This is a genomic window from Frigoribacterium endophyticum (genome assembly GCF_011759585.1).
Lineage (GTDB): Bacteria > Actinomycetota > Actinomycetes > Actinomycetales > Microbacteriaceae > Frigoribacterium > Frigoribacterium endophyticum.
Genome location: NZ_JAAOYV010000002.1, coordinates 1,087,197 through 1,141,577 on the forward strand (window position 1 = coordinate 1,087,197; position 54,381 = coordinate 1,141,577).

Here is a 54,381-nt window from a genome sequence, read left to right on the forward strand (position 1 = left end):
GTGCGTGATCGGCGGCGCGAGCCTCTCCGGGGCACGGGGCAGCGCGATCGGCGCGGCCTGCGGGGCGCTGCTGATCGGCGTGCTGAACAACGGCGGCAACCTGCTGGCCGTGAACTCGTTCTACCTCCAGATCGCGATCGGCCTGCTGATCCTCGTGGCCGTCGCGTTCGACCAGCTGAACACCCGGGCCGCCGCCCGGGAATGAGGCACGGCGACGGCCGGGCCGGTGCCTCCTGCGGGAGGTGGCCGGCCCGGTCGTCGTGCACCGCGACTCCCCCCGTCCCATCCCTTCCTGAAGGAGCCCCTCGTGCTCAAGGGCATCGACCCCGTCCTCACCGCCGAGCTGCTGTCGGTGCTCATGTCGATGGGGCACGGCGACCAGCTGCTGCTCTGCGACGTGAACCACCCGGCCGCGTCGATCGCGGCCCACACCACCCACGGCACCGTCGTCGACCTCGCGGGCTGCGACCTGCCGCGGGCCGTGGGCGCCGTCCTGTCGCTGATGCCGCTCGACACGTTCGTCGAGGCACCCGTGACGCGGATGGCGGTGGTGGGCGACCCCGACCGGCTCGTGCCGGTGCACCACGCCGTGCAGGCCGCGGTCGACGCCGCCGTCGGCGGGGCCGTGCCGGTGGAGGCGCTGGAGCGGTTCGACTTCTACGCCGCGGCCCGCGGGGCGTTCGCGGTCGTGCGGACCAGCGACTGGGGGCCGTACGGGTGCTTCCTGCTGCGGAAGGGCGTGGTGGAGGGCAGGGCGTCGGGCGGGGCAGAGGCCGCCGCAGGGGCGTGAGCCTCCGGGTTCGTCACCCGATGCGCGTGGCGTGTTCCAGCACCGACTCGGCGAGCGCGGCGCGGGCTCCGACGACCTCGATCCCGAGCAGTCGCCCCTCAGCGTCGAAGTCGAGCACGACGGTGGCGCGGTCACCGGGGGCCTCGACGACCTCCTGGGCGACGGCGGCGCCGCGGCCGACGCGCGGCACGAGCTGGATGTAGGCGCAGTCGGCGGACGCGTCGTAGGTCACGGGGAGGTCCATCGCGCCACGCTAGCGCGCGGCTGACGTGCCGGAGTCGGCCCTGCGCGCCGCGGCCAGGGCCTTCCAGAGGTCGTCGGCGACGAGGTGCGCCTCGGTGCTGACGACGGGCAGGGGCTCGCGCCCCACGATCTCGAGCACGACCCACCGACCGCCTCGGAGCCGCCGACGGTGGTCGACCGGCTGCACGCTGACGGTGCCGACGGCGTCGAGCGGCCACTCCTCGGAGCGGGAGCCCCGCCACCGGGCGGAGGCGCGGGGCACCCACCGCAGGCGCGTGGTCGAGAGTGCGAGCACGCCGGTCAGCCCGGCACCGCCGGTCGGCCGGACGATCTGGGCCGTGGTGCCCCAGACCAGGCGCTCACCCGCATCGACCGGGAGGCGACGCCACGCCCCCGGGGCCCGCAGGTCGATGACGACGGCGACCAGCGCCAGCAGCCCGAGCACGACTCCGGCGATCAGGGTCATGACCCAGAACCACCCCCGGTCCCGGTCGTGATCGAGGAGCTGCAGGGCGACGACGCCGGCGAGGACGACCGGCGGCGCGGCACCCCACCACGCCCGCGAGCGCAGGGCTCGCTCGGAGGGAGAGGCGGGAGGGTCGAGGGCTGCGGCCATGGGCCCATCCTGGTCGAGAGCGGTGCGGTGGGGACGTTGGCGGAGGCCTGGAGTCCGATCAGCTCAGGCGGCGGCCACGATCGGCACGATGATCGTGGCCGAGATGATGCCGGCACCGAGCCCGGCCAGGACGGTGACCGACCACCACGCTCGGCTCAGGACAGCTGCGCCACCTCGCCGGCGTACAACCAGGGCGGCGAGTACGCCGGCAGCCAGGAGCAGCGTTCCGATGATGAGCAGGACGATGCTGGCGGGACCCATGCCCGAACTGTAGTCAGCTGGTCACGAGCGAGGTCCTCCCCCGGCGGGAAGTACGGTCCAGCATCGCTGATCCCACTCCGGAGTGGATCAGCGATCCTGGACCACGACTCCCGTCCCTGCCGCAGCGAGGCGAGCTCTCCGACCCACCGACCGCGGCGCTGCGTAGGCTCGCGGCGGGGGGCGAGCTCACTGCCGTGCCCGAGGGGGGAAGCGCGATGGGGAAGAGAACGCAGTTCATCAAGGGCCAGGGCGTCCGGTTCGTCAGTGTCGGAATCGGCATGTTCGTCGGAGTGGGCGTCGTCCTGCTCCTCTGGGCCGTCGACGACGACCCGCTGCCGGTCGGGATCCTCATGGCCATCATCGCCGTCGTCCTCGTCATCGGCCTGGCGGCCACCGTCGTGGGGCTGCTCATCGCCCGCTCGGTGTTCGGTGACCGCGTCGAGGTGGCGCTCCGACGAGCAGGTGAGCGGAAGTGGCGGCACGGACGGCTCGAGCTGGCGCCCGGCCGCCTGACGTTCACGCCCTACCGCTGGCAGATGCGGTTCGTCTCCGGTGATCCGCTCGACTTCGAGGTGCGCGAGGTGGGGGCCGACACGGGCCGTCGCCCGTCTCCGACGCAGAGCCTGACCGTGAACCCGGCCCTCCACCTCGTCGACGTCGAGACCGACCAGGGCACGCTGGAGCTCGGGGTGCAGGCCCACCAGGTCGACGACCTGCGCGGGCGGCTGCAGCCGACCCGCGCCTCCTCGTGACCGGCACCGACGGAGGTCGCGATCCGGCGAGCGGCCAGGTGCGGGAGGCCCGTCGGCTGATGGTCGCCGGGGCCGTGTGCGTGGTCGTCGCGATCGTGCTGCTGTTGCAGCCCCAGGACGAGCTGCCCGTGCTGGGCGACACGTCGTCCGCCGCACGCATCATCGGCGGTCTCGGGGCTGTCTTCGTGATCCGAGCTGGCATCGGCCTCTGGCTCGTGCGCCGGGACCGACGGAGGCGCGGGCCCGACGAGCAGACCTGACCGGGATCGTGCGGAGCACTGGACCCGCGGGAAGTACGGCCCAGGAACGCTGATCCACTCCAGAGTGGAGGAGCGATGCGGGGGCGCACTCCCGGAGCCGCCCGCCGCGGGCTCACGTCGCGACCGACCTGACCTGACCTGACCTGACCCGACACGAGGAGCACGACATGGACGCCCGAGACACGACGAAGCGCGGAGCGCCCGGCGGCCTTCCCGGGGCGTGGTTCAACGTCGCCGTCTGCTCCGCCGTCCTGGTCGGCGCCGTCGTCTACACCGTGACCGGCCCGGACCTCCTCTCCGACCGGCTCATCGGCGCAGGCGTCGCCCTCATCGGCGTCGGCATGCTCGTCTTCTTCATCTCGGTCCTCCGCCGCGAGCTCGCCCGCCGTCGCGACCGCTGAGGCCCCGACCCGCGCGAGGCTGAGCCGGCACCGGCATCGCCACCGGCACGCGAGCCCGACGCCTGCCGTGAGCGTCGCGGGTGGCACGGACGCCGTCCCGGCCGCTAGCGTGCCCGGATGAGCACCGACGAGTGGGAAGAGCGCGTGGCCGCCCTCTGGGCCGACGAGAGCGTCGACGACGAGCGGCGGATCGCGCTGATGCGCGACCTCGCCGCCGACGCCCCGCACCCCGCCCTCGGCGCGTTCGAGCTCGGCGGCGCGCACGACTCCGGCGGCCGGGAGGCCGACGCCGACGTCTCGTACGCGGCCGCGACCGCCGCCGGGCTCGCCGCGGTCGACTCCGACCGGGCGGCGCGCATGGTCGTGCAGCACGCCTCGACCCTCCGCAACCTCGGCCGCGTCGACGAGGCGATCACGATGCTCCGCGACGCCCCTCCGCACCCCGCGACCGGTGCGGCACCGAGGGTGTTCCTCGCGCTCGCCCTGCACAGCGCCGGCCGTGTCGACGAGGCGCTGCGTGTCGCGATCGAGGCCGTCGAGCCGACGCTGCCGCGGTACCACCGCTCGGTCCGCGCCTACGCGGCGGCCCTCACCGGCGACTGAGCGCGGGCGCGACCTCCCTCGAGGGCTCGCACCGCGACTCCTGCCCGCCCCCGCCTCGACGACTCGGTCGGCCGGCGGAGGCGGAGAAGGACCGTCGCGGATCGCCGATCCACTCCAGAGTGGATCGAGCTCCTCAGCGACCGTCTCCCCAGCGACGACGTCACACCTCCGCAGGGCGCGCATCTGGTGTTCACTGCACAGATGCCCGTCGAACCGCTCGTCGTCATGGCCACCTGGGCACCGCTGACGCCCGTCGGCATCATCGTCTTCAGCATCGCGTGCGTCGCCGTCATCGTCTCGTGGGTGCTGCAGTGGCGCAAGATGAACAAGGACTGACACCGCTGACCATGACATCGAGCCAGGTCGTCGCCCTCGTCATCTCCCCCTTCGTCGCCGTCTTCGGCGTGTTCTTCATCACCTCGCGGCACCACATCTCGCGGGTGGCGCGCCAGCTGCGACGCGAGCAGAAGCAGTACGTCGGCCCGTGCACCCAGTCGCCGACCCTGATGCTCGTCGCCGGCGTCGCCATCGTCATCGCCGCAGCGCTGATAGCCGTCGGAGCCTTGACCGGCGTCATCGACTGATCGGCAGGCCCGAGCCACGAGCCCCGCGCCCCGCGCCCCGCAGCGAGCGCGACCGCGAGCGCCGCGCCGCGCCAGCGACCTTCAGCCGCGCGGCAGCGCCACTCCCGTCTCGCGCTCGAGCGCCGCGAGCACCTCGCCCTGGAAGCCCTCGTCGCCGACGGAGGCGTGCGGCTGCTGCTGCTGCTCCTCGTGGAACCAGTAGGCCCCGCTGACGTCGCCCAGCTCGCCGAGGGCGAGCAGCCGCTGCGTGCGGTGGCCGAGCTCGAAGTCGTCGGGCGCCCCCGCGCCTCCCATCTTCGTGGCGACCCAGCCCGGGTCGACCGCGTTGCTCCGCAGGTCGGGCCGGAGTCGCGCGACGGCCGCCGAGAACGCCGTCACGAACAGCTTGCTGTCGGAGTACGAGCCGGTCTCTCGCGAGCCCGACCAGTCGACGTCGCCCAGCACGGACGCCGTGCCGCTCTTGTGCATGCCGCTGCTGAGGTACACGTGCCGCGTCGGCGCCGTCACGAGCGCGGTGAGCAGGTACGGGGCGACGACGTTGACGGGCATCATCGCCGCGCCGCGGATCAGGCCCGCGTTGTGGATGACCGCGTCGAGCGGTGCGTCGAGCGCGTTCAGCTCGTCGGCGAGCGCCGTCACCGCGTCGCGGTCGCCGAGGTCGGCGACGACGAGCCGGGCTCCGCGGTCGACGAGCGGCCGCAGCACCTCCCCGCGCGAGTCGCTGCGGGCGTGGACGACGACGTGGTGCCCCTGCTCGAGCAGGGCTTCGGCGGCGCCGCGGCCGAGGCCGTCGGTCGAGCCGGTGACGAGGATGTGTGCCATGCCCCGATCCTGGCCCCGAGAGAGCACAGTCGGTCCAGGCACCTCCTCCCCCGCCCGTGTCGGTGGTCGCCTGCACGCTCGGATCATGAGCACAGTCACAGGCACACGCCCCTGGCGCCGAGAGCGTCCTGCCCGTCGGCGGGCGGCCACGATCTGGACGGGCCCAGGGATGATGAGCGTCGTCGCGCTCGGCGAGCTCTACCTCACGTTCGTCTGGGCTGCTCTCGTCAGCGAGATCGGTGGGGACGACCTGTGGGCAGTCCTCGGTCCTCTAGCTAGGCAGGTCGGTTCTGACGCGCTGACCATCCTCACGGTCGTCCTGGGGCTTCTCGGCGCCCTCTTCATCGCACAGGTCCTCCCCACGGATCCTCTCGACCAGCGACGCGACAGTGGTTCCGTCGGGCTCTTCGCTTATGGACTGGCTGGCACCTCGGCGGCCGTCGTCGTACTGGCCGCCGTCGGCACCCTCGCCCCTCGGCCACGCGACTACGGAATGTGGAGCATCGTCGCCTTGGGTGCCGTGAGCACCGTCGTGGCACTCTGGCTCGGACTCGTCACGTTCGGGTCTCGCCGACGTCTCCGCCGACTGGCAGGGCTGCAGTTGCAGTCCACGGGGAGGACGCTGCTCCGATACGCAGAGTCGACACGCCCTTCCTCACGACCCGTCATCGACGCGGTCCGCGTCACCGTGCTCACCGGTGTCGCCACGAGCGCTATCGCCCTCGCCATCGCCCTCTTACGCGCTCCCAGGGAGATCGCACCGGACGAAGTCGCCGTGATGGGCGGTTTGTTCGTCTTGCTCACCACGCTCGGCGTCATCTCGGCCTGGTTCACCTGCGTCGTCAAGGCAGCCCGAATCGACATGGTCCGGCACGCCTGGGTCGGCACCGCCACGACCGGCGCCGTCGCCGGCGGAGTCGTGATGACCGCAGTCCTGCTCGGGCTGATCTTCAGCACGGCGCCTCTCGGGAACGCGCTCGTGCCCGCGGTGTTGGTGTCGCAGGTGCTCCCGCTGTTCACCGTGCTGAGCAGGGCCGGTGGTGGCCGGTGGTCACTCACGGCGGCCGTGGCGTCTGCGGATCTGCGACGCATCCGTAGACGCCGGCTGGAGCTCCTCCGCGACCTCTACGCCCTGCGGAAGCGACGCCACCGCGGCACGTGGGTGGCACTCCGAGGTGCCGACGTGACCTGACGGAGAGCGGCCCGCCGCTCGGGTGCCACGATCACCTCCCCTAGCGTCGAGGCATGACCTCCTCGCCCGCGACTCCCGCCCGACCCGAGCGCCCCGCCGACCCCGCGCGCCCCGCCGACCCCGACCGCCCCTCGCAGCCCGGCGTCGACGTCCCCGACCACCGCGGCCGCACCGGGCTCGACCAGGTGGGCCGCGACCTGGCGCGGAACCCGGACGTCGTCGTCCGCGACGTCGAGCTGACGAGCACCGGCTGGCACGTGCTGCGCCGCACGACCTTCGACCTGCGAGGCCGCGACGGGCGCTGGACGACCCAGCAGCGCGAGACGTACGACCGCGGCGACGGCGCGACGATCCTGCTCTACGACGCCGAGCGCGGCACGGTGCTGCTGACGCGGCAGTTCCGCTTCCCCGCCTACGTCAACGGGCACCCCGACGGCATGCTCGTCGAGACGGGCGGCGGCCTGCTCGACCCCGACGACGCGGGCGACGCGACGGCGGCGATCCGTCGCGAGGCCGAGGAGGAGCTCGGCGTCCGCGTCGGCGAGGTCACCCCCGTCTTCGCCGTCTACATGAGCCCCGGCTCGGTGACCGAGCGGGTGCACTTCTTCGCCGCGCCGTACACGGTCGACGACCGCGTCGGCCCGGGCGGCGGCCTCGAGGAGGAGGGCGAGGACATCGAGGTGCTCGAGGTCGACCACGAGGAGGCGCGCCAGATGATCCGTGACGGTCGCGTCGTCGACGGCAAGACGATCATGCTGCTGCAGTGGGCGGCCCTCGACGGCCCGTTCGCGCCGCGCGGCCCCGAGCGCGACACGCCCGCTGGGTAGGATCGCGCCGTGCCCACCTCCCTCTACGAGCAGATCGCCGACGACCTGCGCCGGCGGATCCTCGGCGGCGAGCTCTCGGTGGGCGACGACGTGCCGAGCGAGGGCGAGCTCGCCGAGCAGTGGCGCACTTCGCGGGGCCCCATCCGCAACGCCCTCGCCGCCCTCCGGTCGGAGGGCCTCGTCGAGACGCGGCGCGGCCGGCCCGCCCGCGTGGTGGCGCGCAAGGCGCACCACCCGGTCGACGTGTCGATCCCGTTCACGAAGTGGGTGCACGACGTCGGCGGCGAGCCCGGTGCCCGCACGCAGGAGGTCTCGCTGCGACGGGCCGGCGAGGAGAAGGCGCGGTCGCTCGGCATCGAGCCCGGCGACCTCGTGGTCGACGTCGTGCGGCTGCGCCTGGTCGACGGGCGCCCGACGATGCTCGAGCGGCTCACCTTCATCGAGGAGGTCGGCCGCGTGCTCTTCGACGTCGACCTCGACACCGTGTCCATCACGGAGTACCTCGACTCGCGCGGCTTCGGCTACGCCGACGTCGACCACGAGATCGACGCCGTCGCCGCCGACGACCTCGACGCCGAGCTGCTCGACGTCGAGCCCGGCACCCCGATCCTGCGCCTGCACCGCGTGACGCGCGGGGCCGACGGGCGCACCTTCGAGGCCTCCGACGACCGCTACCGCAGCGACATCGTGCGCTTCACGGTCGCGGCGTCGGGGCGGGCCCGCGAGGGCGGGCACTTCATCCGGGCGCTCGGCGCCTGAGCCGCCGCGCGGGCCGTCGACGCCCCGCAGCCGGCGAGCGCGGGAGGCACGGAGGCGCGGAGAGCGCACCACCGGAGGCTCGGCGGGTGCAGCGCGGGGGGCGCGGGAGGCGCGGTCCAGGATCGCTGATCCACTCCGGAGTGGATCAGCGATGACGGCGTGCACTTCCCGGCCGGTCGACGTCCGGCCCGCCGCCCCTCGGTAGGCTCGCGCCGTGCCCGACGCCCCCACCCCTCGCCCCCGCACCCCCCGCCGCCCCGACGTGACCGCCCTCGAGCTGGTCGGCGGCCCCGAGCGCGTCACCGTCACGCTGCACGAGCCCGACGAGGCCTGGGCGGCGACCTACCTCGAGCACCGGGCGCGCATCCTCGACGCGGTCCGCGCCTCCCCGGCTGCCGGCTCCGACGGCGGCGGCGACGGCGACGGCGACGGCGAGAACCGCGGCACCGCCCCGTCCGTCGAGGTCGAGCACATCGGCTCGACCTCGGTGCCCGGGCTCGCGGCGAAGCCGATCGTCGACGTCGTCGTCGCGGTCGACGACATCACCGCCGAGGAGGACCACGTCGAGCGCCTGATCGCCGCCGGCTACGAGCTCCGCGTCCGCGAGCCCGGGCACCGGCTGGTGCGCACCCCCGAGCGCGACGTGCACGTGCACCTCTACGAGCGCGGCCACCCCGCGGTCGACGACTACCTGCTGCTGCGTGACCGGCTCCGCTCCGACGACGCCGACCGGGCCCTCTACGAGAGCACGAAGCGCGAGCTGCTCGACCGCGACTGGAGCGACATGAACGACTACGCCGACGCCAAGACCGCCGTCGTCGAGGCCATCAAGGCGAGAGCGCGAGAAGCGCGAGAGGCGCAGGAGGCGCGGGCCCCGTCGTCCGCACCGGCCCCGCACCCCGGGGACGTCGATTAGCCGGTCCCCCACCTCGGGGCAACCCCGGGCACGACGTGACGCGACGCGTCTACCGTCGACGTCACCCGCACCGCACGACCGCCACCCGAGAGGCACCCGCATGGCCCTGCACGACCCGAACGTCGCCCTGACCGCTCCGATCCGTCCTGAGACGCGCCTCCCGCTGCCCGCGACCGAGAAGGTCGACATGGCGCCGCTGCTCGCCGAGCGCGACTGACCCGTGCCCCGCTGACGCACCGCCGGGCTGACGCACCGCCGGGCTGACCCGCCGCCAGGCTGACCCGCCGACCGGCGCGGAGAGCCCGGGAGTCGCGGCTCAGCGCAGCCGGTGCCCCTCGGCGTCGAGGTGGTCGCGCCACGAGCGCGTGGCCGTCCAGCCCAGCAGGCGCCGGGCCTTCTCGGTCGAGATGCCGGAGGCGTCGACGCGGTCGATCGCCCGCAGCTCGACCTGGTCGCCGTGGTGCTCGCGCAGCGTCGCCGCGAAGTCGTGGCCGCCGGCGTTGTCGGCTGCGGCGATGTAGAACACCTCGTGGCCCGGCAGGTCGCTCTCGGCGGCGAGCAGGAGCGCGTCGGCGAGGTCGTCGGAGTCGATGTAGCTGCCGAAGTTCGCGCTCGTCGGCGACGCCTCGCGCACCTGCGGCCCGAGGTTCTCCTCGTAGTTGCTCTCGTCGTGCACCGTGCTCGGCCGGATCGAGATCGCCCGCAGGTCGGAGCGGCGGACGGCCGCGTCCATCAGCTGCTCGCCGAAGGCCTTCGAGAGGGCGTACGGGTCCTGCGGGTGCAGCGGGTGCTCCTCGTCGACGGGGACGTAGTCGGGCAGGAAGGGCCGTTCGGGGAAGAAGTTGCCGACGATGCTCTCGCTCGACACGTTGACGAAGCGGGGCACGCCGAACCGGACCGCCGCCTCCACCAGGTTGAACGTCGACATCAGGTTCGTCTGGAAGACGACGTGCGCGGGGTTCGCGGTCGGCTGCGGGATGGCCGCGACGTGCACCACGGCGTCGGCCCCGGCCACCGCGGCGTACGCGGAGCCCGCGTCGGTGAGGTCGGCCATCATGTACCGGCCGGGCGCGACGGAGCCGGCGTCGAAGACGGGCCGGACGAGGTCGACGCCGAGCACGTCGTGCCCCGCGTCGACGAAGCGACGCACGGCGGCGCGGCCGACCTTGCCGCGTGACCCGGTGATGACGACCTTCATGCTGTGCTCCCTCGACGGGCGACGGTGTCGCCACCGGCCGTCAGGCCGACCAGCGCGACGCTACGCCGCCGTGGCGGGCGGCGGTGCGCGATGATCGTCGGCGTGACCCCTGATGCGCTGCTGACCACGGCCCGGCTGTCCCTCCGCCTGCACCGGGAGGGCGACCTGGAGCGCCTCGTGGCCGTCTACTCGCGGCCGGACGTCGCGCGCTTCCTCCTCGAGGAGCCGTGGACGCCCGAGTCGGGCGCCGCGCACCTCGAGCGTCGCCTCGGGCGCACGGGCCTCGACGAGCCGGACGGCGCCCTCGCGCTGGTCGTCGAGCGGGAGGGGACCGTGATCGGGTCGGTGTCGGTCTGGCGGACCGACCAGGAGCGACGCACCGTCGAGCTGGGCTGGACCTTCGACCCCGACCACGGTGGGCTCGGCTACGCGACGGAGGCCGTCACCGCCGCCCTGCAGCACGCGTTCGAGCGGCACGACGCCCACCGGGCCGTCGCGCAGATGGATGCCCGGAACGACGCGTCGGCGCGTCTCGCGCAGCGGCTCGGCATGCGCCAGGAGGCGCACTTCCGCCGTGACTTCTGGAGCAAGGGCGAGTGGACCGACACCCTGGTCTTCGCGATGCTCGCGAGCGACCGGGCGGCGTCGTAGGCCGGGCGGGCGCGGCGCACGGCGCGACGGCGCGACGTCGCGGCTCGGTGCGCGACCGACCGAGGCCGCCCGCTAGCCCGCCGTGCGGGCCGCCCGCCCGAGGTGAGCGGCGAGCACGTCGCGCACGGTGGTCCACTCGTGGGCCCCGAAGCGGTCGTTGTCGACGTGCCGCAGCTGCGCCTGGCCGCTGAACATGTTGACGAAGTACTGCATGCCCTGCCACGCGGGGAAGGCCTCGTCGGGGTCCTTCGAGAGGCGCCGGCCGACCTTGCTCATCGCCGACAGGGTCGCCGTCGTGCCGGCCCACTGCAGGCCGAAGGGCTCGCCGGTCAGCTCGGTCATCGTGCTCGCGATCTCGCGGGCCGTCATGCGCGACCCCGCGACCTCGACCACCCGCGGGGCGTCGGGGTCGAGCGCCACGAGGGCGGCGACGCGGGCGACGTCGTCCTTGGTGGTGAAGTCGAGCACCTGGTCGGGGCTCGACCAGTAGAGGACCTTGTGGCGCCCGAACAGGATGAGCGGCGCGTCACCGGTGAGCAGCTCGGCGAACATGCCGTTCAGCACCGACGTCGCCCGCACGGGCGCCGCGTCGACGTCGGCGGCGAACTCGCGGCGGAGCTCGAAGTTGCGGTTGCTGCCCACGTCGATCGAGCGGTAGTCGGCCGACCAGTCCGAGGGCACGAAACGCGGCACGCCCGCCGCCACGGTCGCGGCGAGCAGGGCACGCTGCGCGTCGACGATCACCGACCGGGTGCCGCTCACCGCCGAGACGACGACGTCGACGCCGCGGACCGCCTCGGTGAGGGCGTCGTGGTCGCCGTACGCCGCGACGACGACGTCGACCCGGTCGTCGGCGTCGAGGGCCGCGGCGCTCCGGCTGCCCGGGCGGGTCAGCACCCGCACGCGGGCGTCGTGCGTCAGGAGTTCACGGAGGATGCGCTGGCCGAGGTCGCCGGTGGCGCCGGCGAGGAGGACGGTGGTGGTCATGGCCTCGAGTCTCTCCCTGTCGCGGCGTGGCCGCGCACTCGCCCCGACCGGTCAGGGGCGGTGAGGGGGTGGTCCTGTCCGGAGCCTGTCGGTGGCGGCGGTCGCGGCCTCGACCATCCGCTCGAGGAAGACGGTCGACGCGGCGAGGTCCGGGAGGTCCGTCTCGTGGAGGGCTCCGGCGATCTCCGTGACCGACGCCTCCGTGAAGGCCCGCGCCCGCTCCTGCGCCGCGGGCGTCGGGCGGAGCGTGACGCGCCGACGGTCGGCGTGCTCGCGGCTGCGCTCGATCAGGCCAGCGGCCTCGAGCCTGTTGACGAGCACGGTCACCGACCCCGACGTCATCCCGATCCGCTGACCGAGGCGGGCCGGCGACAGCGGGTCACCGTCGGACGCGGCCCACAGCACCTGCCCGAGCGCCTGCGCATCCGTCGTCGGCAGGTCCATCCACGTCGCCATGTGCTGGTTCAGCTCGGCGAAGGCCACGGCCCAGCCGCGCAGCGCCTCCATCACCTCGATCTCGGGAGCCCGCCAGGCGCCCTCGAACACGTCGGTCATCATTCTCCTTCACTGTGCAGTAGCTTTACTGTAAAGCTCATCCGGACCGAGGAGAACCATGAAGAACCGCACTGCCGTCATCTCAGGAGCCAGCATCGCAGGCTTGTCCACGGCGTGGTGGCTGCGACGGACGGGGTGGGACGTCACCGTGATCGAGCGGGCCCCGGCCTTCCGCGACGGCGGCCAGAACGTCGACGTCCGAGGAGCGGCCCGTGACGTCCTCCGGGAGATGCACCTGTTCGACGCCGTGGCGGCACGGAACACCACGGAGACCGGCACCGTCCTCGTCGACGCCCGCGGCGTCGTCACCGCCGAGCTGCCCTCCGACGGGAGCGGCGGGGCGACCGCCGAGCTCGAGATCCTCCGCGGCGACCTCGCGCGCACGCTCCTCGACGACCTCCCCGACGGCGTCGAGTTCGTCTACGGCGACACGATCGCCCGCGTCGACGACGAGGTCGACGGCGTCACGATCACCACCGCGGGCGGCCGGCGCCTCGACGCCGACCTGCTGGTGGTGGCGGAAGGGGTCCGGTCGAGGACGAGGGCCCTGGTCTTCGACGAGAGCGAGGTCGAGGAGCGGGACCTCGGCGTGACGATGGTGTTCGGCACCATCCCGCGCCTCGACCGGGACGACGACCGGTGGCGGTGGCACACCGCCGCCCGAGGCCGCCAGATCCACCTCCGCCCCGACCCCTACGGCACCATCCGGGCGATCCTGGCCTACTCGCCGGGCGACGACGTCCTCGGCACGACCCGCGACGAGACGCTGGAGCTCGTCCGGGCTCGCTACGCCGACGCCGGGTGGGAGGCCCCGCGGATCCTGGACGCCCTCGCGACGTCGCCCGACGTCTACGTCGACCAGCTCCAGCAGGTCCGCATGACGACCTGGCACCGAGGGCACGTGGTGATGGCGGGCGACGCGGCGTGGTGCGTCACGCCCATGGGAGGAGGGGGCGCTTCCCTCGCCCTCCTCGCCGGGCGCGTCCTCGCCGCCGAGCTCGCGAGCACCGACGACCACGACGTGGCCCTCGCCGCGTACGACGCCTGGATGCGCCCGCTCGTCGACGACGTCCAGGACCTGCCCCGCGGCCTCACGGCGTTCGCCTACCCCCAGACCCGTGCCGGCCTCGCCCTCCGCAGGGTCGTGGACAGAGTGATGACGTCGCGAGCGTTCCGGCCCCTGACGGCGAAGCTCACCGCGGTCGCCGAGACCGACCGCAGCCTGCCGCCCCTCACCGTGCGCTGACGGGGTCGGAGATCGCCGAGGGCCGCGATCGAGAGAACGGCGGCGTCACTTGCTGTCGACGTGCCCGATCGGGTCGGCGGCTCGGCGGAGGGCGTCCCGGGCCGCGGGCCAGGCGCCCCCGTCGACGCGGAGGGCCGTGCGGAGGTAGGCGGTGCTCAGGCGCTGGACGACGGCGACCCGCTCCGGGTCCTCGTCGGTCGTCTCGGCGACCTCGTAGCCGACGATCCCGCCCAGGGAGTGCTCCGCGCCGTGCAGGGCGAGGAGGTCGGTGGCGCCGGGGCTGTGCGTGTAGGCGTCGGTGAACCAGTCCGGTCCACGGCTGGACATCCGCGACTGGTCGTGGTCGCCGGCGACGACGAGCGTCGGGGTGGCGAGCTCGCCGAACGACGGGCGCATGAAGGGGAAGTTCGCCTGCGCGAAGGGGTGCAGGTCGTCACCGCCGAGGCCGGTGGCGGCGAGGAGGACGCCCGCGGTGACGCGGCTGTCGGACATGTCGTCTCCGACGCGGCCCTCCTCGTCGACGATGCGCGCGCCGAGGAGCGCCTGCGCCGTCTGGCCGCCCCAGGAGTGGCCCGTCGCGGCGATCCGGTCGCGGTCGACGCGGCCGGCGAGACCGGGGACGGCCGCCTCGACGGCGTCGAGCTGGTCGAGGACGCGGGTCAAGTCGGCGATGCGCTCTGTCCAGATCGAGGGGAAGACCGGGTGGTCGAACCCGAACCCGTTCCGCCTCGAGTCGAGGTGCGTGGGCTGGACGACGACGAAGCCGCGCGAGGCCCAGAACGCGGTCAGGGGCGCGTACCCGTCGAGGTTCCAGCCGTTGCCGTGCGAGAACACGACGACCGGCAGGTCGCCTCCCGTGGCGGGTGCCGACACGCGGACCTCGAGGGGGACGGCGCGCCCCGGGGCCGACAGGGTCACCGGCGCGACGGAGACGACCGGGTCGCCGGCGCCGACGATGTCGTCCAGTGCGGTGACGAGTGATGAGGGCATGGAGGGTTCCTTCCGTGAGGGGTCGGGCTCTGCGATACTGCTTATCGGAGCGCTGCTCCGCAACGTTACGGAACGTTGTTCCGTTAAGCAAGCACCGGTTCGACCCGATCGAGGAGGCGCCATGCCCGACACGCAGGGAGGCGACGCCCCAGCAGCGCCGTCACGGCCGGTGGGCCGCCCCCGCCGCAGCCAGCGGGCTCTCCTGGACGCGGCGGCGGAGGTGTTCGTGGAGTCCGGCGTCGACGCCCCCGTGCGCGAGATCGCGGCGAGGGCGGGCGTGGGGGTCGGGACCGTCTACCGGCACTTCCCGACGCGGCCCGAGCTGGTCGTCGCCGTCTACCGCCACCAGGTCGAGGCCTGCGCCGAGGCCGGGCCGCGACTCCTCGCCGAGAGCGCGACCCCGGAAGGAGCCCTCCGCGCGTGGGTGGCGCTGTTCGTGGACTTCCTCGTGACGAAGCACGGCCTCGCCACCGCCCTCCACGGTGACGCCGCCGGCTCGGACGCACTCCACGCGTACTTCGTGGGCCGGCTCGTGCCGGTCTGCGGGTCGCTCCTCGCCGCGGCCCGCGCCGATCTCGGCCCCTCGGGCGAGGAGGCGGCCCTGGACGGGTACAGCCTCCTGAAGGGCGTCGGCAACCTCTGCATCGGCGCTGCGAGCGACCCGGGCTACGACGCCGAGCTGCTGGTGCAGGCCCTCGTCTCCGGCGCGCTCGCCCCCGGCCGGTCCCCCGGCACGAGCCCCGGGTAGCGCGTCCCCGACCGGAGGACCGCCTCGGCGGCATCGCTCCCGCGCTTCCGTCGGGGGCGGCGGTCCGTGTACGGTGTCGATCACTGAGGTAAAAGGCGCCGCGCTCTGCGACGCACCCGCACGCGGCATCGAACGAGTCGCCACTTCTTCCCAGAAGGAGTGCGCCCCGTGCCACCCAGCCCCTCTCTCACCCGCGGTCGGCTGCGTGCCGGCGACGCGCCTCCCCGGCTGTCCGACGCGGGGATCGCCCTGGCCGGGCTCTCCGCGGTGTTCCTGTTCGAGATGCTCGACACCTCGGTGCTGAACGTCGCCCTGCCCACGATCGGTCGCGAGCTGGGCTCGTCGACGACGGGGCTGCAATGGGTGTCCGGCGCCTACGCGGTCGCCTTCGGCGGGCTCATGCTGCTCTTCGGCGCCGTCGCCGACCGCGTGGGTCGCCGCCGCGTCATGCTCGCGGGCCTCGTGCTGCTGGCCGTGGCGAGCCTCGCCACCGTGGCGGTCACGACGACCGAGCAGCTCATCGCCGTCCGCGTGCTGACGGGCGTCGCCGCGGCGATGACCACGCCCGGGTCGATGGCGCTGGCGTTCCGGCTGTTCGACGACGAGGGCCTGCGCGTCCGGGCCCTCACGGTCATCTCGACCGCGGGGCTCGTCGGCCTCGCCGTCGGCCCGACCGTCGGCGGGTTCGTGCTCGCCGTCGCCCCGTGGCAGGTGCTGCTGCTGGCCGACGTGCCGATCGCGGCGCTGGCGTTCGTCGGCGTCCTCGTCGGCGTCGGCCGCGACGACGCGGCGGGGCTGCGACGCGACCCCGTCGACGTGGGCGGAGCGCTGCTCGGCACCGCGACCGTGGCGGGGCTGCTCGTGACGCCGACCGTCCTCGTCGGGCCGGCCACCGCCTCCTCGTGGGGGTGGGCCGCCGTCGCCCTGACCGTCGCCTGCGGCGCCGGGTTCGTCGTGCGCCTGCGGACGGCGCGGCACCCGGTGGTCGACCTGCACCTGCTCGCCCGCCCCCTGGTGTCGAGCGGCCTGGCGTTCAAGGCCGCGTCGGGCCTCGCCGTCGCCGGGCTGTCGTACCTCGTGACGCTGCAGCTGCAGTTCGCCTGGGGCTGGCCGCCGGCCCTCGCAGCCGTGGGCACGCTGCCGCAGGTCGTCGTTCTCCTCGCCGGGGGCCGCCTCGTGGGGCCGTTCGTGCAGCGGGTCGGCCTCGGCCGGGCGGCGTGGGTCAGCGCGGCGGCGGTCGTGTCGGGCCTCGCCGTGTTCGGCGCCCTGAGCCGCCACGGGTACGTCTGGGTGCTCGTCGCCCTCGTGCTCGTGGCCGCCGGCATGCGCGTCGTCGGCGTCGTCGCGGGAGCCTCCGTGCTGACGGGCCTCCCGGCCGACCGCACCTCGGTCGGTGCCGCCCTCGTCGACACGTCGAGCGAGCTCGCGGGGGGAGCCGCGGTCGCCGCCGCGGGCACCATCGTCGCGGCCTTCGTCACCGGCAGCATCACGACCACGCCGTGGACGGCCCCGCGGCTCGCGGGCTTCGAGGACGCCCTCACCGTCGCCGGGCTCGGCCTCGCCGCCGTCGCCGCCGCGCTCGTCGTGGTCGGGATGCTCCGGGCACGAGCCGCCGACCCGGCCCCCGACGCCACCACGGCACCCGCCCCCTCGACCCCCCTCACCCCCACCGCCCCCACCACCCAGGAGCCCTCCCGTGCCTGACACCACCACCGCCCTGCCCCGCCCCCCGTTCGACCCCGAGTTCGTGCCCTTCCTGGAGGCGATGGACGCCCGCGGCCGCTTCCGCCTCGAGACCGCGATGCTGCCGCAGATGCGCCAGCTGGACACGACGGAGGCGCGGCTCGACGAAGGACTGCGCGCCCGCGGCCTCGAGAGGCGCAGCATCACCGTCCCCGGGCACCTCGGCGACCCGATCACGCTCGCGGTCGTCCAGCGCATCGGCCGCACCGGGACGGCGGCCTGCGCCTACGCGATCCACGGCGGCGGCATGATGTTCGGCCACCACCTCGGCAACCTCGACGCGTACGACGACTGGCTGCTCGTGCACGACGTCGTCCTGGTCAGCCCCGACTACCGTCTCGCCCCCGAGCACCCCGACCCGTACCCGGTCGAGGACTGCTGGGCCGGCCTGACCTGGGTCACGGAGCACGCCGACGAGCTCGGCGTCGACCCCGAGCGGATCGTGCTCGTCGGCCAGAGCGCCGGCGCCGGGCTCGCGGCGGGCACGGCGCTCCTCGCCCGGGACCGGCAGGGGCCGGCCGTCATCGGGCAGGTGCTCGTCAGCCCCATGCTCGACGACCGTGACGCGACGCTCTCCGCGCGGCAGTTCGACGGGGTGGGCGTCGCCGACCGCGAGATGACCCGGTTCGGCTGGGACGCCTACCTCGGCGACCGTCGCGGCGGCGACGACGTGTCGATCTACGCGGCCCCCGGCCGGGCGACCGACCTGGGCGGCCTGCCGCCGGCCTACGTCGACTGTGGCAGCACCGAGGTGTTCCGCGACGAGACCGTCGCCTACGCCAGCGCGCTCTGGGCGGCGGGCGTGCAGGCGGAGCTGCACGTGTGGCCGGGGGCCTTCCACGGGTCGACGAGCATGGTGCCGGGGGCGACGCTGTCGCGGCGGGCCGTCACCGCCCTGCGGGACTGGACCGGGCGCCTCCTCGACGCCACGCCCTGACGGCTAGTCGGTGGTCGGCGTGCTGAACAGGTTGACGACGTTGCCGTCGGGGTCACGGACGAGTGCGGAGCGGTTGCCCCAGGGCATCGTGGTCGGCTCGAGGACGACGTCCTCGCCGCGGAGCGCGAGCGTGCGCACGAGCTCGGCGAACTCGTGGTCGACGTCGGCGACCTCGAACTCGATGACCACGGAGCGGTTCGTCGCGGGGGCGAGGGCGCCGCCGAGCATCGCGACGGTCGCGGTGCTGGCGATCGCGAGGGTCGCGCCGGGGCCGCTGAACTGCGCGAAGACCGGGGCGGGGTGCTCGGCCTGCTGGCCGGTGACCTGCTCGTAGAACGCGACGAGGCCTTCGAGGTCGTCGGTGACGATGCGGACGGATGCGAACGACATGGGGCTCCTTCAGGGGCGCTCGTGACAGGGGAGCACCAGCGTCGCTGGTCGTGGCGACAACGTCCTGTCGGTGTTCGCCGAAGACGTCGCCGCCGATCAGTCGTCGACGACGGACCGGAGTCGCCCGTAAGGGATTGCGAGGTCCTCGGCGCGGAGCACGCGTCGCGGGGGCCGTTCGTCGGTGACCCTGACCGCGAGCATCCGGTCGGCGCGGAACGCCCGGACGCCCTGTCGGAGGCGGCACCACGCGATCAGGTACCACTGGCCTCCGTTCTCGATCGACCCCAGCGGCTCGACGTCCCGCACGGACTCCGCGCCGCCGGCGTCCTGGTAGCGCAGCTGCACGACGCGGTCCGCCCGCAGGGCCTCGGCGAAGTCGACCGGGGCGGGCACGGGAGCGGTGCTCTCTTCGCTCTCGCCGCCTCCGTCGCTCTCGTCGCTCTCGTCGCTCTCGAGGAAGTGCACGCGGGAGGCGAAGGCGCTGGCCCGGGCGGCCTCGCGCTCCGGCATGACCGCGAGCAGCTTCCGCGCGGCGGTCTGGGCAGGCTGCCGGAAGGGGCTGCGGCGGAGCCCGCCGAGCCCGATCAGCACCGCGAGGGCCTCGTCGAGCGTGAAGCCCGCCGGGCCGAGCGTCGCCGACGCGTCGATGACGTACCCGCCGGCCCGGCCGGGCTCCGCCCAGATCGGCAGCCCCAACTGCTGCAGCGCCGCGAGATCCCGCTCGATGGTCCGCGCCGACACCTCGAAGCGCTCGGCGAGGCGGCGCGCGCTCCGCGGACGCGGTGACGCAGCTCGCAGCTCCTCCACGAGACCGTAGAGACGATCGGTCCGGTTCACCGACCCATCGTGCCCTGGGGCGAGGTCGGCTCTTCCGGTCGGGGCCATTCCCACTCCGGCAGCAGATCGCGGAGTGGCGCGGCCCGGCCGTGGCCGAGCACGACGGTCGCCCCGAGGTTGGAGTCGTCGATCTGTCTGATGAACTCGCGGCAGCGACCGCACGGTGGGAGGACGGTCACGCGGTCGTCGTCGTCCAGCCAGACAGCCACGATGCGTGCGATCTCGTACTCGCCGCTGGTGACCATGGAGGCGACGGCAGCGTGCTCGGCGCAGAAACCGGTCCCGGAACCGGTGTCGATGCAGACACCCGTGTGGATCGCGCCGGCGGTCGTCTCGAGAGCAGCGCCGACGTCACCGAAGAGACGATCGCCCACACGGTGCGGGTTGACGGCAGCTCGGGCGGCCTCGATGAGATCGGCGTGTTCGCTCATCGGCCAAGGATAGGCAGAGGTGCGCTGTCCACCCGAGAACGCAGCTCGCAGTGGAGCGCGGATGCCTCGCCCATCGGGCACCAGGCCGATCGGCGGCTCACCTGCCGTCCCCCGCCACCGTCGGCACGGCTTCGGCCCCGCGTTAGGGTCGGGGCATGCATGACGAGGTTCCTCCGCGCGTCAAGGCGCTGTGGTGGGAGGGCCCCGCGGGCTTGGGTTACGCACTCTTCGCGTTCGGCACGAGCGTCCTGCTGTTCGAGTTCGTCGAGGACGATGCATCAGCGGCGTGGCGCTGGGCGGTGCTCGTGGTCGTCATCCTCGGGTTCCTCATCGGCGCCGTCGTCTTCGCGCGATGGGCAGGCCGCTACCGCCGGGCTGTGCGCGAGGTGGCGACTTCTGAGGCGGCATCTTCGCCGTCTCCCTAGCCGACCGGTCAGAACTGGGCGCTCGGTGGCCTGTTTCTTCAGAGCGGAGACGGCCGGAGCCCCGGACCGATCGGCCCGGGGCTCCGGCTGTGACGACGGCGTCCGCGTCAGTACGTTACGGTGAGGGTGTTGGTCACCGACACGAGCGTCACCACCGCGGCGCTGATGAAGCCGCCGACGTACGGGTTCCCCGTCACGCGGTAGAGCTTGCGCGACAGCACGGCCGTGGCCGCGAGGATGACGATGACCGGGAACAGCCAGATGCTGAAGATGCCGCCGAAACCGGGGATCGTCTCGCCCGTGATGAAGAACGTCGTGTACTGAGCAACGACCAGCACGATCGGTGCCGACGCGTTCACGAGTGCCAGCACCGCCGTGTTGACCCACTCCCGACCCCGGAACGTGAACCGGTTGAAGACGTTGACCGCCACCGAGTTCGCGACGAAGTACACCAGGAAGAAGGGCAGGTAGAGCAGAGCTACCCACAGCTTGTCGGGCTCGAAGTCCTTCACCGCGACCACCCAGAAGCGATAGTCGGTGTGCAGCAGCCAGTCGGACAGGAAGACCAGCCCGAACGCCGCAGCGACGGTGACCGCGGCGAGGCCGACGCTCTTCAGGAGTTTCCTCCCGCCGGGGAGCAGTCCGAGCTCGCGCACCTTCACCCCGTTCTTCCGGCCGAAGAGCAGGTACGAGATCACCATGATCGCGATCGCCGCGACACCGTTGACGGCCGCCCAGAAGGCGATGAAGAACGTGGCGCCCTGCGTGAACGGGGTGGGTGCGGCGTTGAACGCGATGCTGTTGATCCACGGGGCCTGGCTGAGGGCGACGTAGCTGACGCCCGAGACGACGGCGGAGACGATCATGCCGCCCCAGAACCATCCGAGGCCCCTGCGGGTGTTCGCGGCGACCGGCACGGCGTCGGTGCGCAGCTCCGCGAACGCCCGCGTCTTGAGCAGTGCGCGCGCGAACGCGAGCAGGAAGATCATGAACCCGATCAGGCCGAGAGCCGTGAAGGCCTCCTTGACCTGCCAGATCTGCGAGCCGGAGTCGATGGGCTCGGGAGCGCCGAACGACGCCTCCCAGAACTCGAGCTGGTCAGACACCGTCTGCTTCGAGATCGTGCCCCACGGGTGGGTCTGCGCGGGGGTGTAGACCACGCGGAGGGAGTCGTCGTCGTAGAGGGTGTTCGCCTCCCGAACTTCGCCGCCGTCGGCGGGGTCGACCCCGTGGTTGAGGAACGACTGGGCGTTGGGCGTGCCGATGTAGTCGCGAGGCGCCGTCAGGGCGACACCGTCCGCGTCGTAGCTGCGGAAGAAGAACTCGTCGTACTGGTCGGCGACGAGGCCGGTGTCGCGGTCGCCGTAGATGTTCGTGTACGCGCCGTCCGCGTCGACGTAGACGGGGTCGTTGTCGACGAGGAAGACGGCGTCGATGAGCTGCTCGTCGGCTTCGTTGTCGAGGGCGACCGAGAAGTTGGCCGCGCGCGCACCGTTGGAGTGGCCCGAGACGCCGATCTTGTCGGGGTCGACGTAGGGCAGGTCGGCGACGAGCTTCACGGCGTCGTACATGCCGGTGCCACCGAGCTCGAGGTTCGTCGCGGGCAGATAGTCGGAGTCGCCGTGACCGTACATGTCGATCGACACCACGACGTAGCCGCGACGGGCGAGCTCGACGTAGTTGGCGTCCTGCATCTCCTTGTTGTTCCACCAGCCGTGGGAGACGACGATGGCCGGCGCCTGGTCGTCGGCGGAGACCCCGTTCGGCTTGTACAGCAGGGCGCTCATCGACTGGCCGGACGCCGTCTCCCAGTTCATGTCCTTGACGGACACGGCGTAGCCGGACGTCTGCACCGCAGACGACACGATCGACGACATCGCCATCAGCACGAGCGACAAAGCTAGCCAGAAGCCATTGCGCCTGATCAGTGTCGGTTTCATCTTCACTCCTTCGTGAGAACGCAAGCCCAGTTACTGCGGTCGATCTAGAAGCGTAAACACACCGATAGCGCCGAACTGCAGTCAGTGCACGTATGCACACATGTGCAGAGGTAGGCGTTAATGTCGCCGACGGAATGCGGTAGCGGCGCGCAGATGTGCATGGTCCTCCCCTCGGTCGGCAGGCGATCCCCCCGAAGGACGGTAGCTCGTCGAGACCTAGAGACCGCGCTTCCCTTGCCAGCGGTTGATGACGAACACGGCGACCCCGATGACAGCGAGACCCGATCCGACGTAGATGAGCAAGGGATCGCGACCATCTGCGAGCCCCGCGACGGCACGTACGGCCATGAACACCCCGACGATGACAGCGACGATGGGCAGGACGTCTCGCAGCGGGTTGAACTTCAGCTTCTGGAATCGCTTCGGGACTCCCGTGCCCTCGGAGTCATCTTCGGTCATGCGGACAGCGTCACAGATCAGAAGGGACAACGACCGATGCCCGCTGATCAATCCCCTATCGGGCAGGCATCCGCATGCCCTACTTGATTGCATCACTCCGACTCAGTGGATGACGCGCAAAGATCTACGGGGACGACGCTCCTCTCGAAGGCGAGCAGATCTAAGGTCGGCTTCGAAATTGTTCATCGCCGAGTTTCGCTGGCTAACAGAGGAGAAGGAATACCTGGCGCCAATCACCCGACGTAGATACTGGCGAATCTTGGCGCGTTGTTCTTCGTGAAGTCGGTCATCAGTGACGTAGGCATATCGGGCAAGGCCAGCCAGGAAGGAGGCTGAGAACCAGCTTCTGACCGCAGTCTCGCTCAGCTCATCAAGGGAATCCACCCACGCGATGGAACCGCCGGAGTACAGGGTCAATGTGCGAAGCAGGGCAGCCCACTCCCCCAGTGGCACTGATTCCGCGCTGAACTGCGTCAGCAGTCGGTCCAGTGTTGGAGAGCTCAGGCAGTAGCTCAGCCCGCTATACGTGATATATGAAGGCACCACCCGAAGGAGCGAGTGCATAAACGGAACGAACTCCTTGTCCGGCAAATCGAGCTTGTCGAAAATCGGCCGAACTGCTTCATCGAGCTTTGGCAACGCGGTCAGTTCTGCTTGATAAAGCTCGAGGAACATCACCCAAGCCTCGAGTAGGCGCCCTAGATAGCGCTGCTTGTGCGCCTGATCGCGGATCTCATCCGAATCCCGCAGAACGCGGGAGGCAAGGTCGACGACAAGCATCGCTACTCGGGCCGGAGGGAGGTCTTCGATCCGTGCTGCGAGAAACGTAGGCCTGTCCGAGTCGTCCGACCGGTCGTAGTAGACAGTTTGTTCCGGGGCACGATCCACGACGTCCTCGAGCGGGGCAGGCTGATCATCCGCTTCGAGAGGCACTGGCTCTCTCAGCAATGACTCGGGGGCATCTCTCTTCCGGACGCTCGACAGGATCGATCCCGTAGGGCGCTGCACACTGATCCGGTCGAGCTCGCGTTCGACAACATCGAGGACATCAGTATCGCTTCGTGCCATGGCCGCATACATGCGAACGATTGACGCAAGTTCCAGGGGCGAGGAAAAGATCAGCTTCTTGAACTCTTCATTGCCTTTGGCAGCAATGCCAGCGAGCAGCTCCAGATAAATGGACCTCTGGAACCGGATGGTATTTCCGGGCCCTGTGCTGAGAACGCGTCTCTGCTTGAGATCTTCCAGGACTACGTCTACTTCGTAAGACCAACCAACCTCATCGAACAACTCCGCGACCCAACCAGCTACTTCCCCGTAGGGCGCCTTGTCTTCGCGTGCCTCAACAAGTTTGCGGGCAAGGTACTCGATCACCACCCGCTTGTTGCGCAAGCTCATGCGAGGAGAGGAAGTCACTCGCGGGAAATCTCCAAAAAGCAGCAAATTCAGGTATTCATCGAGGACGGACATCTCCGAGTCCTGGTTTTTCAGCGTTTTTCCGCTGTTCAAGAGCTCCATCAGCAGCGTGATCGTGAACGGCGTGCGCGGGAGGTGCTTGTCCCGGATGATCACCATGACAGTGGTTACGAAGCGCGTCTCGCGCCCGGGTGCCACACGTCTGGCAATTTCACCCGCCTCAGCATCACTGAACCGACCAAGGTAGACCACGTCCACGTCGTCGATGCCCTCCTCAGCCAGTGCCTTCGCAACCTCTACGGTGTCCGACTGCGAGACGCCCAGCACCTTGAACTCAGCAGCGTTCTGGGCGATGTCGGCAATCGTCCGATCGAATCGGCTTGATGATTCGAAGAGCAAATTGTCAACGGCAAGCACTAGCTGCTCCTGACCCTCGCTCTTGGGCACTCCCCAGTCGGCGTAAATGTTCTGAACGTCTTTTGTGATGGGGTGCGGTCCGGATCCAAAGGCCTTTCGCAGCAGAACTCCGTGCGTGCCGGGACGGACACGGACTGCCTCGTTGACTGCCCACGAGAGCGCCGTGCTGACCCCACTACTTTCCCCGCCAGCAATGATTAGAACTTTGCCCTTGCTAACAATTTCGCCCATGTCGACGGGTTTAATCTGCTTCGACTCAGCTTCGATAACCGTGTTCGTGGCGTACTGGTCGTGCGGCTCCGGTAGGAAGATCGGCGGCACCACCAGCTCTTCGAAACGCTTCTCATCCAGGACCTCCTTTTCTCGCCAGAGGGTGGAGTTTTCCCGGACTTGTCGGAGAAGTCGCTCTTGCCCCTTGACGCGTCGGTCCACGTGCTGAACGGAAATCGATTCGGGTGCAAGCGAGGTTAGGAAGCCAGCCAAGTTGTCGTGGTGCTGGCCGTACGCGACATCGGCAATGACGTCGAGGTCCGAACCGGGCCGCACTTCATCCGTCCTGCATAGTCTGAAGTGGGAAAAAGCCGCAGTTTGATGAACGTCGGCGAACCTCTTGACTAGTGGTTCGAAGTTCGGGTCATCGAGACCAGAACCAAATCCGACGAATAGAAAGTGGCGCATTCCAAAAGCCGCGTCCTGAATTGCTTGTGCTGGACTGTTGTTCACAATGCGGTGGTAATCGACGTCGTTGAAGATGACGCTGTCGGGGTCATTCCACAGTCCGTGGAGGTGACCCACGGCGGTGGAGTTGTGCATGGCTATCTCCCGCATCATCGCGGGTTCTTTCCACGTCGCCGAACCACGTCCAAGAGCTTGCTCGAGGACGTCGTCGTAATTCGTCGTGAACAGTGGAGCCCCGAGAGAGCCGAGGGCATCTGCCACGGCGCTCTGACTGGGCCGAAGTTCGCCGACCGTCGCCGACAGCCAACGGCCGTAGCGGTCATGTACGGCACGCTTCAGCTCGGTGCGGATATCTGAGGCCAGCGAAAGGAGATCGTCAACGCGTGGGTCGTCTAGAAAAAGCTCCAGCTTGTCGCGCATGAGGCGGCCTCGGCGAGGGTCCACGTCCTCCACGTGCACAACCCCGTGCTCGAGAAGGCCCAACCATGAACTGGTGGCTGCGTTCGCGGTGAGGGACGAGGTGACGCCGGTGCCGGTCACGATGATGAGCTGCCGACGCTGCACTGCCTCAGCGAGCTTTTGCAAAGCGGTCATGCCTCATAGTGCCGGATTGGGGATCATTTCGAGCTATCGCAATCGATCGGACGGCATCCTAACCGACAACGGAACCCACTAAGCCTGCTCGGCCCGCTGTGTAGCTCGGTAGACCGTTGACCGGGCGACTCCGAAAAGCTCGGCGATCTCGCTGGTGGTGTGGGCGCCCGTGCGGTGCAGTTGCACCAGGTGCTTCTCTTGCGAGGGGTGAGCTTGAGCTTGCGGCCGCAAACCTTGCCGGCAGCCTTGCCAATCCCCATACCGTCTCGGGTGCGGGCCCGGATGAGGTCGGCCTCGAAACCAGCGACCATCCCTGGGACGTTGAACAGGAGCTGGCCGATAGGGTCGGTCGGGTCTTGGACGGCTCACTGAGGTTCAGGGAGACGCCCTTCGTCGTCAGCTCGTCCGCGATGTCCGTCGCGCAGCGAGCGGGCAAGGCGGTCGAGCTTCGTGACCACCAGGACGTCGCCGGCACGGCAGGCAGCGAGGGCCTCGCGGAGGCCTGGCCATGCTCGAGTGGTGCCCGAAAGGCCGTGGTCAACATGGACGTGTTGATCGTCAACACCGAGTGCTGCGAGATCCTGTCCCGAGAGGTCGAGACGCGGGGTAGCCGATGAGCATGCGAGGTCTGTAGCGTTCAGACCCCCGTCACCGGGCATTTTTGCGGGACAGGCATACGCGAATCCGCAGGCCAGGCGCCACTTGACCTTGGCTGACCGCGACGGGTCCGACAACGTGTCCCGATGAACGACCGCCTGTCGGACAGTCCCCCCGGAACTCGGGACGCAGGGCCTGGCACTTCGAGAGCGGGCTACCTGCCACAGGAACTCACTCGAGTCCGCAGAACACGATGCGAGATCACCTACCGGAAGTACTCAGCCCACAGCACGTCCGCCTCCGGCCCCGGGGGCAGGAAGGTCAGGCCGGAGCTCGTCATCAGGTCGACCACCTCCGCCGGGTCCTCCGTGGTGAGGAGGAGCTCGAGGCTGCCGACAGGGTTCGCGGGGAGACCGCTCGCCATGACGTCGAACGTCGTCGGTCTCCTCCAGCGCCTGTCGACGAGGAGGGCCACGAACAGGCCCGCCGCGATGCCGGAGCCTGCCGTCCCCACCCGGAACTCAGCCCTGAGGCCGCGGAGGTCGCGCTCGGTCAACGCGGAGGACGCCTCGCGCACGGCCGGCCACGACGGCACGGCGATCCCTCTGATCGCACTCTGACGCGACGGGCGGATCCTCATGTGGATCACCGCCGCGACGCCGAGGACGATCGTGACGGCGACGGCAGCGACGACGGGCGCCCACTCGGAGTTCAGCACCAGGTCACCATCTCCCCCGCCCGAGCGTCGACGGACGCCCGCCGCACGAAGGGCACACCTACGACGACCGGCGGGCGAGGCCGTCGAGGTCCGCCGCCAGCTCACGAGCCCTGCGGGCCAGCTCGTCGAGGCCGGCCTCGCCCCGGAGGGCGCCCGACTCAGGGGACGCATCGTCGGCGGGCACAGGCACGGGCAGGGGCGCGGCCACCGGCACCGGCTCGACCTCGGCCCTGCCGTCGTCCGTGACGACGTCGACGTCGAACACGACCCGGTCGGCGCGGTGCCAGGTCCGGAAGGTCTCCACCGGCACCCCCGACCGGTCGAGGGTCGTGCCCTCGAGCAGCAGCACCGGCGACCCGTCCAGCACCTCGAGGGCCTCGGCGAGCGCACCGGACGCGCTCACGGCCCGCACCTGGCGCCTCCCCGACACGAGGCTCACCCCGTACGTGGAGCGCAGCACCGCGTGGAGGGACGTGTCGGTCAGCTGGGCCGTCGTGAGCCCCGCCCCGATGCTCTCCGGCAGCCAGGTGTGGATGAGGGCGATCGGCTCGCCCTCGGCCCGACGCAGACGACGGAGACCGACCACGGCACGGACGCCGAGACGCGCCTCCGCGGCCTCGTCGCGCTCCGGCCCGAGCGCGAGGACGCTGGTGGTGACCGCGGGCACCTGCGTCGACAGGCCCGACAGCCGCTGCACGAGGCGGTGGTGCTCGCCGCGCGGGGCGACCACGCTGCCGCGGCCCCGCCCGCGCCTCACGAGACCGTCGGTCGTGAGCGACGACAGGGCCTGCCGCACGACCGAGCGCGAGACCCCGAAGTGCGCCTGCAGCTCCGCCTCGGTGGGCAGGTCGGCGCCCACCGGCAGCGAGCCGTCCACGATGTGCGACCGCAGGAGCGCGCTGAGCTGCGCGTGCAGGGGCCCCGGGGCGGCGGGGCCGACCGCGTCGGCGTCGAGCTCGGTGAGCCAGATCGACACGGTGGTCCCTTCGGTGGTGCGACAGGTCAGGGCACGGCGGGGTCCTGCTGCTGGGCGGTGCGCCACACGTGCTCCCAGCCGGGGGCGAGGGCGGCGGCGCGCTCCACCGAGAGTACAAGGCTCGCCTCGCGGGCGATGCCCTGCCCCGCGATGTCGAACGCGGTGCCGTGGTCGACCGAGACCCGCACGACGGGCAGCCCCACCGTGATGTTGACGCCGTCGTCGCCGTACACGGCCTTGAAGGGCGCGTGCCCCTGGTCGTGGTAGCAGACGACGATGATCTTGTACTTGCCGCGGACGGCCGCGGGGATGAGCGCGTCACCGGGCACGGGGCCGACGACGTTTAGCCCGCGAGCCCGAGCGGCCTCGACGGCGGGGGCCAGCACGTCGGCGTCCTCGTCGCCGAAGAGGCGGTTCTCGCCCGCGTGCGGGTTCAGGCCCGCGAGGCCGATCAGCTCGTCGGGGGTGCCGAGGGAGGCGGCGAACGCGCCCGCGAGGTCGAGCACCTGGCCGGTGCGCTCGGGGGTGATGCCGTCGATCGCCTGGCGCATCGAGACGTGCGTCGTCAGGTGGAAGAACGACAGGTCGCCGGCCGACAGCACCAGCGAGAAGTTCTCGACGCCGAACTCGTGCGCGAGCAGCTCGGTGTGGCCGGGCCACTTGTGGCCGCCGGCGTGCATCGCGGCCTTGTTGAGGGGAGCCGTGACGATGCCGTGGACCTCTCCCTCACGGGCGAGACGGCACGCCTCCACCACGAAGCGGTAGGCGCCGTCACCCGCCTCGGGGCTCAGCTCGCCCACCGGCACGTCGGCCAGGGAGGGGCCCGTCTGCAGCAGCTCGATCGTGCCGGGCTCGTTCGTCGCGTCGGCGACGGAGGCGATGACGCGCACGAGGTCGGGGTCGCCCCCGACGTCGAGGACGCCGCGGCGCATGGCCGCCTCGTCGCCGATCACGACGGGCACGGCCCGCTCGCGGAGGTCGTCGTGGTGCAGCAGGGTCTTCGCGGTGATCTCGGGGCCGATGCCGGCCACGTCTCCGAGGGTCAGTGCGAGTCGCGGGAGGGTCATGAGGGGTCTCCTTCTTCAGTGTCGGATCGGTGGGGGATGTCGAGGAGGTCGGTGACGACCTCCGTGATCGTCGCGGCGGCGCCGAAGCCGCCGGCCTTCGTGACGACCGCCGTCCCGTGCAGGCGCCCGCCCTCCAGCGTGCCCCAGGGCACGCCCTCGCGGAGGGCCCCGCGGACGACGAGCGCCTCGGCCCCCGCCCGGCGGAGGACGGCGCGGGCGCCCTCGCCGCCGACGAGCACGAGAGCGACCTCGTCGACCCCGCCCCGCTCGTCGACGAGACCGTCGGTGAGCACGGCGAGCGCCTCGGCGATCCGCTGCGCGTCCGTCGGGCCGCCCGGCACGTCGGGCGACGCAGGGCTCGGGGAGTCGCGGGGCGGCGCGAGCAGGACGGTCACCTCGGCCGCGGCGGAGTCAGCAGCGGACCAGGAGCGCGCGAGGGCGGGGGCGAGGTCGCCCGACCGGACCTCGTCGAGCGTCGGCGCGACCGTGCGCACGACCGGTCGCGGGGCGCCCCCGGACTCCGGCGCGGACCGGAGGAGGTGCTCGCACTGGGTGCGGGACGCGTCGTGCAGGCTGCTCACGACGACGACGACGTGACCCACGCGGTCGACGACGACGGGCACCGGCGCGGGGAGCCCGGCGCCCCACGCGCGGGAGACGGCGACGGCCAGCCCGGCCGAGCCGACGGGCACGGCCCGCGCGCCCAGGCGCACGACGGCGTCAGCGGTCGTGCGGAGCTCGTCGTCGGTCGTGGCGTCGACGGTGACCACGTCGTGGCCGGAGGCCGCGGCCCCGGCGAGGAGCTCGGCGGCCGCGTCGCCGCCCGCGCCGGTCACGGTGACCGACGAGCTGCCGGGCAGCAGGGCGGAGAGGTCGCTCGTCGCGACCGGCGTGACCGGGTCGCGCCCGACGGCCGTCGTCTCGACGCGGGCGCCGTCGACGAGGAGGGCGCCCTGCACCACCGTGCGGCCCATGCCCGGGTACGCGGGGGTGGCGACGGCGAAGGCGTCGGGGCACCCCACCCGCCACGCCTCGAGGGCCCCGGCGACCTGCGCGGCGACGGACCCGCGCATGGTCGAGTCGATCTTCACGAAGACGAGCTCCGCGCCGTGCTCGGCCAGGTCGCGCACGGCCTCGGCGGTGACGGCGCGGGCCTCGCCCTCGGGGAGGGCCCGGGAGTCGGTGACGACGGCCGTCACGGAGCCGGGGCCCCCGAGGGGCGCTCCCCCGGCGCCGAGCACGAGCCGGCTCGTCCAGCCGTCGCGGGCGAACTGCACGGCGGAGTCGGCGGCGCCCGTCAGGTCGTCGGCGACGAGGCCGACCACGGGGCCCGCCGTCACGCGGCGCCTCCGTCGGTCGGGCGGCGACGACCCGGGGAGGCGCCACGGCCGGGATCGAGATCGCGATCGTGAGCGGCGGCGGCAGTGGCCGCGTCGTGGGCGAGCACCGCCTCGGCGTCGGCCTCGGCCGCGATCTCGTGGCTGCGGTCGCCGCCCTGGCGCTTGAGCACCCAGGCGGCGAGCAGCGGTGCCAGCACGGCGCTCACGAGCACGGCGGAGGCGACCTGGGCGGTGGCGACCTCGACGTACGGGGCGAAGCTGGGGTCCGCCGCGCCGACGATGGCCGGGGTGGCGATGGCGTTGCCGGCGGTCGTCGCCGAGGCGATGCCGATGCCCGACTCCTTCCCGCGACGGAGCAGGAGGCGGAAGCCGAGGTACGTCGTGGTGCCGGTGAGCAGCACCGCGATCACGCCCACGACGATGCCCGACAGGCCGCCGGTGACGACGTTGCCGAGGTCGATGCCCGTGCCCAGGGCGAAGGCGAAGAACGGGATGACGATGTTGGGCACCGGGCGCATGACCTCCGTCCACCGCGGGTCGAGGTTGCCGACGACGATGCCGAGCAGCAGCGGGATGACCGCCGCGAGCAGCAGCGTGTAGGGGATGTCGGCCAGGCCGGCCGCGCCGAGGAAGAGCAGGGAGAAGAAGGGGCCGTCGTTGACGGCGGAGGCGATGTACGCGCCCCGGTCACGCTCGCGGCCGTAGCGGCCCGTGAAGGCGAGCCAGATGCCGCCGTTGCTGTTGTCCATGCTGACGAGCAGGGCGAGGATCGAGACGCCGAGGATCCCCTCGATGCCCACGACGGTGCCGAGGACGACGACGAGGGTCGCCGGGATGATCGACTTGGTCAGCAGCAGCACGCCGCTGGTCGCGAGCACCGGCCCCGAGGTGCGGAGCGTGATCTGCATGCCCGTCGCGAAGATCAGCACGCCGATCAGGGGCAGGGCGCTGTCGCGGAACAGCGCGGTCGTGAAGTTGCCGAGGTCGAGGAACCCCGGCGCGAAGGTGCCGACGATCGACCCGATGATGAGCGGGATGAGCATGAGCCCACCCGGGATCTTGTTCATCCCGTCGAACAACGGGACGCGGCTGGTGATCTGTGGTCCGACGGCCATGGCGAACTCCTCTGCGGGTGGGGGCGGCGGTGCCCGAGCGCACTCCGTGATGGAGTACGTACAAGGTGTACCGACACTACGTCGCGCTCCCGAGCGCGTCAAGGCCCCGTGGCCCGCGGTCAGCGCCGCGCCGGCCGCACCCCCACCCGCACCGCACCCGCCGACGCCGCCCGCTCGATCCCCGCGTCGAGGTCGGCCAGCGCGACCTCGTCGCCCACGAGCTCGGCGAGCGGCCACGCGCCGTGCCGCCGCTCCACGAAGCGGGCCGCCTCCACGAGGTGCCGCGGCGCGTAGTTGTGCACGCCCCTCACGGTGACCAGCCGACGGACGACGCTCTCGGCGTCGAGCGCGACGGCCGGAGCCGGGAAGACGCTGCCGACGAGGACGGCCACGCCTCCCACGCCGAGCCTCGTCAGCGCCGAGGCGACGGCCGAGGGCGCACCGGAGGCCTCCACGGCCACGAGCGGGGCGCCTCCGGCGACCTCGAGGGCACGGTCGATGCTCTCCGCCGCATCGGGCGCGGCCCCGGGATCGGCCGTGGCGACGGCTCCGAAGCGGGCGGCGAGGGTACGGCGAGCGGGGTCGGGGTCGACCACGACGACGCGGGCTCCGGCGTCGGTCGCCAGCGCCGCGACGGTCAGCCCGATCAGGCCGGCGCCGAGCACGAGCACCACCACGGGGGCGACGGCAGCGGCACCGGCACCCGCGTCGGCGTCGACACCGCCGCCCAGCGGCACGATCGCCGACGCCGCGTCGAGCGCCGCCACCGCGGTCGCCGTGCCGCACGAGACCGGCGCGAGCAGCGCCGTGTCGAGGTCGTCGGCGACCGGCACGACGGCCGTCCCGGCCCGCACGTGCACGTGGGTCGCGAAGCCGCCGCTGAGCTCCCACCCGGTCTCGAGCCGTTCGTGCCCGTACTTGCGCACCCGCTCGCACTTCTGCGGCAGGCCCCGCCCGCAGGTCGCGCACGCGCCGCAGCTCACCGTCAGCGACCAGACGACGCGCTGGCCGACGACGACCGGCGTGCCGTCGACCGCGACGGCCCCCGCGCCGACCGCGACCACGCGGCCGACCTGCTCGTGGCCGAGCACGAGCGGCGTCGGCGCTCCGCGATCGCCGCGCGTGGTGTGCACGTCGGAGCCGCAGATCGTCGCCAGCTCGACCTCGACCAGCAGGTCGCCGGGCGCGAGCCTGACGCTCGGCACGGCGACGGCGTCGTGCGGGCGGCCGGGCTCCGTCCAGACCATCGCGGTGGGCGCGGGGTCGAGCCGCAGCTCGACGAGGCTCCCCGCCGACACGGTGCCGGCAGCAGCACCGACGACCAGCGGCGCGTCGACCGTCGTCACGCGACCGGCACGGCGACCGCGGCGGGCGCGGCGACCGGCGCAGCCGCCGGCACCGCGACTCCCGCGAACTGCGGCAGCCCCGCCAGCTCGCGCACCGAGTCGAGCACCACGTCGGCGCCCGCCGCGAGCAGCTGCGCGCGGGTGTGCGCCCCGGTCGTCACGCCGACGACGAGGCCGGCCCCGGCGGCCCGGCCCGAGAGCACGTCGCTCGTCGTGTCTCCGACGACCGCGACGGCTGCCACCGACGAGGCACCCGTACGCAGCAGCGCGGTGAGCACGAGGTCGGGCGCGGGGCGGCCGCGACCGGCGTCGACCGGCGAGAGGGACGCGTCGACCGTCCAGCCGAGCGCGTCGAGCAGGCGGTCGCGCGTCGCGGGCGAGAACCCGGTGGTCAGCACGACCGACCGGCCGGAGGCGCGGAGCGCGTCGACGAGGTCGCCCGCGCCCGCGATCGGCTCGACCCCGAGCTCGTCGACCAGCTCGCCGTAGGCCACCTCGAACTGCCCGTTCGCCCGCTGCGCGAGCGGCTCGTCGCCGCCCGTCAGGTGCCGGAACACCTCGATCTTCGACTGCCCCATCGTGTCGCGCACGTGCTGCAGCGCCTCGTCGCGCGTCAGCGTCGGGCCGAGGTCGACCCGGTCGGCGACCCGCGCGAAGGCCTGCTCGACGACGCCGTCGTCGACGACCGTCGTGCCGGCCATGTCGAGCACGACGAGCTCGATCGCGGGGGCGGCGGGAGCCGCGGAGGCGGTGGCGGAGGGGGCGGGGAGGGTGCTCATGAGGCGGTGCTTCCTGTGAGGAGGGGGAGGTCGCGGCCGGAGGGAGCCGCGGCCCGCGACGTGGTGGCGGTGGGAGAGGAGGAGGAGGAGGCACCGACCGGTGGCCCGCCGAGCGCCGCGTCGCGCCCGCCGTCGAGGTGCGCCCCGACGACGTGCTCGGCGAGCCCGAGCCCGGTGGTCATGCCGATGCCGGTCGCGACGACCGTGACGAGCACGCCCGGCTCGACCTCGTCGACGACGAACTCGTCGCGGCCCGAGGCGTAGACGCCCTGCCACCGCTCGGTGACGACCGGCTCCGCGCCGAACAGCACGCGGAACTCGTCGAGGAAGGCCGTCGCGGCCCGCTCGCTCTGGAACGGCGCGATCGCCGCCCCCTTCTGGTGGCTGTCGCCGACGATGACGGTGCCGTCGGGCAGCTGCGTGTACATCTGGTTCAGGTCGAGCGCGGCGAGGTCGGGGCGCTCGGCGTGCAGCCGGGCCCGGACGGCGTCGGCGGCGGTCGTGCCCGCGAACGCGCTGTAGCGGATCAGCGACCACCCGGTCAGCAGCGGCGCCACGAGCGGCCGGGCGAGGTCGGCCCGCACGCGCAGCATGTCGAGCCCGCAGCGCTCCAGCTCCGAGCGCTCGGCGAGGTCGGGCAGCAGCTGGTCGAGGTCGTGGTTGGTCGCGACGACCACCGTGCCCGCCTCGATCGGGCCGCGGCTCGTCTCGACGCGCCCCGCGGCGACCGAGCCGACGGAGGTGCGGGTCAGGAAGCGCACCCCTCGCGACTCGAGGTGCCTGCGGATCGCGTCGGCCGCCTCCCGCGGGTCGACCTGCAGGTCGTAGGGCAGCAGGGCTCCGCCGAGCGTCGTGCCGGGAGCGACCGGGGCGAGCGCCGCGAGCGCGGCCTCGTCGAGGGGCTCGATCTCGGGGCGGTCGCCGAGCACCCGCGCGGTGCGCGCGGCGGCCAGCTCGTCGAGCAGGGCGAGCTCGTCGGCGTGCCGGGCGGCGACCAGGGTGCCGCGCTGCGAGACCCAGAAGCCGGCATCGCGGGCGAGCCGCAGCCAGAGCTCGCGGGCGGTGACCGCGTGCCGCCGGGCCTCGCCGCTCTGCGGGGTGAGGCAGAGGTGGCCGAAGTTGCGCACCGTCGAGCCGCCGATCGCGGCCGAGCGGTCGACGACGAGCACCGAGAGTCCGCGGTCGACGGCGGCGAGCGCCGCCCCGAGGCCGACGATGCCCGAACCGACGACGACCACGTCGTGCCGGTCCGCGGCGGGGCGGCGGGCGGCGGGTGCAGGCGCGGCGGTGGCGGGGGCGAGCGCGGCCGCGGCAGCAGCGGCCGCGCCGGAGCCGACGACCGGCCCGACCGTGCCGGCGACGGGCCAGCGGGACGGCTCGCGCGTGGGCGTGACCCCGCTCACCGGAAGACCCGCCGCATCCAGATCGCGAGCCCCTCGACGGCGAGCACCGTGACGAGGATCATCAGCACGATCGCCGTCACCGTCGCGTAGTTCGAGCCCTGGCTGGCGTTCAGCAGGTAGTAGCCGACGCCTCCCGCCCCGACGATGCCGAGCAGCGTCGCGGCGCGCAGGTTCGTGTCGAGCATGTAGAAGGTGTGGCCGATCAGCGCGCGGGTGCCCTGCGGCAGCGTCGCCGAGGCGTACACCTGGCCGCGTGAGGCGCCGGTCGCGGTGAGCGCCCGCTCGGGGCCTGGGTCGACCTCCTCGAACGAGTCGGCGATCAGCTTGCCGAGCAGCCCGACGCCGCCGAGGGCGAGCGCGAGCGTGCCGGCCTGGGTGCCGAGGCCGGTGACGACGATCAGCACGATGGCGAGGATCACCTCGGGCACCCCGCGGATGCCGACGAGCAGCAGGCGCATCCCGCCCCGCAGGCCGGGGTTCGGCGCGACGTTGCGGGCGGCGAGCGAGCCGATCAGCAGCGAGCCGCCGACGGTGAGCAGGGTCGCGGCGAGCGCGATCGAGATCGTCTCGCCCATCGCGGCGAGCATCGTCGACGCCTCGTAGCTGCCGAACGACGGCGGCCAGAACTGCACGGCGACGGCGGGCACGCCGCCCCACACGGTGAGCAGGTCCGACCAGGCGATGTCGCAGACGAGCACGCTGGCGACGACGACCGCGACGGCGGCCCAGCCCCACGAGACGCCGCGCACGCGGGCCCTGTCCCACGGACGGCGCAGCGCGGCCTCGACGGCGGCCGAGGGCGTGCCGGAGGCGCGGGTCAGGTCGGTCGAGAGAGCGGCCGCCGCGGGGGCGGAGACCGGGCCGGCACCGGAGGCGCGGGTCGAGCCGGCAGCGGAGCCCGCCGTCTCGGGGGCGGCGGCCTCCTGCCGGCCGGCCCCGCGCCTCCTCGTGACCCCGCGCACCACGCGGTCGCCGAGGCCCCGCCCGGTCGGCGCGACGCCGAGCATGGCGGCGCGCACCGAGCTCGAGACGACCTCCATGACGACGCAGAGCACGAAGATGACCAGGGCGTAGCCGAGGCCGAGCCCGTACTGCAGCGACTTGAAGGCGAACGACATCTGCATGCCGAGGCCGACCACGCCCACGTAGCCGAGGATCACGCTGCCGCGCAGGTTGATGTCGTTGCGGTGCAGCACGGTCGCCACCCACGACGGCAGCACCTGGGGCAGCACGCCCGCCGTGAACTGCTGCAGGCGGGTGCCGCCGGCCGCGCGGACGGCGGTGCGCGGGCCCTCGTCGATCTGCTCGATCGCGTCGGCGAAGAGCTTCGAGATCATGCCGACCGAGTGCAGGCCGATGGCGAGGATGCCCGGCAGCGTGCCGAGCGTGAAGAGCAGCACGAAGACCATGGCGAGCACCACGTCGGGCACCGCGCGGGCGAGCACCGTGACGAAGCGGGCGGCGGCGCGCCAGACCGGCCCGGGCGTCGTGTTCGAGGCGGCGAGCACGGCCACCGGCACCGAGAGCACGGCGGCGAGCAGCGTGCCGCAGATCACGAGGCCGAGGGTGAGGGCCGTGAGCTGCAGCAGCTCGCCGAGGGGCGGGAACTCGATCGCGCCGACGCGGCCGAGGAAGCGCTGCGCGTTCGACCAGCTCTGCACCATGCGGGCCGGGTCGATGTCGACGCTGCGCAGTGCGAGCACGCTCGCGACGAGCAGGGCCAGCAGGGTGAGGCCCGCGGCGACGCGCTCGGGCGAGGTGCGGCGCCGGGGAGGCGCGGTGACGGGAGCCAGCGGAGCCCCGGTCGTGCGCGGGCGCTCGACGACGGCGCTCATCGGACGGCGTCCCCGCGGAGGAGAGCGGTGCCGGTCGCGGCGCCGGTCGCGCTGCCGGTCGTGCCGCCGGCCCCGCCGCCGACCGCGGTCAGCTCGAGTTCGATCGCCTCGAACTGGTCGGTGCTCGTGGCGACGCGGCCGTAGATCTCCATCACCTGGGCCTTCGAGAGGCCCTCGGTCGCGGTGTCGAGCACGACCTGGCCGTGGCGCAGGCCGACGATGCGGTCGGCCCACGAGAGGGCGAGGTCGACCTGGTGCAGGCTGCAGATGACGGTGAGGCCCTCGTCGGCGGCGATCTCGCGGATCAGCGCCATCACCTGGTCGCTCGACTCGGGGTCGAGCGAGGCGACGGGCTCGTCGGCGAGCAGCACCTGGGGCCGCTGCATGAGGGCGCGGGCGATGGCGACGCGCTGCTGCTGGCCGCCCGAGAGGGTGTCGGCGCGCTGGTAGGCGCGGTCGAGCAGGCCGACGCGCTCGAGGCGGGCGAGGGCCTCGACCTTGGCGGCGCGGCCGTACGACCAGAGGCCGAGGCGGGGCCCGCGCACGGCGGCGAGCGAGCCGGTCAGCACGTTCTCGAGCACGGTCAGCGACGGCACGAGCTCGAACTGCTGGAAGATGAAGCCGACCTCGCTGCGCAGCTCGCGGAGCGCCCGGCCGGTGAGGCGCGTGACCTCCCGGCCCAGCACGCGGACGGTGCCCGACGTGGGCCGCTCCAGCCCGTCGACGTGGCGCAGCAGCGTCGACTTGCCCGAGCCCGAGAGGCCGAGCAGCACGACGACCTCGCCGCGGGCGACGGTGAGCGACGCGTCGTCGAGCGCGACGGTGGAGCCGAAGTGCTTGGTGATGCCCTCGAGGGCGACGACGGTCGCGGCGGGGTCGGCGTGCGGGGTCATGGGTCTCTCCGGGGGCTCGGTGGGGCGTGCGCGGCGGGGCGGGCGGGTGCGGGAGGCGCGGGGTGCGGGAGGGGAGGGCCTGCGGGAGGCGCGGTGGCGGTGGCGACCGTCACCGCGCCTCCCTCAGGCGGAGGCCGTCAGGCCTGGCACTGCGTGGCGTTCGTCTTCTCGCAGATGTCGCGGATCTCGTCGTAGTACGCGTCGTCGACCGGCGTGGTCTGGAAGAACACGCTGCGGAAGCCCTCGCTGTCGGCGCTGTCGATGCCCGCGGCGACCATGTCGTCGGCGGTGACGTTCGAGAGGATGTCCTTCAGCTGCGCCTTGACGTCGTCGGGCAGCGAGTTCGACTCGACGATCGGGGCGCCGGGCACCATCTGCTGGTCGATGACCTCGACGGCGTCGCTCTTGGCGACCTCGCTGTCCTCCGCGAAGCCGGCGTCGCACTCGGTGCCCTCGCCGGTCTTCTGCACGCTGACGTCGTGCTTGCCGGCGAACACCGGCGTGATGTCCTTCTCCGGGTCGATGCCGGCCTGCAGCAGGGCGTAGCTGGGGAAGAGGTAGCCCGAGGTCGACGAGGGGTCGACGAAGCAGATCTTCTTTCCCTTCATGTCGGCGATGCTCGCGATGTCGCTGCCCTTGGGCACGATGGCCTGCGAGTAGTAGCCGGGCTCCTGGCCCTCGGCGGTGGTGATCGACGAGATCGGGGTGAGCTCGGCGCCGTTGTTCGTGGCGGTGACGTAGGTGAAGCCCGAGAACGAGGCGACGTCGATCTGGCCGGCGATGCTCGCCTCGATCAGCGCGGCGTAGTCGGTCGACTCGTGGTACTCGACGGTCTTGCCGGTCTCCTGCGCGATGTAGTCCATCAGCGGCTGGTAGTTGGTCTCGGTGTCGACCGAGTCGGGCACGACGCCGAAGACGAGCGTGCTGTCGTCGACCGCGTAGCCGCCGGCGGCGCCGTCGTCCGAGCCGGTGGACGAGGAGGCGGGGCTGGAGCAGGCGGAGAGCGTGGCGGCGAGCAGCGCGGCGCCGAGCAGGGCAGTCGCGGCGCGGGGACGGCGGAGGGGCATGACGGCCTTTCGGGGTGGGAGCGGGACGTCACGATGGTGACACGAGGTCGACCGACGTAGGAACCTACCTCCTGCCTTGTTCAGCCCGAGTTCACGTGTTGTATGCCCAACCCCCTCTTCGGGGGGTTGCTGCTGGGGCGCGGCCGCCGCCTCCTCGGGGATGCGCCCTCGAGGTGCCCCTTCCTGGGCCCTCGCCCGCTCGGAGGGCCCAGAACGAGGCACCTCGACGACCCGCGCGGCGGCCGGGCGGCGAGGCGGCGGGGCAGCGCGCCGGCCGCTCGGCGAGGCGCGCTACAGGGCGAGCAGCGCGATGCCGCCGAGCACCACGCCCGAGGTGACGAGCCGCCCGCGGAGCGACCCCTCGCGCAGCACCAGCGCCCCGAAGACGGCGACCATGACGACGCTCGTCTCGCGCGCCGGCGCGACGAGGGCGACCGGGGCCGACTGGATCGCGACCAGCACGAGGATGTACGACAGCGGCGACAGCACCCCGAACGCCAGCACCTTCGCCCAGTGCGCACGCACGACGGTGAGCAGCTCCCGCCGCCGCCGGCCGAGCGTCGCCGAGTAGAAGACGACCTCGACCAGGGTGACCCCGACCATGAACGACACGGGCGAGAGCTGCCAGGTGCGGATCGCGTGGGCGTCCCAGATCGTGTAGGAGGCGATGGCCAGGCCGGTCAGGAGGCCCCAGGCGATGCTGGGGTCGAGCCCGCGCCTCCTCGGCTCCCCCGGTGCGGCGGCCGCGGGTCGCGCCGCGGCCCCGGCCCGGTCGACGAGCCCGGTGGCGACGACCCCGACCACGACGACGGCGATGCCGACGACGGCGAGGGGCGAGAGCCGCTCGCCGAGCAGGGCCACCGCGAGCGCGGCGCTGACCGCCGGGCCGGTGCCGCGGGCCGTCGCGTAGACGGTCGAGAGGCTGCCGACCGCGTAGCCGCGCTGCAGCACCGTCATGTAGACGACGTGGAGGACTCCGGAGGCGGTGGCCCCGACGGCGAGGCCGGCCAGGCTGCCGCCCCACCCGCCCGTGAACGGCACGACCGGCAGCCACAGGACGGCGCTGGCGACCGCTCCCCACCAGAGGAAGGGCGTGCCGGTGCGGCTGACGCCGTGGGCGACGACGTTCCACGAGGCGTGGCAGACGGCGGCGGCGAGGACGAGGAGGAGCGCGGTGGTGGACACGGAGGGACCCTTCGGGCCGGCGCGGGGCGCGCCGGTGGGGTCCTCCAGGCTTTTGTCCGTTCAGATGACGCCCGGGCGATGGCGCCCGGCCGTGGCGCCGCTCGGACCAGACGGGTGCTGTGACCCCGGAACCCTAGGCGCTGTCGGCGGGACTGTAGCAGGCGGGGGTGACGCGGCGGGGCGGGGCCGAGCGGGGCTGGGCGGAGCCGGGCGGGGCTGAGCGGGGTGCCGGAGTGGCGCTCTGCTCAGGCGTCGGGGGCCTGGGAGGGCGCCCGGCCGTGCGCCTCGTCGCGCTCGGCGGTGCGGACCCGCATGCCGCGGAGCCCCTTCGTCAGGTAGTACAGCCCCACGGCCACGAGCGGCAGGCTCGCCCAGGGGGTGTCGAGCGTCGACAGCAGGGTGACGCCGACGGCGAGGAAGACGACGCCGAGGGCGAGGTCGTTGGCCTTCGCGTCGGCGGCGGGGCGGGCGCCGCCGGTCGGGTCGGGCTTCGTCGCGGCGGGCTTCGTCGAGTCGGGGTTCGTCGAGTCGGGCTTCGTCGAGTCGTCCATCCGTCGACGCTACGACGAGCGGGCGGGCGTCGCCTCCGTCGCGCGACGGAGCCTCGGACTGCCGGTGCGGACCCAGCCGTGCGAGCTACCCTCGACGGAGTCCCCGCCGCTCGACGGCGCCCTGCCCCGTGACGGAGGCCCCGCATGCCGACCGACGACGCCGCCCCGACCGACCCGGCGAGCCCTCGCGACGACGACCTCGACGCCTGGTCGAGCGAGCGGCACCGCGAGCTCGAGCTGCTGGTCGCCCGCGACCGCGAGGTCGAGGCGGCCCGCCAGCACGAGGCCGAGCGCGCCGCTCGGGAGGCCCGGGCCGAGCACGCGGCCCGGCTCGAGCGGGAGCGCCGCCGCCGTGAGGCCGAGCTGCCGCCCGAGCTGCGCGACGCCGACGACGAGCCGTGGTCGGGCGGGCCGCGGCGGCGCCTCGTCATGGGGTCGTCGCGGGTGCTCGCGGCCGTGGCCCTCCTGGCCGCGATCGCCGTCGCGGTGACCGGGTTCCTCTAGGCCGACCCGCGCCTCCCCCGGGTCCGCTGCGGGGGCGTGTCTCAGCGACCGACGCCGGAGGCCCCGAAGTCGGTCGCGCGGCTGCGGTCGGCCCAGGCGTCGATGTCGGAGCGGAGGTCGTCGAGGGCGCCGGTGACGACGTCGACGGCGTCCGAGCCGAGCAGCAGGAGGTAAGGCGCCTCGCCCGACTCGACCGCGTCGACCAGGAGGCGGGCACCGGCGGCCGGGTCGCCCGGCTGGGTGCCGTGGGAGCTGTCGACCCCGACGCGGCGCTTGCCGGCGGTCTCGGCGTAGTCGTCGATTACCGTCGCCGACTCGGTGAGCGAGCGGCCCGAGAAGTCGGTGCGGAACGAGCCGGGCTCGACGACGGTAGCCGTGACGCCGAGCGGCGCGAGCTCGGTGCGGAGTGCCATCGTCATCTGCTCGATCGCGACCTTGACGGCGCCGTAGTAGCCCGAGCCGGGCCCGGTGCGGCGGGCGCCGATCGACGACAGGTTCACGATCGTGCCGCTGCGACGAGCGCGCATGCCGGGCAGGACGGCCTTGATCGTGCGGACCGAGCCGTGGAAGTGCGTGTCGAACAGGCGGGCGACGTCGGCGTCGTCGCCCTCCTCGACGGCCGCGCGGTAGCCGTAGCCGGCGTTGTTGACGAGCACGTCGACCCCGCCGAACCGCTCGGCGGCGAGCGCGACGGCCGCGGTCACCTGGTCGGCGTCGGTGACGTCGAGGGCGGTCGCCACGGCGTGGTCGGGGTGAGCGTCGGCGATGCCCTGCACGGTCGACGCGTCGCGGGCGGTGACGACGACGTCGTGCCCGCGGGCGAGGGCCTCCTCGGCGAAGGCTCGTCCGAGCCCCGTGGAGCATCCGGTGATCAACCAGGTCGACATGCGGTTCCTTCTCTCCGTGTGCGCGGGCACTCGTCGTGCCGACCTCGAGGCAACCAGGGAGGCGCGGTGCGCGTCACCCTGCTGGCCAGATTTGCGCGCACGCCCGGCCGGACGTACGCTCGACCAGTCATCATGACGACCTGACGACATGAACACCACTTCAGCAACGGCGCGGAGGCACCCTGTGGGCACGACGAGCGGCACGAGCAAGTACGTCGCGGTCCGCGAGCACCTGCTCTCGCGCATCCAGAAGCTCGAGGCGGGCGCGCAGCTGCCCGCCGAGCCCGTGCTCTGCGAGGAGTACGGCGTCAGCCGCATCACCCTCCGCCACGCCGTCGACGGGCTCATCGCCGACGGCCACCTCGTCCGCGAGCACGGCCGGGGCACGTTCGTCACCGAGCCGCAGTACCGGCTGCACTACCGCGAGCGCTTCGCCGACGAGGTCAAGGGGTTCCACGCCCAGCAGACCGAGGAGGGCGCCTCCGTCAGCACCCGCGTGCTCGGCCAGCGCGTCACACGGGCCGGCGAGGCGGTCGCCTCGCACCTCGACATCAGCTCGGCCGACGACGTCGTCGAGCTCACGCGGCTGCGGTTCGTCAACGGCTCGCTGCACCACCTCGTCGTGACCTGGCTGCCCCTCGCGCTCTTCCCCGAGACGGCCGAGGTCGACTTCACCGACGACTCCCTCTACGGCCACCTGCACCGCGTCCACGGCGTGACGCTCGCGCGCCAGGACCTCCTCGTCTCGCTCGCCACGGCCACCTCGGTGCACGCCGACGAGCTCGACGTGCCGCTCGGCTCGACGCTGCTCACGATCGCGTCGACCGTCTTCGACGGCGACGAGCGGGCCGTCGCGTACGGCACCAGCCACTTCACGCCGCAGAACAGCGAGATCGCCTTCGGCCTGCACGGCTGACCCGACCGGCGCCGGCCCTGCCGCCGACCCGCGACTCCTGCCCCCTCTCCGCCTCTCCTCGCCCCTCCCGCCCACGACCAGGAACGAACCGTGCTGACAGACCACCTCACCCCCGAGACCGTCCTCTTCGCCGACCGCGTCGACGGCTGGCGCGACGCGATCGCGCGGGTCGCCCGGCCCCTCCTCGACTCGGGGGCGATCCGCGAGAGCTACGTGACCGCGATCGTCGACTCGATCGCCGACGGCGGCACCTACATCGACCTCGGCTTCGGCATCGCCCTGGCGCACCGCCGCCCCGAGGACGGCGTCGTGCGGACGGCCCTCTCGAGCCTCCGCGTGGCCGAGCCGGTGCTGCTCAACGACGAGCCGGCCCACCCGATCGACCTCTTCCTCTGCCTCGCCGCCACCGACCCGCACAGCCACCTCGAGACGATGTCCGAGCTGGCTGAGCTCCTCTCCGACGAGACGCTCCGCACCGAGCTGCTCGCCGCCACCTCCGCCGCCGACACCCGGGCGGTCCTCCTCAAGATCGGACAGAACGCATGAAATTCCTCGCAGTGTGCAGCAGCGGCCTCGGCTCCAGCTTCATGGTCCACATGAACATCGAGAAGGTCCTCAAGGAGCTCGGCGTCACCGGGGTCGACGTCGACCACGCCGACCTCGGCTCGGTCGGGCCCGACTCGGCCGACGTCGTCTTCGTCGGTGCCGACCTCGCCGACTCGGTGGGCGGCCTCGGCGACGTCGTCGTGCTCGACAGCATCATCGACAAGGAGGAGCTCCGCACCAAGGTGCGCGAGACCGCCGTCCGCAAGGGCATCACCGTGCCGGCCGAGGACGCGAGCTGATGGACGGCGTCCTCTCCGTCCTCCTCGACGTCTTCCGCCAGCCGGCGATCATCGTCGCGCTGATCTCGCTCGTCGGCCTGCTGCTGCAGCGCAAGGCGTTCAGCGACGTGCTCAAGGGCACCGTCCGCACGCTGGTCGGGTTCCTCGTGCTCGCCGCGGGCGCCGGCGTCGTGGTGGGCGCGCTCGACCCGTTCGGCGCCATGTTCCAGCAGGCGTTCGACGTGCAGGGCGTCGTGCCGAACAACGAGGCGATCGTCGGGCAGGTGCTGCTCGACTACGGCTCGGCCGCGGCGCTGATCTTCTTCTTCGGGTTCATCGTCAACGTGCTCCTGGCCGCGACGACGACCTACAAGTACATCTACCTGTCGGGCCACGTCGCGTTCTACATGGCCGCGATGATCGCCGTCATCCTCGGCGTCGCGGGCTTCCCCGTCTGGGGCGTCGTGCTCTGGGGCTCGCTCCTCCAGGGCCTGGTCACGACGCTGTCGCCGGCGATCGTGCAGCCCTTCATGCGCAAGGTGACGGGCTCGGACGACGTCGCGCTCGGCCACACCGGCGGTGCGGGCATCGCCCTCAGCGGCCTCGTCGCGACGCTGACGCGGTCGAGGAAGAAGCCGTCGCGATCGACGGAGGACATCACTTTCCCGAAGGGGCTGGGCTTCCTCCGCGACACCACGGTCATCGTCGCGCTGTCGATGGCGGTCATCTACGTCGTCGTCGCTCTGTTCGCGGGGTCGGCCTACATCGAGTCCGAGCTCAGCGACGGCCAGAACTACATCGTCTACGTGGTCATGCAGGCGGCGACCTTCTCGGCGGGCGTCTTCATCATCCTGGCCGGCGTGCGGGTCGTCCTCGCCGAGATCGTGCCGGCCTTCAAGGGCATCAGCGAGCGCCTGGTCAAGAACGCGATCCCGGCGCTCGACGTGCCCATCACGTTCACCTTCGCGCCGAACGCGGTGCTCATCGGGTTCCTCGCGAGCTTCGTCGGCGGCATCGTCGGCATGTCGGTGATGATCTTCGCCGGCACGGCGATCATCATCCCGGGCGTCGTGGCGCACTTCATGACGGGTGCGGCCTCCGGCGTCATCGGCAACGCGGTCGGCGGGCGGCGCGGGGCCGTGCTCGGCGCCTTCGCCAACGGCGTCGCGATCACCTTCCTGCCGCTGTTCCTGCTGCCGGTGCTCGGCGACATCGGGCTGTCGAACTCGACGTTCTCCGACGCGGACTACGGCGTGGTCGGGGTGCTCTTCGGGCAGATCAGCCTCGCCGGCGGGCAGACCGCGGTCATCGTCAGCATCCTGGTGTCGCTGGTGCTCGTCTACGTGTCGAGCCTCGTCATCCGGTCGCGGCGGAACGCGGCGGCGGCGGCCGCTTCGGCGGCTGCCTCGGCGGCGACCGACGGTGACGTCGACGCGTCGCGGGAGGACGCCACCTCGTCGGCGCGCTGACGACGCCCTGCTCGACGGACGGCCCTCGCCTCACGGCGGGGGCCGTCCGTCGTGCCGTTCTCATGACATGGCGTGGCCGATGGCGATCACCAGGGGCCGAGGTCGCCGCCGGAGATGCCGTAGAGCGCGATGACCGCGATCGCGGCGGTCGCCAGCAGGCCCACGCCGAGCGGAGCCCAGTCCATGAAGACGTCGAGGCGCGAGCGCGGGGGCTTCGCCGAGGAGGCGGGGGTCGCGTCGCCGGGGCCGGCAACGGGGCCTGCGGCCGAGGGGCCTGCGCCGCGGGTCGCGGGCCGGGCGGGGCTGCCGGTGCTGCCGGTGCCGCCGCTCGCGGGCCTGAGGCCGGTCTCGGCCCGGTCGGGCTCGGAGGCGCCGTCGCCCTCGCGGTCTGCGGCCTCGAGGCTGCGGCGGAGCTCCTCCCGGAACCGGCGGTCGGCCTCGGAGCCGACGAACTCGTCGGGGTCGGTCATGGTGCTCCTGTCGCCTCGGCGGGGCAGATGCCCCGTCGGGTCGAATCGTACCGGCGGGCGCGCGGCAGCAGCAGCACGCCCGCGGTCCGCCGACCACTCGTGGAGGTGGAGGAGCAGCGGGTCGTCTCAGGCGTCGTGCGAGAGCGACTCGGAGAGGGCCCGGGTCGCCTCGATCTGCTGCTGCACCAGGGCCTGCTTCTGCTCGAGGCCGGCCACGGCGTCGGCGCCCGCGACGAAGCGCGCAGGCAGGGCGTCACCGTCGGAGAGCTGGACGAGGGCGTCGGCGAGCTTGGCCGGGTCGCCGCCCTGCTGACCGTTCATGCCGCGGAAGGCGGCCTGGGTCTGGGCGGTGCCCTCGGCGTAGTCGGCGATCTCCAGCTCCGGCCAGATCGTCGACGAGCCCTCGACCAGGAGCTCGGTGCGGAAGAAGCCCGGCACGACCGTCATCGACGCGATCCCGAAGGGCTCGAGCTCGGGGGCGAGCGACTCGGCCCAGCCCTCGAGCGCGAACTTCGACGCGGCGTAGGCGGAGGTGAAGGCCCCGCCGACGAAGGCGGCCGTCGAGGTGACGGTGATGACCTGGCCCGATCGCTGCTCGCGCAGCAGGGGGAGGACGGCCCGGGTGACGTTCAGGGGGCCGAAGAAGTTCGTCTCCATCTGCGCCCGGAACTGCTCAGGGCTCAGCGTCTCGAAGAAGCCGGCGTAGAAGTTGCCCGCGTTGTTCACGAGGACGTCGACCCGGCCGAAGCGCTCGACGGCCGCGGCGACGGCGGCCTCGGCGGCGGCGGGGTCGGTGATGTCGAGGGCGAGGGCGAGGAGGTCGTCGTGGGCGCCGACGGCGGCCTCGACCTTCGAGGCGTCGCGCCCCGTCGCGACGACGGAGTGCCCCGCCGAGAGCGCGGCTCGCGCGATCTCGGTGCCCAGCCCGCGGCTCGCTCCGGTGATGAACCAGACGTTCTCGTCAACCATGTCGATCTCCTCGTCGTCGAGCGGGCCGCTGTGGTGCGGGCCCGCGGTGGTGATGCCCCCAGTCAACGCAGCTGGTCGCTCCGGAGCCAGACCCGCTCGGAACGGGCCCCGCGAGGACCCCCCTCCCGACCACGACGCGCCCTAGGTTCGGAGCATGGACGCAGAGCACGACGACATCGGGGGCTTCCTCACGTCCCGCCGAGCACGGCTGTCGCCGACCGACGCCGGCCTGCCCGACTTCGGCGGTCGTCGACGAGTCCCCGGCCTGCGACGCGAGGAGGTCGCCCTGCTCGCCGGCGTGAGCCCCGAGTACTACCGCAAGCTCGAGCGCGGCACCGCGCTCGGGGTCTCCGAGACCGTCCTCGAGGGCATCGTCCGAGCCCTGCAGCTCGACGAGACGGAGGCCGCGCACCTGTCCGACCTCGTGCGGGCGTCGGCCGTCGACCGCCGCCCCGTGAGGAGGCGCCCCTCACCCCGCAGGGACCAGATCCGCCCCGGTGTCCAGCAGATGCTCGCCGCGATGACGATCGTGCCCGTGTTCGTCCAGAACGGTCGCCTCGACGCCGTCGCCACCAACGCCCTCGGTCGGGCGCTCTTCTCCGAGCTGTTCCGCGGTGGGGGCAGCCCCGTCAACGCGGCCCGCTTCGTGTTCCTCGACGCTCGGTCGAGGGAGTTCTACCGTGACTGGGACGCCGACGCGAGACAGATCGTGGCGCTCCTGCGGCGGGAGGCAGGCCGCTCGCCCCACGACGAGGAGCTGACCGCCCTCGTCGGCGAGCTGTCGACCCGGAGCGACCTGTTCCGCAGGCTCTGGGCCTCGCACGACGTCCGCGAGCACCGGACGGGCACCAAGTCCGTCCACCATCCCGTGGTCGGCGACCTGACGCTCTCCTTCGAGACGATGGACCTCACGTCCGAGCGCGGCCTGCAGATGCTCGTCTTCACGGCAGAGCCCGGCTCGCCGTCCGCCGCCGGTCTCCAGCTGCTCGCCGACGCCGTCACCCGCTCGTCGGTGCCCGTCGACGCTCCTGGTGCCGCGCCCGTCGTCGAGGGACTCACCACGCGCCTCCCCTGACAGGACGGCTGAGTGCGCTCACCATTGAGCGCGCTCGGAAGAGCGCCCCGACCGACCAGCCAGGAGCCCCCACCATGCGAGCCTTCGCCTTCGACGCCTACAAGGGACCGCTGCACGAGGTCACGGTGCCCGAGCCGACGGTCGGCGCCCACGACGTCCTGATCGAGGTCCACGCGGCGGGGCTGAACGTCCTGGACGCGAAGATCCGCCAGGGCGACTTCAAGCTCGTCCTCCCCTTCGATCTGCCGCTGACCCTCGGTCACGACCTCGCCGGCACGGTGGTCGAGGTCGGCGCGGCCGTCAGCACCCTGTCGCCCGGTGACGAGGTCTTCGCCCGTCCCCGTGACCCGCGCATCGGCAGTTTCGCCGAGCGCATCGCCGTCGACGAGGCCGACGTCGCCCTCGCTCCGACCTCCGTCAGCACCGTCGAGGCGGCGTCGTTGCCCCTCGTCGCGCTGACCGCGTGGCAGGCGCTGGTCGAGCGCGGCGACGTGCAGCCCGGCCAGAGGGTCCTGATCCACGCCGGGGCCGGCGGTGTCGGCACCATCGCGATCCAGCTCGCCGCGCACCTCGGCGCCCACGTCGCCACGACCGCGTCGGCGCGCGACGTCGACTTCCTCCGCGAGCTCGGCGCCGACGTCGTCCTCGACTACCGGACCCAGGACTTCGAGGAGGAGCTGTCCGGCTACGACCTCGTGCTCGACAGCCTCGGCGGAGAGAACCTGTCGAAGTCGCTCCGAGTGCTCGAGCGCGGTGGCCTCGCGATCGGCATCCAGGGGCCGCCCGACCCCGCGTTCGCGAAGGCGGCCGGGCTGAACCCCGTGCTGCGCCTGGCCATCGCGGGCCTGAGCCGCAAGGTCAGGGCCCAGGCGCGCAAGCTCGGCGTCTCGTACGAGTTCCTCTTCATGCGCGCCGACGGCCGTCAGCTGGTCGAGATCGCGGCCCTGGTCGACGCGGGCGTCATCCGACCCGTCGTCGGGAAGGTCGAGCCCTTCACCGAGACGGCGGTGGCCCTCGCCCGCCTGGGGAAAGAGAGCGTCCGGGGCAAGGTCGTCGTCACCGTCCCCTAGCAGCCGGACACGTCGACGCTGCAGGGGTCGCTCCGGTTGCTCACGCTGCTGGTGCTGAACGAGGCGAGGTCGACGTGCAGCTCGTAGGCTCGTCGCATGACGAACACGTGGCCAGCCGTCCAGATCGCCTTGTCCGCGGTCGTCCTCGTGTGCGCGGTCGTCCTCATCGCTGGCGACAGCCAGCTGGTCGGCGTGCTGATGTCGATCAGCGCTGTGGCCTCGATCGCCGTAGCCGCACGGACCATCGTGGTGAACCGTCGCATCGAGCGGCAGCACGCGGCCCTCGAGGCGAGCGACGCGTAGGTGACGGGGCGGCCTCTCGACTGCGTCGGACATCCGCCCGTCGTGCCGCTGCCTCACCGCGGCGCCTCCGAGCGGGAAGAGAAAAGCCCCGAGCCCCTCGTCGATGCAAGGTTCTCGGGGCTTCTGCTCTGGCGGTACCGGTGGGATTTGAACCCACATGACCACACCCGGTGGCTCGGGATAGACGTTACATTCGCCTCGTAAACGAGTGAAGTAGAGGCGGTTGCTCACACCTTGCATCGGGTCCTTGCAGGCTCTCCGTTACTGCTGCGTTACTGCTCGAGTCGCAGCCGACGCGCGCTGTCGAGGGCGACGGCCACGCTCTCGAGGTCGTCCTCGTAGAGATCTGAGTACGTATCGAGGGTCATGGCGGCGGAAGCGTGTCCCAGCATTCTCTGGACGGCCTTGACGTTGGCGCCAGCGCTGATGGCGAGCGAGGCCGCAGTGTGGCGGAGGTCGTGCGGGGTCAGTTTTGGCATCATGTTCGGCTCCGCGTTGCCGCTGGCGCGCGCCTCGGCGGCCAGAATCTCGTCTTCAGCGCGCACACGAGCCACGGCAGCCACGAACCAACCTCGTCGCAGATCGCCTGACCGCAGGTGCTTAAGCCCATCCCCCCAGACAAGGTCCTCGGAGCTCTTGCCTTTACAAGCCCTGCTGATGGCTTGGTCGAGGAAGGGTGGGAACACAACTGCTCGGCGCTCGTGTGTCTTCGGTGTCCCAATGACGATCTGTCCGTTCACAGACACTGCATTCTCCTCGATGCGGATACGCCGCGAGACTTGGTCGATGTGCTTGACCCTGAGGCCCGTCGCCTCGCCCCAACGCAAGCCAGTGTAAGAGAGGAAGCGAATTAGGTCGGCGTACTTTGCGGCACGCGCGAGACGTTCGACTTGCTGGTGCGAGAGGTAGGCACGGGTCCCCTTCTTCTTTCTCGGCAGCTTGACGTCTCGAGCCGGGTTGGTGGAAATGCGCTTGTCCTTGACCGCGCCTTCGAGAATGGCCGCCAGCATGCCATGAGCTCGTGCCACCAATGTCCTACTCCGATCGCGCGCAAGAAGAGCGACCCACGCCTGCACCTCTGTATGCCGAATCGAGCCGACGGAACGGCTACCCCATTGAGGCTCGACGTGCACACGCCAGGCCGACTCGTCTGAATAGAAAGTTGACGGCTTGACGGTCGACTGGTGTGCGGTGAGCCACGCGGCGCCCAAGACAGCGACGGTAGCGCGGCTGTCACTCGGGGCAATGTAGGCCCCCTGAAGCTTGGACACCTCAACTGTGTCTAGGTAGGCCTGAGCATCCCGCTTCAACTTGAACCCGCCTTTTCGGGCGGGCCTGCTATCTGGCCTGCGGTATCGCGCTTCGAAACGCTTGCCAGCTCGCGTTTCGTAGGCGTGGATGCTTCCCACGGGCTACCGCACCTCCTGAGAGGTGCTGCTGTATTCCTGGGCCAGGAGCCAAGCGTCGATGCTCTCTGGGCGGTATCGGACGGACTTGCCGATCCGCACGAAGGCCGGGCCGGTTCCGGTGATGCGTTTCTCGCTCAAAGTCCGCTCCGTCAGCCCAAGTCGATCAGCCAGGGTTGCGGGCGTGATGAGGGAATCGAGGACAGCGGTGCTGGTGGGAGTGCGCGACGGCATGGAGGGTCCTTTGTTGGACCCTCAAGTCGTGCAGGCTCTATCCCTGAAGGTGTGAACCGTTAGCAAAGCTACCGGCGGGAGTTCGTTCTCCCTGCGACGCAATCACCCCAACCGTCGATTGCATTGGTAACGATGCTGCTTCGTCGCTTCTCTTTAATCGGCTTGAAGTATGGCACAGGTACTCACGAGTTCGTTGCGTTTATCCACCCGAAAAGTTGGCCCAATGGCGTCGTTGCTTGCAGAAGATAGCTGGTTGCCTCCAGCCGCCGAGCGGCTTGTCCAGGACCGAATTCGCCTGTCCTCAGACGGAGTATGCGTTGGACCAACGCCTGGCCAGGTCGCTGGCGCCCGTGTTCGCCGGCCCGATGAGTCGAGTAAGTCGCCCCTAGTTGCCTGCGGACCCCACGAAAAACTCTTGCAAATCATTCTGAAAATGATTTCGCAAATGATTCCTCGGGAATTTGCGGACGAGAGGGGCTGCGCGGAGGCGCATCACCTCGCCGAGGCAGGGGGCATTTCCCACGGATAACCACCCGCTTCTAGGCCCCCAAGGTCAACCTTCACGACGTTGAAGCGCATCCGACGCCACGCTGCGCCAGACGCCGGCAGCGTGGTGCGGGTTGCAATGGGCCCGACTGTCACTGCTCGAGCAAAACGATCGGGGACCCGTGCCATGTAGCGGCTCAAACCTTTTCAGCCGGGCGGACTGTTCAAGCTCGCGAGCGGCAGAAGGATCGACATCAGTTGGGTCGCCGCGCATAACCAGCTCAAATGCCAGCGCAGCGGCCTAGGTAGCTTGTGGCAGCCCGGAAGGACCGTGTACGGGGTGCCTCGATCCACGTGTCCGAGGCGGAGAGATCGCTTGCCGCGTCAACTCGGATCGACTGATGCTGCGCGCGTTCCATCGACTGACTGACGTTGTCGACGGACTCGCGACACGACATTGGGCTCCTTGACGGAGTCCCCGAGGACGGCCGGAGCATCGCCCTGATGGGAGACATCGAGACCCCCTCCTGCGAGTCTGGATCGGGTCGAATCTGGCAGGTCCGAGAGCCACAAGACCGTCGCAATCTGTGTGCCTGACACGTTTTCCTAAAGAGAGGCCGGAGTCACCTTCCCTTATGCTCTTCGTGATTTTCAGGAGTTTTCTGCGCAACAGTCCCCAAGTGGCTCCATAAGGAGCTTCTCATCGGCAAAATCGGCTGTTCCAAGCCCCCTGTCGACAGCCTTTGAAAGGTCCGCCAGGGGACCTTGGGTTTTCAAAGTGGCACCCCGCAGCCCCGGAAACACGGGGAATGGCTGTCGACAGGCATTTCCGAGGAGTGACTCCGTATGAACAGCAGTCAACAGAGGCCTTCCTGAGCACGCTCCCCGTACTTTGAAAACTCGCGCCGCCGCGCTGGTCCCACCCATCCCCGGGTAGTCGCTTTTGGCCTGGTACCAGGAGGCTGGCTGGTACCAAGGGCACGATTTGGCCGCGGAAAGTCGGGGTTGCGGTGGTACCCGTCATTTTCTTCGTGTGGCACAGCGGTACCACCCCGTGCGGGCTGTGCATAGAGGTCACCAGCACGGGCGCTCAGCAGGCTCCCCAAAGCGCCCAAGACGAAGAAGGACGCCCGCTAAGAGGAAAGCCCTTGCTGATGCGCGGGGTGCTCGCAGAGACGCCGTCACCTCTCTGCCGCAGGACGGGTGTCAATTCCAAATGCTGGACACGATTCCGACTGTCTAGCGGTCTACTGGAATGAGTTGCAGCCGTCACTTGCTCGGGTGAACAACCACCGCCGAGGATCTTGTTCCAACATTCACTGGCGGCCATGCAGTATGGCGCGCCGACCTTCAGGTGCACACGAGTAAGGCGGGGCCGTTCTAGCGAACGTGTTGTTGCCACCTGGCCTTGGGCCCTGGCAGGGCTAGGTCGCTAGGCAGGACTTAGTCCCATAGGTGCCCACAGTGCGGCACGACCATATTCCGGCGCCGCCGTGCGGCAATACGGTTTAAGGCCCCTGGAGGCGGCGGGTGAAGGACAGCCAGATGCGGGATGTGCCAGTGATCAGCAGTGATCCTGCCCGCGCCGATCTGGTGCCCCATTCCCTCGTCGTAGCCCTCGCGAATAGGCGCAACCTTCGGTGACGCCACACTAACTGCGGCCCACCCCGCGGCCACATCGCGGTCACAGATGGACCGAAAGCGCCCCATATGTGTCCGCCTGCGGCCGCGATTTGACCATTCCAGCCCACTCAGGCAATCCACTGAGGCTTTTAGGCGTGATTTTCGCGGCGCTCAACTTGGTGCCCTGAATGTGACCGGAAAAAGGCCGCAGTTCGCCCACAACGTGGCCATCATCACCGCAATGAAGCGCGAGCCGGAGTGCATTGCGTAAGTTGGCCACAACTTGGTCACGCGCGGGCCGCTCACAGCCCCGCAAGAACCCACAAATGGCCTCTACAGAGACGCCATGGAGCTGCGAGCACACCGCTTACCCAAAGTTTTAGTTTCTTACGCAGAAGTGTTGACGTAAGAGCGGGGGGTCTTCCGAGAAGCTTGGCGAGGGGGCATCTATTGAGCGACGCGAGGATCAGCCTTTGCCATCTGGCCCGGCCGCCCTCGTGAATCAAGATGCCGAAGCACGTGTATTCCCGGCGACGGCTTTGCCGGCGCGAACCTCTCACGACCTAGCCCCCTGCCGATGCCGGGGCATTTACGGACGGTCGACGCCTTCGAATCGATGTTGCTACCTGTTCACGCCAAGCGCGGTTGTGCTCGTTTACGAGGGGATCCTGATCTTGAAAGGACCTGATCAGGGCACCTTTTATGAATTGACATCAGCCTTTGATGGTGCCAACCTGCCCCAATGCGATCACATCAGTTAGGCCCGCAAATCGACGCCCGCGTGGGCTCTCTCGGCCCCAGTCGAGCGCTCCGTGGCTGATACGACATGGCGAGATGCATGGCCTGTGTTTCGAGTCACCCTCATCGATGAGACGGCCCGTTGCCTTGCTAATCAGCGAGCTGCGTCGACACTCGATCCGTCGACGAGATGGGATGGCCTGTCAGGCATCGAGCAAAAGAACCTCGTGGAAGGCATAGCGTCAGTTTTTCTGGCCATGGACGAGGCCATGAGCGTCCTTAACGCGGTAGGAAGAACGAGCACGGCCGAATGAGGCAACAGCACCCGATTTGGTGGTCACGTCAATCGACCCCACCTCCCGCGCCTTGGCTTTACGCCTTCGAAGAATTCACCAGCGGCGAGACTGTCCAGCACTGGGGAGAAGCTTCGGCGTTCCTCATCCTGGAAGCGAGACGCAAAACGCGCGAGTGGCCTACTTGGGGTGAACTCTTCATGGACCTCTTCCCCAGTACGTGCGGGCTGCCAAGCCTGCTGCCCGACTCGATACCCTCGAACAAGCAATACCGCGCTCGCAGCGAATTTCGATTTCACACCCTGAACGCTTGGCGCCGGGCGGGCTGGATCACCTGGGGGAATGACCATTACCGCAGTTTGCGGCCGCAAAAACGACGCTGAAACTGGCTCATCTGTAGATGCAAGAACGCGACTGCACCGCCCCGGAGGGCCGGGAAGCGCCGTCACGATGAGCACCCCAGAGCACCCCTGAGCCCGACGATCCCTTAGAGCAGCGTCTAGAGATCACGAGGCCCCCGAGCTCCGTGCAAGAGGGTCTCAAGAAAACCTTGCACTTCTCAGCTCCGACTGCT

General features: G+C 71.4%; 59 protein-coding genes and 2 pseudogenes (1 of these 61 cut by a window edge). 26 read left to right on the forward strand and 35 right to left on the reverse strand.

The window, feature by feature from the left end; all coding sequences use genetic code 11:
• Together FHR77_RS12400 and FHR77_RS12405 are read left to right on the forward strand one after the other, a co-directional pair.
• Positions 1–205 carry the end of an ABC transporter permease gene (locus tag FHR77_RS12400; RefSeq protein ID WP_056057786.1) on the forward strand. 851 nt of this gene lie to the left of the window's left edge, so only the last 205 of its 1,056 coding nucleotides appear in the window; its start codon lies beyond the left edge, outside the window; it ends in the stop codon at positions 203–205.
• A gap of 102 nt (positions 206–307) precedes the next feature.
• The gene (locus FHR77_RS12405; protein WP_056057789.1) at positions 308–790 is read left to right on the forward strand and encodes an RbsD/FucU family protein; all 483 of its coding nucleotides are present in this window, start codon (positions 308–310) and stop codon (positions 788–790) included.
• Positions 791–803: 13 nt separating this feature from the next.
• Here FHR77_RS12405 and FHR77_RS12410 read toward each other — a convergent pair whose 3' ends face one another.
• The 3 genes from FHR77_RS12410 to FHR77_RS12420 all read right to left on the reverse strand — a co-directional run bounded on the left by FHR77_RS12410 (position 804) and on the right by FHR77_RS12420 (position 1,910).
• A complete protein-coding gene (locus FHR77_RS12410) occupies positions 804–1,034 on the reverse strand; it encodes a DUF2283 domain-containing protein (RefSeq protein WP_056057792.1) in 231 nt (76 codons plus the stop codon).
• 9 nt (positions 1,035–1,043) lie between these two features.
• Positions 1,044–1,649 carry a hypothetical protein gene (locus FHR77_RS12415; RefSeq protein WP_167260627.1) on the reverse strand — a complete coding sequence of 202 codons (606 nt, stop codon included), beginning with the start codon at positions 1,647–1,649 and terminating at the stop codon, positions 1,044–1,046.
• 63 nt (positions 1,650–1,712) lie between these two features.
• Positions 1,713–1,910: a hypothetical protein gene (locus FHR77_RS12420; protein ID WP_167260629.1), complete on the reverse strand. Its 198-nt coding sequence runs from the start codon at positions 1,908–1,910 to the stop codon at positions 1,713–1,715.
• Between the two features lie 215 nt (positions 1,911–2,125).
• Here FHR77_RS12420 and FHR77_RS12425 point away from each other — a divergent pair, with 215 nt between their 5' ends.
• The 6 genes from FHR77_RS12425 to FHR77_RS12445 all read left to right on the forward strand — a co-directional run bounded on the left by FHR77_RS12425 (position 2,126) and on the right by FHR77_RS12445 (position 4,510).
• The gene (locus FHR77_RS12425) at positions 2,126–2,662 is read left to right on the forward strand and encodes a hypothetical protein (protein ID WP_167260631.1); all 537 of its coding nucleotides are present in this window, start codon (positions 2,126–2,128) and stop codon (positions 2,660–2,662) included.
• Positions 2,659–2,922, forward strand: coding sequence for a hypothetical protein (locus FHR77_RS12430; RefSeq protein WP_167260633.1), 264 nt, complete (start codon positions 2,659–2,661; stop codon positions 2,920–2,922). Before FHR77_RS12425 ends, FHR77_RS12430 begins: the two co-directional genes overlap by 4 nt.
• Positions 2,923–3,089: 167 nt before the next feature.
• Positions 3,090–3,323, forward strand: coding sequence for a hypothetical protein (locus tag FHR77_RS12435; protein ID WP_167260635.1), 234 nt, complete (start codon positions 3,090–3,092; stop codon positions 3,321–3,323).
• Between the two features lie 117 nt (positions 3,324–3,440).
• Positions 3,441–3,926, forward strand: a complete 486-nt coding sequence (locus FHR77_RS12440) for a tetratricopeptide repeat protein (RefSeq protein ID WP_167260637.1) — start codon at positions 3,441–3,443, stop codon at positions 3,924–3,926.
• A gap of 201 nt (positions 3,927–4,127) precedes the next feature.
• Positions 4,128–4,262 carry a hypothetical protein gene (locus FHR77_RS16440; RefSeq protein WP_279589074.1) on the forward strand — a complete coding sequence of 45 codons (135 nt, stop codon included), beginning with the start codon at positions 4,128–4,130 and terminating at the stop codon, positions 4,260–4,262.
• Between the two features lie 11 nt (positions 4,263–4,273).
• Positions 4,274–4,510, forward strand: coding sequence for a hypothetical protein (locus FHR77_RS12445; protein ID WP_167260639.1), 237 nt, complete (start codon positions 4,274–4,276; stop codon positions 4,508–4,510).
• 81 nt (positions 4,511–4,591) lie between these two features.
• On the opposite strand, the gene FHR77_RS12450 is transcribed toward FHR77_RS12445, so the two are convergent.
• On the reverse strand, positions 4,592–5,332 hold the full coding sequence (locus FHR77_RS12450) for an SDR family NAD(P)-dependent oxidoreductase (RefSeq protein ID WP_167260641.1): 741 nt from the start codon (positions 5,330–5,332) through the stop codon (positions 4,592–4,594).
• 169 nt (positions 5,333–5,501) lie between these two features.
• On the opposite strand from FHR77_RS12450, the gene FHR77_RS12455 reads away from it, so the two are divergent.
• The 4 genes from FHR77_RS12455 to FHR77_RS12470 all read left to right on the forward strand — a co-directional run bounded on the left by FHR77_RS12455 (position 5,502) and on the right by FHR77_RS12470 (position 9,026).
• Positions 5,502–6,524 carry a hypothetical protein gene (locus tag FHR77_RS12455; RefSeq protein WP_167260643.1) on the forward strand — a complete coding sequence of 341 codons (1,023 nt, stop codon included), beginning with the start codon at positions 5,502–5,504 and terminating at the stop codon, positions 6,522–6,524.
• A gap of 53 nt (positions 6,525–6,577) precedes the next feature.
• Entirely contained in the window at positions 6,578–7,351 is a 774-nt protein-coding gene (locus FHR77_RS12460; protein ID WP_167260645.1) for an NUDIX domain-containing protein, read from the forward strand.
• A 9-nt stretch (positions 7,352–7,360) separates the two neighbouring features.
• The gene (locus FHR77_RS12465) at positions 7,361–8,110 is read left to right on the forward strand and encodes a GntR family transcriptional regulator (RefSeq protein WP_167260647.1); all 750 of its coding nucleotides are present in this window, start codon (positions 7,361–7,363) and stop codon (positions 8,108–8,110) included.
• 214 nt (positions 8,111–8,324) lie between these two features.
• Positions 8,325–9,026: a GrpB family protein gene (locus tag FHR77_RS12470; RefSeq protein ID WP_167260649.1), complete on the forward strand. Its 702-nt coding sequence runs from the start codon at positions 8,325–8,327 to the stop codon at positions 9,024–9,026.
• Positions 9,027–9,342: 316 nt separating this feature from the next.
• On the opposite strand, the gene FHR77_RS12475 is transcribed toward FHR77_RS12470, so the two are convergent.
• Positions 9,343–10,224: an NAD-dependent epimerase/dehydratase family protein gene (locus tag FHR77_RS12475; protein ID WP_167260651.1), complete on the reverse strand. Its 882-nt coding sequence runs from the start codon at positions 10,222–10,224 to the stop codon at positions 9,343–9,345.
• A gap of 102 nt (positions 10,225–10,326) precedes the next feature.
• Between FHR77_RS12475 and FHR77_RS12480 the strand changes: the two genes are divergently transcribed.
• Positions 10,327–10,875, forward strand: a complete 549-nt coding sequence (locus FHR77_RS12480) for a GNAT family N-acetyltransferase (RefSeq protein WP_341777354.1) — start codon at positions 10,327–10,329, stop codon at positions 10,873–10,875.
• Positions 10,876–10,947: 72 nt separating this feature from the next.
• On the opposite strand, the gene FHR77_RS12485 is transcribed toward FHR77_RS12480, so the two are convergent.
• Complete coding sequence (locus FHR77_RS12485; RefSeq protein ID WP_167260655.1) at positions 10,948–11,862, reverse strand: NmrA family NAD(P)-binding protein; 915 nt, start codon at positions 11,860–11,862, stop codon at positions 10,948–10,950.
• Between the two features lie 51 nt (positions 11,863–11,913).
• The gene (locus FHR77_RS12490; protein WP_167260657.1) at positions 11,914–12,417 is read right to left on the reverse strand and encodes a MarR family winged helix-turn-helix transcriptional regulator; all 504 of its coding nucleotides are present in this window, start codon (positions 12,415–12,417) and stop codon (positions 11,914–11,916) included.
• A 58-nt stretch (positions 12,418–12,475) separates the two neighbouring features.
• Between FHR77_RS12490 and FHR77_RS12495 the strand changes: the two genes are divergently transcribed.
• Complete coding sequence (locus tag FHR77_RS12495; RefSeq protein ID WP_167260659.1) at positions 12,476–13,663, forward strand: FAD-dependent monooxygenase; 1,188 nt, start codon at positions 12,476–12,478, stop codon at positions 13,661–13,663.
• Positions 13,664–13,708: 45 nt separating this feature from the next.
• Here FHR77_RS12495 and FHR77_RS12500 read toward each other — a convergent pair whose 3' ends face one another.
• Positions 13,709–14,653, reverse strand: a complete 945-nt coding sequence (locus FHR77_RS12500; protein WP_167260661.1) for an alpha/beta hydrolase family protein — start codon at positions 14,651–14,653, stop codon at positions 13,709–13,711.
• 121 nt (positions 14,654–14,774) lie between these two features.
• Between FHR77_RS12500 and FHR77_RS12505 the strand changes: the two genes are divergently transcribed.
• The 3 genes from FHR77_RS12505 (at position 14,775) to FHR77_RS12515 (ending at position 18,081) form a co-directional block, all read left to right on the forward strand.
• Positions 14,775–15,401 carry a TetR/AcrR family transcriptional regulator gene (locus FHR77_RS12505; protein ID WP_167260663.1) on the forward strand — a complete coding sequence of 209 codons (627 nt, stop codon included), beginning with the start codon at positions 14,775–14,777 and terminating at the stop codon, positions 15,399–15,401.
• A gap of 168 nt (positions 15,402–15,569) precedes the next feature.
• Entirely contained in the window at positions 15,570–17,105 is a 1,536-nt protein-coding gene (locus tag FHR77_RS12510; protein ID WP_341777356.1) for an MFS transporter, read from the forward strand.
• Positions 17,098–18,081 (forward strand): alpha/beta hydrolase fold domain-containing protein, encoded by a 984-nt coding sequence (locus FHR77_RS12515; protein ID WP_167260665.1) that lies wholly within the window; start codon positions 17,098–17,100, stop codon positions 18,079–18,081. Before FHR77_RS12510 ends, FHR77_RS12515 begins: the two co-directional genes overlap by 8 nt.
• A 3-nt stretch (positions 18,082–18,084) precedes the next feature.
• Here the strand turns inward: FHR77_RS12515 and FHR77_RS12520 are convergent, their stop codons facing one another.
• The 3 genes from FHR77_RS12520 to FHR77_RS12530 form a co-directional block, all read right to left on the reverse strand.
• Positions 18,085–18,471 carry a VOC family protein gene (locus FHR77_RS12520; protein WP_167260667.1) on the reverse strand — a complete coding sequence of 129 codons (387 nt, stop codon included), beginning with the start codon at positions 18,469–18,471 and terminating at the stop codon, positions 18,085–18,087.
• Positions 18,472–18,567: 96 nt separating this feature from the next.
• Positions 18,568–19,308 (reverse strand): WYL domain-containing protein, encoded by a 741-nt coding sequence (locus tag FHR77_RS12525; protein ID WP_167260669.1) that lies wholly within the window; start codon positions 19,306–19,308, stop codon positions 18,568–18,570.
• Positions 19,305–19,739, reverse strand: a complete 435-nt coding sequence (locus FHR77_RS12530) for a cytidine deaminase family protein (RefSeq protein ID WP_167260671.1) — start codon at positions 19,737–19,739, stop codon at positions 19,305–19,307. Before FHR77_RS12530 ends, FHR77_RS12525 begins: the two co-directional genes overlap by 4 nt.
• 155 nt (positions 19,740–19,894) lie before the next feature.
• On the opposite strand from FHR77_RS12530, the gene FHR77_RS12535 reads away from it, so the two are divergent.
• Entirely contained in the window at positions 19,895–20,164 is a 270-nt protein-coding gene (locus FHR77_RS12535) for a hypothetical protein (protein WP_167260673.1), read from the forward strand.
• Between the two features lie 107 nt (positions 20,165–20,271).
• Here the strand turns inward: FHR77_RS12535 and FHR77_RS12540 are convergent, their stop codons facing one another.
• The 18 genes and pseudogenes from FHR77_RS12540 to FHR77_RS12620 form a co-directional block, all read right to left on the reverse strand.
• Positions 20,272–22,104, reverse strand: coding sequence for an alpha/beta hydrolase family protein (locus FHR77_RS12540; RefSeq protein ID WP_208380821.1), 1,833 nt, complete (start codon positions 22,102–22,104; stop codon positions 20,272–20,274).
• 216 nt (positions 22,105–22,320) lie between these two features.
• Positions 22,321–22,563 carry a hypothetical protein gene (locus tag FHR77_RS12545; RefSeq protein ID WP_167260675.1) on the reverse strand — a complete coding sequence of 81 codons (243 nt, stop codon included), beginning with the start codon at positions 22,561–22,563 and terminating at the stop codon, positions 22,321–22,323.
• A gap of 102 nt (positions 22,564–22,665) precedes the next feature.
• A complete protein-coding gene (locus FHR77_RS12550) occupies positions 22,666–25,668 on the reverse strand; it encodes an SIR2 family protein (RefSeq protein ID WP_167260677.1) in 3,003 nt (1,000 codons plus the stop codon).
• A gap of 78 nt (positions 25,669–25,746) precedes the next feature.
• Positions 25,747–25,854 (reverse strand): helix-turn-helix domain-containing protein, encoded by a 108-nt coding sequence (locus FHR77_RS16140; protein WP_341777358.1) that lies wholly within the window; start codon positions 25,852–25,854, stop codon positions 25,747–25,749.
• A gap of 107 nt (positions 25,855–25,961) precedes the next feature.
• A pseudogene (locus tag FHR77_RS16145) lies at positions 25,962–26,327 on the reverse strand (recombinase family protein); the annotation flags it as partial.
• Positions 26,328–26,530: 203 nt separating this feature from the next.
• Complete coding sequence (locus FHR77_RS12560) at positions 26,531–26,983, reverse strand: hypothetical protein (protein ID WP_167260679.1); 453 nt, start codon at positions 26,981–26,983, stop codon at positions 26,531–26,533.
• A 58-nt stretch (positions 26,984–27,041) separates the two neighbouring features.
• On the reverse strand, positions 27,042–27,959 hold the full coding sequence (locus tag FHR77_RS12565) for a UTRA domain-containing protein (RefSeq protein ID WP_167260681.1): 918 nt from the start codon (positions 27,957–27,959) through the stop codon (positions 27,042–27,044).
• Between the two features lie 26 nt (positions 27,960–27,985).
• The gene (gene pdxA, locus FHR77_RS12570; RefSeq protein ID WP_167260683.1) at positions 27,986–29,026 is read right to left on the reverse strand and encodes a 4-hydroxythreonine-4-phosphate dehydrogenase PdxA; all 1,041 of its coding nucleotides are present in this window, start codon (positions 29,024–29,026) and stop codon (positions 27,986–27,988) included.
• On the reverse strand, positions 29,023–30,366 hold the full coding sequence (locus FHR77_RS16695) for a four-carbon acid sugar kinase family protein (RefSeq protein ID WP_167260685.1): 1,344 nt from the start codon (positions 30,364–30,366) through the stop codon (positions 29,023–29,025). Before FHR77_RS16695 ends, pdxA begins: the two co-directional genes overlap by 4 nt.
• Complete coding sequence (locus tag FHR77_RS12580) at positions 30,363–31,481, reverse strand: 2-keto-3-deoxygluconate permease (RefSeq protein WP_167260687.1); 1,119 nt, start codon at positions 31,479–31,481, stop codon at positions 30,363–30,365. Before FHR77_RS12580 ends, FHR77_RS16695 begins: the two co-directional genes overlap by 4 nt.
• 119 nt (positions 31,482–31,600) lie before the next feature.
• Positions 31,601–32,827: an alcohol dehydrogenase catalytic domain-containing protein gene (locus FHR77_RS12585; RefSeq protein ID WP_341777359.1), complete on the reverse strand. Its 1,227-nt coding sequence runs from the start codon at positions 32,825–32,827 to the stop codon at positions 31,601–31,603.
• The gene (locus FHR77_RS12590) at positions 32,824–33,606 is read right to left on the reverse strand and encodes an HAD family hydrolase (RefSeq protein ID WP_167260689.1); all 783 of its coding nucleotides are present in this window, start codon (positions 33,604–33,606) and stop codon (positions 32,824–32,826) included. The genes FHR77_RS12585 and FHR77_RS12590 overlap by 4 nt, the downstream gene beginning before the upstream one ends.
• Complete coding sequence (locus FHR77_RS12595; RefSeq protein WP_341777360.1) at positions 33,603–35,009, reverse strand: TIGR03364 family FAD-dependent oxidoreductase; 1,407 nt, start codon at positions 35,007–35,009, stop codon at positions 33,603–33,605. Before FHR77_RS12595 ends, FHR77_RS12590 begins: the two co-directional genes overlap by 4 nt.
• The gene (gene phnE, locus FHR77_RS12600) at positions 35,006–36,844 is read right to left on the reverse strand and encodes a phosphonate ABC transporter, permease protein PhnE (RefSeq protein WP_167260691.1); all 1,839 of its coding nucleotides are present in this window, start codon (positions 36,842–36,844) and stop codon (positions 35,006–35,008) included. The genes FHR77_RS12595 and phnE overlap by 4 nt, the downstream gene beginning before the upstream one ends.
• Positions 36,841–37,737, reverse strand: coding sequence for a phosphonate ABC transporter ATP-binding protein (gene phnC, locus FHR77_RS12605; RefSeq protein ID WP_167260693.1), 897 nt, complete (start codon positions 37,735–37,737; stop codon positions 36,841–36,843). Before phnC ends, phnE begins: the two co-directional genes overlap by 4 nt.
• Positions 37,738–37,874: 137 nt before the next feature.
• The gene (locus FHR77_RS12610; RefSeq protein WP_056057878.1) at positions 37,875–38,804 is read right to left on the reverse strand and encodes a phosphate/phosphite/phosphonate ABC transporter substrate-binding protein; all 930 of its coding nucleotides are present in this window, start codon (positions 38,802–38,804) and stop codon (positions 37,875–37,877) included.
• Between the two features lie 291 nt (positions 38,805–39,095).
• Positions 39,096–39,989, reverse strand: coding sequence for an EamA family transporter (locus FHR77_RS12615; RefSeq protein WP_167260695.1), 894 nt, complete (start codon positions 39,987–39,989; stop codon positions 39,096–39,098).
• A gap of 245 nt (positions 39,990–40,234) precedes the next feature.
• The gene (locus FHR77_RS12620) at positions 40,235–40,540 is read right to left on the reverse strand and encodes a hypothetical protein (protein ID WP_167260697.1); all 306 of its coding nucleotides are present in this window, start codon (positions 40,538–40,540) and stop codon (positions 40,235–40,237) included.
• A gap of 144 nt (positions 40,541–40,684) precedes the next feature.
• On the opposite strand from FHR77_RS12620, the gene FHR77_RS12625 reads away from it, so the two are divergent.
• Positions 40,685–41,044: a hypothetical protein gene (locus FHR77_RS12625; protein ID WP_167260699.1), complete on the forward strand. Its 360-nt coding sequence runs from the start codon at positions 40,685–40,687 to the stop codon at positions 41,042–41,044.
• A 41-nt stretch (positions 41,045–41,085) separates the two neighbouring features.
• On the opposite strand, the gene FHR77_RS12630 is transcribed toward FHR77_RS12625, so the two are convergent.
• Positions 41,086–41,931, reverse strand: coding sequence for an oxidoreductase (locus tag FHR77_RS12630; protein ID WP_167260701.1), 846 nt, complete (start codon positions 41,929–41,931; stop codon positions 41,086–41,088).
• A 184-nt stretch (positions 41,932–42,115) separates the two neighbouring features.
• Here FHR77_RS12630 and FHR77_RS12635 point away from each other — a divergent pair, with 184 nt between their 5' ends.
• The 4 genes from FHR77_RS12635 to FHR77_RS12650 all read left to right on the forward strand — a co-directional run bounded on the left by FHR77_RS12635 (position 42,116) and on the right by FHR77_RS12650 (position 45,140).
• Complete coding sequence (locus FHR77_RS12635) at positions 42,116–42,847, forward strand: UTRA domain-containing protein (RefSeq protein WP_167260703.1); 732 nt, start codon at positions 42,116–42,118, stop codon at positions 42,845–42,847.
• Positions 42,848–42,937: 90 nt separating this feature from the next.
• Positions 42,938–43,393, forward strand: coding sequence for a PTS sugar transporter subunit IIA (locus tag FHR77_RS12640; RefSeq protein WP_167260705.1), 456 nt, complete (start codon positions 42,938–42,940; stop codon positions 43,391–43,393).
• A complete protein-coding gene (locus FHR77_RS12645) occupies positions 43,390–43,692 on the forward strand; it encodes a PTS sugar transporter subunit IIB (RefSeq protein WP_167260707.1) in 303 nt (100 codons plus the stop codon). The genes FHR77_RS12640 and FHR77_RS12645 overlap by 4 nt, the downstream gene beginning before the upstream one ends.
• A complete protein-coding gene (locus tag FHR77_RS12650) occupies positions 43,692–45,140 on the forward strand; it encodes a PTS ascorbate transporter subunit IIC (RefSeq protein ID WP_167260709.1) in 1,449 nt (482 codons plus the stop codon). The genes FHR77_RS12645 and FHR77_RS12650 overlap by 1 nt, the downstream gene beginning before the upstream one ends.
• 86 nt (positions 45,141–45,226) lie before the next feature.
• Here the strand turns inward: FHR77_RS12650 and FHR77_RS12655 are convergent, their stop codons facing one another.
• Together FHR77_RS12655 and FHR77_RS12660 are read right to left on the reverse strand one after the other, a co-directional pair.
• On the reverse strand, positions 45,227–45,610 hold the full coding sequence (locus tag FHR77_RS12655; RefSeq protein ID WP_167260710.1) for a hypothetical protein: 384 nt from the start codon (positions 45,608–45,610) through the stop codon (positions 45,227–45,229).
• Positions 45,611–45,736: 126 nt separating this feature from the next.
• Positions 45,737–46,579, reverse strand: coding sequence for an SDR family oxidoreductase (locus FHR77_RS12660; protein WP_167260712.1), 843 nt, complete (start codon positions 46,577–46,579; stop codon positions 45,737–45,739).
• Between the two features lie 154 nt (positions 46,580–46,733).
• On the opposite strand from FHR77_RS12660, the gene FHR77_RS12665 reads away from it, so the two are divergent.
• From FHR77_RS12665 to FHR77_RS12675, 3 genes are all read left to right on the forward strand, one after another.
• Positions 46,734–47,654, forward strand: a complete 921-nt coding sequence (locus FHR77_RS12665) for a helix-turn-helix transcriptional regulator (protein WP_167260714.1) — start codon at positions 46,734–46,736, stop codon at positions 47,652–47,654.
• Between the two features lie 74 nt (positions 47,655–47,728).
• Positions 47,729–48,724, forward strand: a complete 996-nt coding sequence (locus tag FHR77_RS12670; protein WP_167260716.1) for an NADP-dependent oxidoreductase — start codon at positions 47,729–47,731, stop codon at positions 48,722–48,724.
• Positions 48,725–48,820: 96 nt separating this feature from the next.
• Positions 48,821–49,027, forward strand: a complete 207-nt coding sequence (locus FHR77_RS12675) for a hypothetical protein (protein ID WP_167260718.1) — start codon at positions 48,821–48,823, stop codon at positions 49,025–49,027.
• Between the two features lie 272 nt (positions 49,028–49,299).
• Here FHR77_RS12675 and FHR77_RS16155 read toward each other — a convergent pair whose 3' ends face one another.
• The 3 genes and pseudogenes from FHR77_RS16155 to FHR77_RS16760 form a co-directional block, all read right to left on the reverse strand.
• On the reverse strand, positions 49,300–50,037 hold the full coding sequence (locus tag FHR77_RS16155) for a tyrosine-type recombinase/integrase (protein ID WP_243861896.1): 738 nt from the start codon (positions 50,035–50,037) through the stop codon (positions 49,300–49,302).
• Between the two features lie 63 nt (positions 50,038–50,100).
• Positions 50,101–50,436, reverse strand: a pseudogene (locus FHR77_RS16700) (site-specific integrase); the annotation flags it as partial.
• 3 nt (positions 50,437–50,439) lie between these two features.
• Complete coding sequence (locus FHR77_RS16760; RefSeq protein ID WP_167260722.1) at positions 50,440–50,667, reverse strand: helix-turn-helix transcriptional regulator; 228 nt, start codon at positions 50,665–50,667, stop codon at positions 50,440–50,442.
• Between the last annotated feature and the right edge of the window lie 3,714 nt (positions 50,668–54,381).

What these genes read in the sequence shown, in the direction of transcription:
- FHR77_RS12410 (WP_056057792.1), bottom strand. Translation starts at nt 1,034, where the DNA reads ATGGACCTCCCCGTGACCTACGACGCGTCCGCCGACTGCGCCTACATC.
- FHR77_RS12415 (WP_167260627.1), bottom strand. Translation starts at nt 1,649, where the DNA reads ATGGCCGCAGCCCTCGACCCTCCCGCCTCTCCCTCCGAGCGAGCCCTG.
- FHR77_RS12420 (WP_167260629.1), bottom strand. Translation starts at nt 1,910, where the DNA reads ATGGGTCCCGCCAGCATCGTCCTGCTCATCATCGGAACGCTGCTCCTG.
- FHR77_RS12425 (WP_167260631.1), top strand. Translation starts at nt 2,126, where the DNA reads ATGGGGAAGAGAACGCAGTTCATCAAGGGCCAGGGCGTCCGGTTCGTC.
- FHR77_RS12435 (WP_167260635.1), top strand. Translation starts at nt 3,090, where the DNA reads ATGGACGCCCGAGACACGACGAAGCGCGGAGCGCCCGGCGGCCTTCCC.
- FHR77_RS12440 (WP_167260637.1), top strand. Translation starts at nt 3,441, where the DNA reads ATGAGCACCGACGAGTGGGAAGAGCGCGTGGCCGCCCTCTGGGCCGAC.
- FHR77_RS16440 (WP_279589074.1), top strand. Translation starts at nt 4,128, where the DNA reads ATGCCCGTCGAACCGCTCGTCGTCATGGCCACCTGGGCACCGCTGACG.
- FHR77_RS12445 (WP_167260639.1), top strand. Translation starts at nt 4,274, where the DNA reads ATGACATCGAGCCAGGTCGTCGCCCTCGTCATCTCCCCCTTCGTCGCC.
- FHR77_RS12450 (WP_167260641.1), bottom strand. Translation starts at nt 5,332, where the DNA reads ATGGCACACATCCTCGTCACCGGCTCGACCGACGGCCTCGGCCGCGGC.
- FHR77_RS12455 (WP_167260643.1), top strand. Translation starts at nt 5,502, where the DNA reads ATGATGAGCGTCGTCGCGCTCGGCGAGCTCTACCTCACGTTCGTCTGG.
- FHR77_RS12460 (WP_167260645.1), top strand. Translation starts at nt 6,578, where the DNA reads ATGACCTCCTCGCCCGCGACTCCCGCCCGACCCGAGCGCCCCGCCGAC.
- FHR77_RS12475 (WP_167260651.1), bottom strand. Translation starts at nt 10,224, where the DNA reads ATGAAGGTCGTCATCACCGGGTCACGCGGCAAGGTCGGCCGCGCCGCC.
- FHR77_RS12485 (WP_167260655.1), bottom strand. Translation starts at nt 11,862, where the DNA reads ATGACCACCACCGTCCTCCTCGCCGGCGCCACCGGCGACCTCGGCCAG.
- FHR77_RS12490 (WP_167260657.1), bottom strand. Translation starts at nt 12,417, where the DNA reads ATGACCGACGTGTTCGAGGGCGCCTGGCGGGCTCCCGAGATCGAGGTG.
- FHR77_RS12495 (WP_167260659.1), top strand. Translation starts at nt 12,476, where the DNA reads ATGAAGAACCGCACTGCCGTCATCTCAGGAGCCAGCATCGCAGGCTTG.
- FHR77_RS12500 (WP_167260661.1), bottom strand. Translation starts at nt 14,653, where the DNA reads ATGCCCTCATCACTCGTCACCGCACTGGACGACATCGTCGGCGCCGGC.
- FHR77_RS12505 (WP_167260663.1), top strand. Translation starts at nt 14,775, where the DNA reads ATGCCCGACACGCAGGGAGGCGACGCCCCAGCAGCGCCGTCACGGCCG.
- FHR77_RS12520 (WP_167260667.1), bottom strand. Translation starts at nt 18,471, where the DNA reads ATGTCGTTCGCATCCGTCCGCATCGTCACCGACGACCTCGAAGGCCTC.
- FHR77_RS12530 (WP_167260671.1), bottom strand. Translation starts at nt 19,739, where the DNA reads ATGAGCGAACACGCCGATCTCATCGAGGCCGCCCGAGCTGCCGTCAAC.
- FHR77_RS12535 (WP_167260673.1), top strand. Translation starts at nt 19,895, where the DNA reads ATGCATGACGAGGTTCCTCCGCGCGTCAAGGCGCTGTGGTGGGAGGGC.
- FHR77_RS12540 (WP_208380821.1), bottom strand. Translation starts at nt 22,104, where the DNA reads ATGAAACCGACACTGATCAGGCGCAATGGCTTCTGGCTAGCTTTGTCG.
- FHR77_RS12545 (WP_167260675.1), bottom strand. Translation starts at nt 22,563, where the DNA reads ATGACCGAAGATGACTCCGAGGGCACGGGAGTCCCGAAGCGATTCCAG.
- FHR77_RS12550 (WP_167260677.1), bottom strand. Translation starts at nt 25,668, where the DNA reads ATGACCGCTTTGCAAAAGCTCGCTGAGGCAGTGCAGCGTCGGCAGCTC.
- pdxA (WP_167260683.1), bottom strand. Translation starts at nt 29,026, where the DNA reads ATGACCCTCCCGCGACTCGCACTGACCCTCGGAGACGTGGCCGGCATC.
- FHR77_RS12580 (WP_167260687.1), bottom strand. Translation starts at nt 31,481, where the DNA reads ATGGCCGTCGGACCACAGATCACCAGCCGCGTCCCGTTGTTCGACGGG.
- FHR77_RS12590 (WP_167260689.1), bottom strand. Translation starts at nt 33,606, where the DNA reads ATGAGCACCCTCCCCGCCCCCTCCGCCACCGCCTCCGCGGCTCCCGCC.
- phnE (WP_167260691.1), bottom strand. Translation starts at nt 36,844, where the DNA reads ATGAGCGCCGTCGTCGAGCGCCCGCGCACGACCGGGGCTCCGCTGGCT.
- phnC (WP_167260693.1), bottom strand. Translation starts at nt 37,737, where the DNA reads ATGACCCCGCACGCCGACCCCGCCGCGACCGTCGTCGCCCTCGAGGGC.
- FHR77_RS12610 (WP_056057878.1), bottom strand. Translation starts at nt 38,804, where the DNA reads ATGCCCCTCCGCCGTCCCCGCGCCGCGACTGCCCTGCTCGGCGCCGCG.
- FHR77_RS12620 (WP_167260697.1), bottom strand. Translation starts at nt 40,540, where the DNA reads ATGGACGACTCGACGAAGCCCGACTCGACGAACCCCGACTCGACGAAG.
- FHR77_RS12625 (WP_167260699.1), top strand. Translation starts at nt 40,685, where the DNA reads ATGCCGACCGACGACGCCGCCCCGACCGACCCGGCGAGCCCTCGCGAC.
- FHR77_RS12630 (WP_167260701.1), bottom strand. Translation starts at nt 41,931, where the DNA reads ATGTCGACCTGGTTGATCACCGGATGCTCCACGGGGCTCGGACGAGCC.
- FHR77_RS12645 (WP_167260707.1), top strand. Translation starts at nt 43,390, where the DNA reads ATGAAATTCCTCGCAGTGTGCAGCAGCGGCCTCGGCTCCAGCTTCATG.
- FHR77_RS12650 (WP_167260709.1), top strand. Translation starts at nt 43,692, where the DNA reads ATGGACGGCGTCCTCTCCGTCCTCCTCGACGTCTTCCGCCAGCCGGCG.
- FHR77_RS12655 (WP_167260710.1), bottom strand. Translation starts at nt 45,610, where the DNA reads ATGACCGACCCCGACGAGTTCGTCGGCTCCGAGGCCGACCGCCGGTTC.
- FHR77_RS12660 (WP_167260712.1), bottom strand. Translation starts at nt 46,579, where the DNA reads ATGGTTGACGAGAACGTCTGGTTCATCACCGGAGCGAGCCGCGGGCTG.
- FHR77_RS12665 (WP_167260714.1), top strand. Translation starts at nt 46,734, where the DNA reads ATGGACGCAGAGCACGACGACATCGGGGGCTTCCTCACGTCCCGCCGA.
- FHR77_RS12670 (WP_167260716.1), top strand. Translation starts at nt 47,729, where the DNA reads ATGCGAGCCTTCGCCTTCGACGCCTACAAGGGACCGCTGCACGAGGTC.
- FHR77_RS12675 (WP_167260718.1), top strand. Translation starts at nt 48,821, where the DNA reads ATGACGAACACGTGGCCAGCCGTCCAGATCGCCTTGTCCGCGGTCGTC.
- FHR77_RS16155 (WP_243861896.1), bottom strand. Translation starts at nt 50,037, where the DNA reads ATGCTGGCGGCCATTCTCGAAGGCGCGGTCAAGGACAAGCGCATTTCC.
- FHR77_RS16760 (WP_167260722.1), bottom strand. Translation starts at nt 50,667, where the DNA reads ATGCCGTCGCGCACTCCCACCAGCACCGCTGTCCTCGATTCCCTCATC.